Origin of the sequence: Streptomyces sp. NPDC020490, from assembly GCF_044335305.1 — a bacterium.
In the GTDB taxonomy this organism is placed as follows: Bacteria; Actinomycetota; Actinomycetes; order Streptomycetales; family Streptomycetaceae; genus Streptomyces.
Genome location: NZ_JBIRUY010000005.1, coordinates 114661 through 171193, shown reverse-complemented (window position 1 = coordinate 171193; position 56533 = coordinate 114661). Strand labels below are relative to the sequence as shown.

The following is a 56533-nucleotide window of genomic DNA, read 5'->3' as shown; positions in this document are numbered from 1 at the left end:
GACCTGCTCGCCTTCCTGGCCGGCCGCCCCGGCGTCGTCGTCCCCCGCAAGGAACTGCTCGCCGAGGTGTGGCGGCAGTCCTACGGCGACGACCAGACCATCGACGTCCACCTGTCGTGGCTGCGCCGCAAGCTGGGCGAGACCGCCGCGCACCCCCGCTACCTGCACACCCTGCGCGGCGTCGGCGTGAAACTGGAGCCGCCCGCCGACCGGCCCCCGGCGCAGCCGCGATGAGGTGGGCACTGGTCAAGGTCTGCCTCGCGGTCACCGCCATGGTCGTGGTCGCCTTCGCGGTGCCGCTCGGGCTGGTCGTCCGGGAGATGGCCCGCGACCGCGCCTTCTCAGGCGCCGAGCGGGAGGCCGCCGCCCTCGCCCCGGCGCTGTCCATCACCACCGAACGCGGCCAGCTGGAGAAGGTCGTCGCCTCCGCCGGCTCGGACGCCGGAATGGCCGTGCACATACCGCCGGCCGACGGCAGGGCGGCCGTCGACCTCGGCCGGCAGCGCGCCGCCGACGAGGACATCGCGACCGTGCGGAAACTGGGCCGCGCCTCCACCACCGAGGTCCCCGGCGGCTCCACGCTGCTCCAGCCGGTCGCGCTGAGCTCCGGCACGATCGCCGTCGTCGAGGTCTACGTCCCCGAGTCCGAGGTCAGCAACGGCGTCGGCACGGCCTGGGCGGTGCTCGCCGCCGTCGGCGCCGCACTCGTCGTCGGCTCGGTCGCGGTCGCCGACCGGCTGGGCGTCCGCATGGTGCGGCCCGCCCAGCGCCTGGCCGAGGGCGCGCACGACCTGGGGGAGGGCAAGCTGGGCGCCCGCGTGCCGGAGGACGGACCGACCGAACTGCGGCTCGCGGCCGTGGCGTTCAACTCGATGGCCGACCAGGTCGTCCAACTCCTCGCCAACGAACGGGAGCTCGCCGCCGACCTGTCGCACCGGCTGCGCACCCCGCTGACCGTGCTGCGGCTGAACGCGGCCTCGCTCGGCGACGGGCCCGCCGCCGAGCAGACCCGCGCGGCCGTCGCCCAGCTGGAGCGCGAGGTCGACACCATCATCCGCACCGCCCGCGAGGCCAAGCCGCAGACCGCGGCCGCCGGTCCCGGCGCCGGATGCGACGCGGCCGAGGTGGTCCGGGAGCGGATGGCGTTCTGGTCGGCGCTCGCGGAGGACGAGGGCCGCAAGTGGCGGGTGGCCGGCGCCGGCCGGCCGGTGCGCATACCCGTGGCCCGCGCGGACCTCGCGGCCGCCCTGGACGCGCTGCTCGGCAACGTCTTCCGGCACACCCCGCAGGGCACCGCCTTCGCCGTCGACCTGCACAACGGCGAGGACGCGGTGATCGTGCTCGTGTCCGACGCCGGGCCGGGCATCGCCGACCCGGAGGCGGCCATGGCCCGCGGGCGCGGATCCGGCGCCGACGGCTCGACCGGCCTGGGCCTGGACATCGTGCGCCGCCTCGCCGAGTCCACCGGCGGCGACGTGCGGATCGGCTCATCGGTGCTGGGTGGCACCGAGGTGCGCGTCTGGATCCAGCTCGACGCACGGGAGCGCCCGCCCGCCCGCCGGGGCCACCGGGGAACCGTACGCCGCCGCGGGCGTCCCGCCCGCGTCCGCTGAACTCCCGGCCCCCCGGCCCCCGGCAGTGCGACGGCGGCGCCCGGCCCGGTGCCGACGCCGCCGCAGGAAAGTCCGGGGCGCGGCGCCCCCCACAGGCGCCGCGCCCCGCCCCCCGCTCCCGGGGCCCCCGCTCTCAGCGCACCGCGCTCAGGCGGCCTCCACCGGCGGCAGCGCGCCGGTGCGCGCCGCCTTGCCGTACCAGTGGGCGCTCGACTTCGGCGTGCGGGCCAGCGTCGCGTAGTCGACGTACACCGCGCCGAAGCGCTTGCCGTAGCCGTACGCCCACTCGAAGTTGTCCATCAGGGACCACAGGAAGTAGCCGCGTACGTCCGCGCCGTCGGTGATCGCCCGGCGCACCGCCGCCAGATGGCCGTGCAGGTAGGCGATCCGCTCCGGGTCGTGGACGCGGCCGTCCGAGTCGGGCTTGTCGTCGTAGGCCGCGCCGTTCTCCGTGATGTACAGCGGCAGGCCCGGCGCCTCCCGGGTGTAGCGCATGATCAGGTCGTGCAGACCCGTCGGGTCGATGGTCCAGCCCATCTCCGTGCGCTCGCCCGGCGTCTGGTGGAAGGCCACGTCGTCCGCGCCCGGCCAGGGCGAGTGGTCGCTCGCGCCGTGCCCGTCGGCCCGCGGCGCGCGCGCGTCCGCGTCCGTCGCGGACACCAGGGCCGGCGTGTAGTAGTTCAGGCCCAGCGCGTCCAGCGGCTGCTGGATCACGCGCAGGTCGCCGTCCAGGACGTACGACCAGTCGGTGACCGACGCGGTCGCCTCGAACAGGGTCTCGGGGTACGCGCCGTGCAGGATCGGACCGTGGAAGACGCCGTTGGCCAGGTCGTCGATCTTGCGGACCGCCGCCAGGTCGGCCGGGGTCTGCGACAGCGGCCGCACCACCGACGAGTTCAGGCTGATCGCGACCTGGTTGCGGGCCGGCATGACGGACCGCAGGGCGGTGGTGCCCAGCCCGTGCGCCAGGTTCAGGTGGTGCGCGGCCTTCAGCGAGGCCTCCGGCTCCGTACGGCCCGGCGCGTGCACACCCGAGCTGTAGCCCAGGAACGCACTGCACCACGGCTCGTTCAGGGTGATCCACTGCTCCACCCGGTCGCCCAGTGCCTCGCCGACGATCTGGGCGTACTCGGCGAACCGGAACGCGGTGTCCCGCTCCGGCCAGCCGCCCGCGTCCTCCAGCTCCTGCGGCAGGTCCCAGTGGTAGAGGGTGACGGCCGGCTTGATGCCGCGCTCCAGCAGCTCGTCCACCAGCCGCCGGTAGAAGTCCAGCCCCACCTGCACGGCCGGGCCCCGGCCGGTCGGCTGCACCCGCGACCAGGAGATCGAGAAACGGTAGGCGTTCAGGCCGAGGTCGGCCATCATCGCCACGTCCTCGCGGTAACGGTGGTAGTGGTCGACAGCGATGTCACCGTGCTCGCCGCCTGCCGTCTTGCCCGGCGTATGGCTGAAGGTGTCCCAGATCGAGGGCGTACGGCCGTCCTCCCGAGCCGCCCCCTCGATCTGGTACGCGGAGGTCGCGGCGCCCCAGAGGAAGGCGGGAGGAAAGGTCACCGGGGTCGCCGGCGTTGCGGGCTCAGGCATGGAAGCGCTCCCAAAATGGTCGTGGAGACCGAAGGGTCGAAGGAAGAAGAGGAGAGGGGGCCGGGGCGGCGCTGACCCGGCTCCCGAGAACTCGGCGGCGCGTCAGCCCTTGATCGCGCCCTGCATGATGCCGCCCACGATCTGCTTGCCGAACAGCAGGAAGGCGATGAGCAGCGGAAGCGTGCCGAGCAGGGCACCCGCCATGATCACCGCCTGGTCGGGGACGTACCCCGTACCCAGCGAGTTCAGGGCCACCTGCACGGTCGGGTTCTGCTGGTTCAGGGCGATGATCGGCCACAGGAAGTCGTTCCAGGCGAACACGAAGGTCAGCAGGCCCAGCACCGCCATCGCCGGCCGCGCCGCGGGGAAGACCACGTGCCACACGATCCGCAGGCTGCTCGCGCCGTCCACCCGCGCCGCCTCGATCAGCTCGCTCGGCAGCGCCTGGACCAGGTACTGCCGCATGAAGAACGTGCCGAAGGCGGTCACCAGCGTCGGCAGGATGACCGTCTGGAGCTGGTTCGACCAGCCGAGGTCCGACATCCACAGGTACAGCGGTACGACGGCCAGCTGCGGCGGGATCATCATGGTGCCGATCGTCAGCAGCAGCAGCACGCCGGAGAACTTGAACTTCAGCTTGGCGAAGGCGAACCCGGCGAGCGTGGAGAACAGCACGGTGCTGATGGTGATGGTGCCCGCCACCAGGGTGCTGTTGACCATCGCGGTGCCGAGTCCGGCCTCGTCCCACGCGGTCTGCAGGTTCTTGAACAGGTTCCCGCCGAACCACAGCGGCGGCGGCGTCTGCGCCAGCCGCTGGTCGGTGCGCGAGGCCGCGATCGCCGTCCACACCAGCGGGGCCAGCGAGACCAGCGCGAACACCGTCAGCACCACATAGGTGACCGGGCCGGCGTCCAGCTGCTTGCCCGCGCCCATCACCCGGGGCCGCCGGGACTTCCGGCCGCCGTCCTCCACCTTCGACTGAGGCAACGTCAGTTCACTAGCCGTCATGGGTCTTCCTCAGACGTCGGTTGATCAGCAGATTGACCGCGGCGATGATCAACAGGATCAGGAACATCGACCAGGCGATCGCGGACGCCTTGCCGAGGTTGCCGATGATCCAGCCCTGGTCGTACATGTACAGGCCGAGCGTCTGGTACTGGTGCTCGGAGCCGCCCTTGGAACCGCTCACCCCGCCGAACAGCAGCGGCTCACCGAACAGCTGCGTGGCGCCGATCGTGGAGACGACCACCGTGAACAGGATCGTCGGCCGCAGCATCGGGATCGTCACGTGACGGAACTGCTCCCAGCGGCTGGCGCCGTCGATGGCCGCCGACTCGTACAGGTCGGCCGGGATCGCCTGCATGGCCGCCAGGTAGATCAGCGCGTTGTAGCCGGTCCACCGCCAGATCACGATCGAGGACACCGCGAACTGCGAACCCCAGTCCGCCTCACGCCAGTTGACCGGATCGATACCGATGAAGCCCAGCAGCCAGTTCACCAGGCCGCCGTCCCACGAGTACAGCAGCGTGAACACCAGGGTCGCCGCCGCCACCGAGGTGGCGTACGGAGTGAGCATCACGACTCGCCACGCGGTCGAGCCGCGCAGCTTGTAGTTCAGCATGTGCGCCAGCGCGAGCGCCGCGAGCAACTGCGGCACGGTGGAGATCACGCCGATGGTGAGCGTGTTCTTCAGCGCGTTCCAGAAGAAGTCCGAGGACAGCAGGTTCTTGTAGTTGTCCAGACCGGCCCAGGTCTGCGTGTCGAGCGACGACAGCTGCACGTTGTGCAGCGAGTACCAGGCCGTGTACAGCAGCGGGACGAGCGAGAAGGCGCCGAAGATGACGAAGAAGGGGGCGATGAACGCGTACGGCGACGCCTTCATGTCCCAGCGGTACAGCCGGCTGCGCCAGGAGCCGGAGCCCCCGGACGGCGTACCACGACCGTGAGCGCCCCGGGCCGCGCCCGGCGTGATGCCGGGCGCGGCGTCGGCGCTCGTCGCGGGATGCGCGAGAGCCTGCTTGGAGCTGCTCACTGGCCGAGCACGTCCTTGATCTCGTTCTTCGCGGCGTCCCAGCCCTGCGAAGGCGACTTGCCCTTCTGCTCGACCTGGAGGATGCCGACGTCGGTGAGCGCGGTGTTGATCGGCTGGTCCTTGACGCCGAAGTACTGGACCGGGATGGTCTTCGCCGAGTCGGCGAAGATCTGGGTGATCGGCGCGTCGGAGAAGTACGAGGTGGTGTCGGCGGCCGGCTTGAGGCTCGCGTACGCCGACGGGGTCGACGGGAAGCTCGCCTGCTTGGCGAACACCTTCGCCTGCTGCTCGGGCGCGGTCAGCCACTTCGCCAGGGCGATGGCCTCCTTCTGGTGCTTGCCCGCCGTCGGCACGCCGACGAAGGAGCCGCCCCAGTTGGCCGCGGTCGGCGCCGCCGCCACGTCCCAGTTGCCCTTGCCGGAGTCACCCGACTTCTGCTCGATGTAGCCCATCATCCACGCCGGGCAGGCCACCGTCGCGAAGGTGCCGTTGGCGAAGCCCTGGTCCCACGGCTTGTCGAACTGCTTCAGCTTGGCCGACATGTTGCTGGTCGCCACGGTCATCGCGGCGTCCCAGGCCTTCTTCACGCCGTCGGACTTGTCCCAGATGACGTTGCCGTCCTTGTCGTAGTACCGCTCGCTGCCGCCGCCGAGCGCCGCGTTGTACACGGAGGAGGCGGAGTCGACGTACTTCGTGCCGCTCGGCGCCTTCTTCATGTACTGCTTGCCGAGGTCGACGTACTTCGCCCAGTCGCCCTTCCAGGAAGCGGCGAGCTTGGTGCGGTCGGTCTCCAGGCCGGCCTTCTTGAACAGGTCCTTGCGGTAGCAGATCGCCATCGGGCCGATGTCGGTGCCGAGGCCGATCAGCTTGCCGTCCTTGGTCGTGGCCTGGGCGTTCTTCCAGTCCAGCCACTGCGACTTGTCGACCTCCTTGCCGAGGTCCACGAACTTGTCGGCCTGCGTCTGCACGGCCTCGGTGATGTTGCCGACCTCGATCGCCTGGATGTCGTCCGTGCCGGAGCCGGCCTGCAGGCGGGTGAGCACCTTGGGCCAGTACACGTCGGTCCTGGTGGTGACGTTCTCCTTGATGGAGATGTTCGGGTGCAGCTTCATGTACTCGTCGTACAGGCCGGCCTGCTTGTAGCCGAAGACACCGAAGGTGCCTATCGTCAGGGTGGTCTTGCCCTTGGCGTCACCACCACTGTTCGAGCCCGACGAGTCGTCGTCCGAGTCATTGGCGCAGCCGGCCAGCAGGCCTGTGGTCAGCGCGGCGACGGCCGCGAAGGCCACCAGCCGGGTACTCGTACGCATGTGCGTCCTCCTGTTGCCTGACGTGCCGACCCCCCGGCCAACTGCACTGTTGGGCCCGTTTTTCTTGCTGCGGCTCGGGCGGGGAACGTGCGGGACATGTATGTGTCAGGTACCGTGGGAGCGCTCCCACAGGTGATGTGTTGAAGGTTCGTCGGTTCGGGCGGGGGTGTCAAGGGAGCGGGCACGGCTATATCGCTTCGAGATGTTTCTTTCGCTGAATCCATGCCGTCGGTGCTCTGGACAGCGGTGCCGTCGACGTGGACGGCGGGGAGACGCGAACTCTTGCTCACTCGTCCGAGGGAGGTTGATCTGTTCGTATGCGACGTGCTGATCACGCGGATAGCCTCCATGGAGTGAAGCTGGTTGTGCAGGTCAAACTGATGCCCACACCCGCTCAGGCCACTGCCCTCGACGCGACCCTGCGCGCTTGCAACGAGGCCGCTTCCTGGGTTGCCGAGGTGGCGTTCGCGGCCAGGGATTTCAGGATCTTCGCCCTGCGCAAGCGCTGCTACGCCGAGGTCAGGCATCGTTGGCGGCTGGGGGCCCAGGCCGCTCAGCACGTCGTCAAGAAGACGGCCGACGCCTACACAGTGATGCGTGCGACTGTGAACGCACCCGCTTCCGTGAAGCGCTCCCGAAAGCATAGGGACGTGTCCCGGCCCGTGGCGTTCCGCCCGCAGTCGGCGCAGCCGTACGACGACCGCATGCTGTCCTGGCAGACGGCGAGCCGCACGGTGGCCCTGTGGACGGTCGAAGGACGGCTCAAGCAGGTCGCCTTCACGGGCAGTCCCCGTCAGCTCGACATGCTCGCTCGGTACCGCAGAGGCGAGTCGGACCTCGTGAAGCGGGACGGTGCCTTTTTCCTGCACGCAGTCTGCGAGGTACCGGAAGCCGCGCTGAACACCGGGCCGGTGGACTTCCTCGGCGTGGACCTGGGGATCGTGGACATCGCCACCACCAGCGACGGCGAGATCATGTCAGGCCGGCAGCTCAACCGCTGCCGGGTGCGGGATCGTGCGTTGCGGAGCAAGCTGCACGGTAAGAAGACCAAGTCCGCGAAGCGTCGTGCGCGGCGCCGGTGCCGCAAGGAAGCGCGGCGGACGCGGGACATCAATCACAAGATCGCGAAGAGGATCGTGGCCGAGGCTGAACGCACCGGGCGCGGTGTCGGTCTGGAGGACCTGACCGGCATCCGTGGACGGGTACGGCTTGGCAAGCCCCAACGGGCCACGCTCCACACCTGGGCTTTCGCCCAGCTCAGAAGGTTCATCGCGTACAAGGCCCGTCTGGCCGGTGTGCCGGTGGTGTACGTCGATCCGGCGTACACCTCGCGCACCTGTGCCGAGTGCGGGCACCTGGACAAGGCGAATCGGGTCTCCCAGGCCTGGTTCGCGTGCCGGGCCTGCGGATTCGTTGATCGCGCGGACCGGAATGCCTCCCGCAACATCCGTGCCAGGGCATGGATGTCGTGGCGACGCGGGGCCCGGTCAGCGGCCCCTGCCGTCCCGGAACCGGGAACGGCTGGACGCGTGCGACGCATCACCGCCAGTGGTGCCCGCGACGCAAGCCCCGGTCGCGCAGGCGACGGGCGGCTGACTTGTCGGCCTGTCGACCGGTACCCGGTGGGGCTGCGTGGCAGCCCCGGTGACGGTCGTTCCGACGGACATGACTGTTAGATTCCAAGGCCAGCGTGATGATGACGGCGGGAAGGCGGCGAAGCCCATGGCAAGCCACGGAGTGCGGGGGCGCAGCGGCGGGCGGCCCACCCTCGAGGAGGTCGCCGCCCGCGCCGGTGTGGGCCGGGGTACGGTCTCCCGGGTGATCAACGGCTCGCCGCGGGTGAGCGAGGCGACGCGTGCCGCCGTCGAGGCGGCGGTCGCGGAGCTGGGCTACGTGCCGAACACGGCGGCCCGTGCGCTCGCCGCCAACCGGACCGACGCGATCGCCCTGGTCGTGCCCGAGCCGGAGACACGTTTCTTCGCCGAGCCGTACTTCTCCGACATGCTCAAGGGCGTCGGCGCCGCGTTGTCGGACACGGAGATGCAGCTTCTGCTGATATTCGCCGGCAGCGACCGCGAGCGCCGCCGCCTGGCGGAGTACCTGGCCGCGCACCGGGTGGACGGTGTCCTGCTGGTGTCGGTGCACGCGGACGACCCGTTGCCCGACATGCTGGCGCAGCTGGAGATCCCGGCGGTGATCAGCGGTCCCCGGTCGGCCGCGGAGACGCTGACGTCGGTGGACTCGGACAACTACGGCGGCGGGCGCTCGGCCGTGGAGCACCTGCTGTCCCGCGGCCACCGCAAGATCGCCCACATCACCGGCCGCCTCGACGTCTACGGTGCCCAGCGCCGTGTCGACGGCTACCGTGACGCCCTGCGCGACGCGGGGCAGGAGGTCGACGAGCGGCTGATCGAGCCGGGCGACTTCACGGAGGAGGGCGGCCGCCGGGCGATGACGAAGCTGCTGGCCCGTTCTCCGGACCTGGACGCCGTCTTCGCGGGCTCGGACGTCATGGCGGCCGGCGCCCGTCAGGTGCTGCGCGAGGAGGGCCGCCGCATCCCCGACGACGTGGCCCTGGTGGGTTACGACGACTCGGCGATAGCCCGCCACATGGACCCGCCGCTGACCAGTGTCCGCCAGCCCATCGCGGAGATGGGCCGCCGCATGATCGACCTCCTGATGTCGGAGATCGCCGACCGCCGCCCGGCCGTGTCGCGCGGCCTGGAGCGCCGCCAGATGGTCCTGGCGACGGAGCTGGTGCCGCGAGCGTCCTCCTGAACCGGCCCGGCCGCTGAGGATCGCGCGGGCGCGGGCGCGGGCGCGGGCGCGGTGGCGATGACGGTCGCGGGCGCGGTGGCGGTGGGGATGGCGGTGTCAGGCGCGCAGGTCGAGGCGCCAGCGGGTCTCGCCGTCCTGCTCCTCGTCCGTCGGCGCCAGTCCGGCGGCCGTGGCGACGGCGGCGGAGGCCGCGTGGGCGGGGTGGATGTGGGCGATCACCGTGCGCGTGGAGCGCCGGCCCAGCCAGCCGACGAGGGCGCGGGCCGCCTCGCGGGCGTGGCCGCGGCCCTGCCAGGGGGTGCCGACGACCCAGGCGATCTCCGCGACCGGTCCGGTGACCGTGGCCTGGACGGTTCCCACGAGGCGGGCGTCGGCGCGGCTGTGCAGCACCCAGTTGCACCAGGAGACGGCCGGGTCGGGGGATCCGGCGACGAGACGTTCGTAGCGGGTCCGCAGGGCGTCGGGGGAGGCGGGGGAGCCGCCGGTGAAGGCGTGCAGGGCGGGGTCCGACAGCACGGCGGCCATCTCGTCGGCGTGGTCGACGCGCAGCGGGAGGAGGTCGAGGCGGGGGGTGCTGATGACATCGGCGCGCACGAGGGCCTCCGGGAAACGAGTCAGCCGGTGACCCCGCTTTCGCGAGGTCACCGGCTGGTGACTCAGGGTGAGTGACGGGACTCGAACCCGCGACATCCTGGACCACAACCAGGTGCTCTACCAGCTGAGCTACACCCACCATGACCGGAGGTTCAGATCTGTGGTTTCCCTGACCGGCCGAGAAAAAGTGTACAGGGTCCGAAGGGGTGCTCGCGCCCGGCTTTCGCGGCGCCCCTCCGGGCGGCCCCGGAAGGCCTACCGCCCAGGCAGGACGTGCTTCGCGGCGATCGCCTTGGCGGTGTCCGAGTCGGGGCCGGGCTGCGGCACGAAGATCGCCTCCCGGTAGTAGCGCAGCTCGGCGATCGACTCGCGGATGTCGGCGAGGGCGCGGTGGTTGCCGTTCTTCTCGGGGCTGTTGAAGTACGCCCGCGGGTACCAGCGCCGGGCCAGCTCCTTTATGGAGGAGACGTCGACGATGCGGTAGTGGAGGTAGTCCTCCAGCGTGGGCATGTCCCGCAGCAGGAAGCCGCGGTCGGTGCCGACGGAGTTCCCGCACAGCGGGGCCTTGCCGGGCTCCTTGACGTGTTCGCGGACGTACGTCAGGACCTGCTCCTCGGCGTCGGCCAGCGTCGTGCCGCCGGCGAGCTCGTTCAGCAGCCCGGACGCGGTGTGCATCTGACGCACCACCTCCGGCATCGTCTCCAGTGCCGAGTCCGGCGGGCGGATGACGATGTCCACGCCCTCGCCGAGCACGTTCAGCTCGGAGTCGGTGACGAGGGCGGCAACCTCGATGAGCGCGTCGTCGGACAGCGAGAGGCCGGTCATCTCGCAGTCGATCCACACCATGCGATCGTTCATGCGACCACCCTAAAGCTGACGTCCGGCTTTGGGACGCCCGGTGCCGGTGCCGACGCCGGGGCAGAGCCTGGGCGGACGCCGGACCGCGGGACGGGAACCGGCTGTGGACGCCGGACGGGTGGAGCGGGTCCGTCCGTCCGGCGTCGCCGGATCAGGTGCCGCTGCGCTGTCCCGGCACGGCCGCCCGGGCGGCCAGGTAGGCGTCGCGGCCGTTGTCGGACGCGGACGCCGCCGCGTACGCCGAGGCCGGTGACGGCGCCGAGCTCATCGCACTCGCCGCGGTGCGGCGGGTCTGCGGCGGCACCGGCCCCTCCGGGTGCAGCGCCGGCGCCGGTCCGGGGGCGCCGACGGGTGCCGCCGGGCCCTCCGGCTCGACCGGCCGCTCGCTCTGCGGCCGCCGGGCCCGGTACGCCGCCCGGTACGCGGCCGGGGACGAGCCCAGCTGTCGGCGGAAGTGGCCGCGCAGGGCCACCGGGGAGCGGAAGCCGCAGCGTCCGGCCACCTCGTCCACCGAGTAGTCCGACGTCTCCAGCAGGCGCTGCGCCTGCAGCACGCGCTGGGTGATCAGCCACTGCAGGGGAGCGCTCCCGGTGAGCGAGCGGAAGCGGCGGTCGAAGGTGCGCCGGCTCATGTAGGCGCGCGCCGCGAGGGTCTCCACGTCGAACTGCTCGTGGAGGTGCTCCAGCGCCCAGGCGACGACCTCGGCGAGCGGGTCGGCGCCGATCTCCTCGGGTAAAGAACGGTCCAGGTAGCGCTCCTGGCCTCCTGTCCGGCGCGGCGGGACGACCAGTCGGCGGGCGAGCGCGCCGGCCGCCTCGTTGCCGTGGTCGGTCCGCACGATGTGCAGGCACAGGTCGATTCCGGCCGCGGTGCCGGCCGAGGTGAGCACGTCCCCGTCGTCGACGAAGAGTTCTCTCGGATCGACGTGGACCGACGGGTAGCGCTTGGCCAGCGTCGGTGCGTACATCCAGTGTGTGGTCGCCGGGCGGCCGTCCAGCAGGCCGGCCGCGGCGAGGACGAAGGCGCCGGTGCACAGCCCGACGATGCGGGCGCCCTCCTCGTGGGCCCGGCGCAGTGCGTCGAGCGCCTCCTCCGGCGGCGGCGAGGTGATCGAGCGCCAGGCCGGCACGACGACCGTGCCCGCGCGTGAGATCGCCTCCAGCCCGTGTGGCGCGGTCAGTTCCAGGCCCCCTGTGGTCCGCAGCGGGCCTTCCTCACCGGCCGCCACCAACAGGCGGTAGCGCGGTACGCCGGCGTCCTGGCGGTCGATTCCGAACACCGACAGCGGAATGGAACTCTCGAAGATGGGGCCGCCGCTGAACAGCAGCACCGCGACGATCTCCTTGCGGCGTCGCCCGGAAAGCTTCCGGGCCGCGGCTTCCGGCGCGGCAGTGGAGTCGTGGCTCATCCTGCTAAGCCCCCCTCGGTGGTCGCGGCTCCTCGGTTGTGTCGCTCCTGCACGTTTCCCCTCGGTCCTGCACGAGTCCCCCGCCGTAAGACGTCAAGATCGAATCTACTGTGTCCCGTGGTGCCGGGGTGACCGACTTCGGCAACCGGCACATTGTCGACATGGCAACTTGGCGTGAAGCATTCGATCACGAAGCGTTGCACTCGTGGGCCGTGCAGGGAAGTGCGCCTCGTGGCGGTGGCCAATCCGCATAGGGTGCGTGGGGCCCTCGACCCCCTGTCCGTGCAGGTGGAACGGGGGTTGGGGGGTGGTCGGGCCAAAGGATGCGCGGTGTCCAGAAGTTGGCTGAAAAGATGCGCTTGCGTGCGCGGAAACCGGTCAGCCGACCGGTGTATTTCCCCCGCTGTGACGTCCGCCTCGGTGCGGGCCCGGTCCGGCCCCGTGACGGCGGTCGCGGTGCGGGGCCCGCGCACCGGCCGGCGGCCGGGCCGCGCCGCGCTCCGAACGGCGCAGCAGCAGGCGGCAGACGGCCGTGACGGCGGCGAGCCCGCCGGCCGTGCCCGCGGCGCCGGCGAGGGAGGTGCCGCACCACAGCAGGACCACCGGGACCAGGAAGCAGCTGAAGGCCGCCCAGCGGACGAGGCCGGTCGCGGAGTCCGGGGGCGGGGCGCTCCGGCGGGGGCGGTCGGGAGTGCGGTGCGGTGCGGCCATGCGTGTGCTCCCTGGGACGGCGGTCACCGGGTTCAACGCCTGTTCGACCGGGCGGTCACTGTACGCCTCGGCCGGGCGGGCGGCGCGGACACCTGAACCCCGGGCGAACCGCCTGTACATCGCAGCAACCATTGCGTGACGGGCGCACCCTCGTGCATGCTCCCTGGAACCCCTGCCGGGTCGTGGGCGGGGTCTGGGCTAAGGAGGCGTGCCGCCGTACCCTTGGGGGTATGGGGTTGGGAAGATGATTCCCGGACACAGCTCCGCCGCACACTGTCGTCCCACCCGATCAAGGATCACAACGCCGAGACAGCCATGGCCGGTCACGAATTCTTCGAACCCGCGGACCGCAAGCGGCCGGTCGCCGACCCCACGGCGGCCGATCCCCTGGCGGCGGAAGAGCCACGCCATTCCTGCGATCCCGCCTTCAAGCACGGCGTCGTCGTGGGATTCGACGGCTCGACCTCCAGTGAGCGCGCCCTCGCTTACGCCGTCGGCATGGCCCACCGCTCCGGCTCGGGCCTGATCATCGTCCACGTCGCCAACCGGCTGCCCACCACGGTGTGGGCGGGCTGCGAGCCGCCGGTCTTCGTCGACGTGCCCGACCACCGCACCGAGGTGCTCGGGCTGGAGCTGGCCTGTGCCGACCATCTCGCCGAGGTGCCCTGGATCCTGGTCGAGCGCGGCGGCGACATCTGCCACGAGCTCGAGGAGGTCGGGCGGGAGTACGAGGCGGACGCGATCGTCGTCGGCTCCACGCACGGCATCGTGGGCCGTATCTTCGGCTCCGTCGCGGGGCGGCTGGCCAAGCGGGCGCGACGGCCCGTGGTGGTCATCCCGTAGCTCCCGTAGTCCCGTTGCTCCCGTTGCTCCCGCAGCTCCCGCAGCTCCCGCAGCTCCCGTAGCTCCCGTAGTCCCGCAGTTCCCGTGGTCCTTGTTGCTCCCGCGGACCTCGGGGGCCGCCGTGTCACGCACCGTCAACTCCCCTGCGGGCGGCTCGAATCTACTGGCGCGTAGGGGTGTCCGCGTTTTTGCACAGGGCATATATCGCTCACGTACCCGTGTTCGACGGGCTGCCTGCCGGGGGTGTGACGGCCGCCGGCCGGGGCAGCCGAGGGCCGAGGGCCGCGGGGCGTGGGCGGCCCCGGCCGCTGAGAGGAGCGACCCCCTGTGCTGGTGGCACACAGGGGGTCGTTCGGTCCGGTCCGCGCGCGGCCGGCGACTGGGACGGACCTACTCCACCGTCACGGACTTGGCGAGGTTGCGCGGCTTGTCGATGTCCCGGCCCAGGGACAAGGCCGTGTGGTAGGCGAGGAGTTGGAGGGGGATGCCCATCAGGATCGGGTCCAGCTCGTCCTCGTTCTTCGGGACCACGATCGTCTGGTCGGCCTTCTCCTGGTGCTGGTGGGCCACCGCCAGGATGCGGCCGCTGCGGGCCTTGATCTCCTCCATGGCCGCGCGGTTCTTCTCCAGCAGGTCGTCGTCGGGGACGATGGCGACCGTCGGCAGGGCCGGCTCGATGAGGGCCAGCGGGCCGTGCTTGAGCTCGGAGGCCGGGTACGCCTCGGCGTGGATGTAGGAGACCTCCTTCAGCTTCAGCGAGGCCTCGCGGGCCACCGGGTAGCCCCGGACGCGGCCGATGAAGAGCATCGAGCGGGCGTCGGCGAACTGCTCGGCCAGCTTCTTGATCTCCTCCTCCTGCTCCATGATCTCGGAGATCTGCGCGGGCAGCCGGCGCAGCCCCTCGATGATCCGCTTGCCGTCGCGGACGGAGAGGTCGCGGGTGCGGCCCAGGTGCAGCGCGAGCAGCGCGAAGGCGACCGTGGTGTTGGTGAAGCACTTGGTGGACACCACGCACACCTCGGGCCCGGCGTGCACGTAGATGCCGCCGTCGGCCTCGCGGGCGATCGCGGAGCCGACCACGTTGACCACGCCCAGCACCCGCGCGCCCTTGCGCTTGAGCTCCTGCACGGCGGCGAGGACGTCGTAGGTCTCGCCGGACTGGGAGACGGCGATGTACAGGGTGTCGGGGTCCACCACGGCGTTGCGGTAGCGGAACTCGGAGGCCGGCTCGGCGTCCGCGGGGATACGGGCCAGCTCCTCGATCATCTGGGCGCCGATCATGCCCGCGTGGTAGGAGGTGCCGCAGCCGAGGATCTTCACGCGGCGGATCTGGCGCGCCTCGCGGGCGTCCAGGTTCAGGCCGCCGAGGTGCACGGTGGAGAAGCGGTCGTCGATCCGGCCGCGCAGCACGCGGTCCACGGCCTCGGCCTGCTCATGGATCTCCTTGTGCATGTAGGTGTCGTGGCCGCCCATGTCGTACGACGCCGCCTCCCACTCCACGGTGGTCGGCTCGGCCGTGGTGCGGGTGCCCTCGGTGGTGTAGGTGCGGAAGTCGTCGGCCTTGAGGGTGGCCATCTCGCCGTCGTCCAGCGTGACTATCTGCCGGGTGTGGGCGACCAGGGCGGCGATGTCGGAGGCGACGAACATCTCCTTCTCGCCGATGCCGAGGACGACCGGGGAGCCGTTGCGGGCCACCACGATGCGGTCGGGGAAGTCGGCGTGCATCACGGCGATGCCGTACGTGCCCTCGATGACCCGCAGGGTCTCGCGGACCTTCTCCTCCAGCTTCTCGGCCTGGGAGCGGGCGATGAGGTGGACGAGGACCTCGGTGTCGGTCTCGGAGAGGAACTCCACGCCGTCCGCCTCCAGCTTGCGGCGCAGGTCGGAGGCGTTGTCGATGATGCCGTTGTGGACGACGGCGACCTTGCCCTCGGCGTCCAGGTGCGGGTGGGCGTTGACGTCGGAGGGGGCGCCGTGGGTGGCCCAGCGGGTGTGGGCGATGCCGGTGGTGCCCTTGAAGCGCGCCGGGACCTTGGCCTCCAGGTCGCGGACCCGGCCCTTGGCCTTGACCATCTTCAGTCCGGCCGTCTTCGGGGACGTGACGACGATGCCCGCCGAGTCGTAGCCGCGGTACTCCAGCCGCTGCAGGCCCTCGAGCAGCAGCGGGGCGACGTCACGCTTCCCGATGTATCCGACAATTCCGCACATGAAAGATGTGTCCCTCAGCCGTAGACGATGCGGCGCAGCTGCCGGAGCGTGAGCTCCGGAGGTGCCACCGCCCGGTATTTCAGGTCCGCCTCGATCCGTTCGAAGATCGTCGAGTTCACCAGGCCCTGGGCCTGCAGCTCGCGGTGGCGGCGACGGACGTACTGCTCGGTCGTCTCGTCGAAGTAGGCGAGCACGTCCTGGATCACCCGCAGTGCCTCGCCCCGGCTCAGGGGCGTGGTCCGCGTCAGGTGATCTACGAGTTCGTCGTGCACCGGTAGATCATGGGGCACCGGAGGCGGTTTCGCAAGAATCCTGCCCGATTTCGGGCAAGGGGTTGGTGGAACCCCTGTGCGGGGCGCACGGCGGCGGGCGGTTCTCACATGCGCTTGAGGACCGCCTGCTTGGCCAGGGCGAACTCCTCGTCCGTGAGGACCCCCGCGCGGTGCAGGTCGCCCAGCTCGCGCAGCCGCCGCAGCAGCGCGTCGTGGTCGTCCTCGCGGGCCGGCCCGGGCGGCTCGGGGAGCTGCGGGCGCGGCGTCGGCGGTTCCGGCTCCGGCGCGGCAGCCTTCGACGGGTGCGGCAGCCGGGCCTGCACGGCCGCCGCGACCAGCGCCATCAGCGGGTCCTTCTTGAAACCCCACAGCTCGACGGCGTTGGGGTCGTACTTGGGCGGCGCCTCGGTCGCCGCGTCCTTCACGGTGAAGCGCAGGTGCCCGTTCTCCAGGCCGACGGCCGGCTGCCACTCCACGGCGGCGATGTCGGTCACGTCCAGGGTGCGGGCGCCGGCGGCGGCCTTGGCGTCCTCCGTCTTCCAGTTCCACTCCAGGCGGACGCGCTCGCCGTCGAAGCTCGCGGTGCCGTCCCCGGCGGAGACCGACAGCGGGACCGACGGTCCGGACAGCAGGAACTCGGTGACCGGGCCGGCCGGAACCTGGTCCAGCAGCAGGGCGTTGCGGACCTCGTCCGTGAAGTACTCGGCGACGCCGTGACGGTCGGGCTCGACGATCAGCTGGTAGGGGTCGTGGGGTTCGGTCAGCCGGCCGCCGGTCGCGTGCAGCAGCGGGTCGGCGCCGTCCCGCAGGCGCAGCCGCAGCCGGCCCGCACGCTTGCCCTGCTCGAACGAGATCCCGGCCAACGCGCCCAGCGGTACGACGAGTTCACCGAGTGCCTGGCGCAGCAGGCTGACGCTCTTGTCGCGTCCGGGAGTCAGCCGGAGGGCGTCGCCGTCGAACGCCCAGGTGCCGTCCTTCTGCAGGATTTCCGCCATGGGGGGATTGTCGCACCGGTTCCCCGGGCGGGGGCCCGTGCCGATCCGGGCGGCGGGCGCGACCGGCGCGGCGGGCGCGCCGGTGCTGCGAGCGCGGCGGGCACCCCGCGGACCGGGACCGTGCCGCGGGGTGCCGCTCGTGCCGGGTCAGAACCGCGCCAGAGGGTTCCTCAGGGTGCCGACGAGCTGGAGCGCGCCGGACGGGTCGGCCAGGTCCACCATCTGCCGGTTGTCGCGCAGTTGGAGCCGGTTGAGGCAGGACAGGGCGAACTCCGGCGCGAACAGGTCGTACCGGGCGAACCGGTCGGCGAGCCCGGGCGCCGACTCCTGGTACTCGCGGGTGACGTCGGCGACCGTCCGCCAGAAGCCGTCCTCCTCCAGGATCCCCTCGGTGGCGAGGTTCGCGGCGAGGAAGCGGAAGAAGCAGTCGAAGACGTCCGTGAAGACCGACAGCAGCCTTTGTTCCTCCGGGACTTCCACGCGGATGCGCCGCACCTCGGGCGGCAGGTCCGCGTCCGGGTCCAGGACGGCGATCTCCTCGGCGATGTCCTTGTAGACCGCCCGCCGCACCACGCCGTCCCTCAGCACCAGGATCACGTTCTCGCCGTGCGGCATGTAGACCAGGCCGTAGGCGTAGAAGCTGTGCAGCAGCGGGACGTAGTAGGCCCGCAGGTAGTGCCGCAGCCATTCGGCCGGGGCGAGGCCCGACCGCTCGATCAGCGCGCCCGCGACGGACGCGCCCTCGTGGTCGACGTGCAGCAGGCAGGCCATGGTGGCCAGGGACTCGCCGTCCGCCAGCGAGGGGACCGGGCTCTCCCGCCACAGCGCCGCCAGCATCTTGCGGTACGGCGAGTGGCGGTCGGTCGCCTTCTCGTACTCCAGGTGCCGGTAGCCGACCGCGGCCCGCTCACGGATGATCGTCAGGCCGGTCGCCCGCAGCACCGGGTCCGCCTCGACGAGCCGGGCCAGCCAGTCGTTGATCGCCGGGGTGGCCTCCATGTAGGCGGCCGAGAGGCCCCGCATGAAGCCCATGTTGAGCACGGACAGGGCCGTCTTGACGTAGTGCTTTTCCGGGTGGGAGACGTTGAAGAAGGTCCGCACCGACTGCTGGGCCAGGTACTCGTCGTCGCCCTCGCCCAGGCACACCAGGTGCCCGCGGGCGACCTCGGCGGCGAAGGTGACGGCGAGCTTGTTCCACCACTGCCAGGGGTGCACGGGGATCAGCAGGTAGTCGGCCGGGTCCAGGCCCCGGCCGGTGAGCGTGCGGTGGAAGCGCTCGACGGTCGCGGCGCCCAGCTCCCGCCGGACGAACGTCTCGTACTCGATCCCGGCGCCGGCCGTGAACGCCGCCCGCGAGCGGTGCGCGGCCAGCCACACCAGGCGGACCGGGCTCGCGGTCTCCGGGGCGTACGACAGGTAGTCGTGGACGCCGAAGCCGAGCCGCCCGTTGTTGGCGACGAAGCAGGGGTGGCCCTCGGTCATGCCGGTCTCGACGTCCTGGAAGCCGGCGCGGGCCAGCTCGGCGGCGGTGACCGGCGGCTTGGTCAGCTTGTAGCAGATGCCCGAGACGGTGGAGGAGATCTCCTCCAGATAGACGGGCAGGATGTCGTCGCCCAGGCCCAGCGTCCGCCGCAGTTCGATGAAGAACTCCAGCGCGTTCAGCGGGAGTTCGGCACCGTCGCGGTGCCGGGTGATCGAGTCCGCGTCCACCTGCCAGTGGTCCAGGGCGCGGCGGGTGGCGGTGAACCGGTAGCGGGTCAGCCCGTCGTCGCCGCGGACGACGTACCCGTCGCCGTCCGGCTCGGGGTTGATCAGCCGCTCGTGCGCGAACTCGGCGAGCGCCTTGCGCACGAGGAGGCGGCCCGCCCGCTCCCAGCGCTCGGGGGAGAGGTGGGCCACGGCGTCGGCGAGGCTCACGCGACCGCCCCCGTCGCTGCCCGGAACCGCTCCCGGGTGCAGACGCTCAGCAGCGCCCGCTTCTCCGGCTTCTCGATCTCGCGCACGGGTTCAAAGCCGACGGCCTCGTTCAGGGCGTGGACGGCCTTGTTGCGCACGTCCGGCTCGACCACGACGCGGGCGGCCGCCGAATCCGCGAAGAGGTGCGCCAGCACGGCGGTGATGACGGCGCGGGTGAAGCCGTGCTCGGGCGTGTCGGTGGCCGGCACCAGGAAGTGCATGCCGACGTCACCCGGCTCGGGCTCGTACAGGCCGGTCAGTTCGCGGTGCGCGGGGTCGTACTTCTCCATCAGGAAGGCGGGTTCGCCGTCGCGCAGGCCGAGCAGGGCGTGGTGGTGCTCGTCGGCGGCGATCTCCAGGTAGGCGCGCTCGACGTCCTCCTGCCGGGCGTCCGCCATCATCCAGAAGGCCGCCTTGGGATGCGTCACCCAGCGGTGCAGCAGCTCGCCGTCCGCCAGGGGGTCGACGGGCCGGAAGGTGAAGGCCGTGTACGGAGTCGTGCGCTGGGTCGTCTGCCGGGTCGTCTGCCGGTTCATACGCCGAACTCCTGGAACGCGATGGTCTTCTCGACCGGGTAGTACTCGCCGCCGAGCAGCTCGCGGATGATGCAGCTGTTGCGGTACGGGCCCATGCCGAGGTCGGGTGAGGTGACGCTGTGCGTGTGCACGCCGGCGTTCTGCAGGAACACGCCCCGGCCGGTGACGTCGACGGCGTAGTTGCGGCCCACGTCGAAGCGGCCGTGGCCGTCGAAGCGGAGGCGGTCGCGGACCGGGTCGAGGAAGGCCGGGGGTTCGTAGTGGTAGCCGGTGGCCAGCACCAGGCCCTCGGTGCGGATCTCGAAGTCCTTGCCCTGCTCGTCGTGGTGGAAGCCGAGCGTGTAGCCGCCGTTCTCGTGACGGGCGTGCACCAGCGAGGAGTTGGTGAGCAGACGGGTGGGGACCGGGCGGCCGCCGCGCTCGGCGTTCTTCTGGTAGAGCAGGTCGAAGACCGCGTCGATCAGGTCCGAGTTGATGCCCTTGAACAGGCCCTTCTGCTGCTTCTCCAGCCGGTAGCGGGTCTCCTCGGGCAGCGCGCGGAAGTAGTCGACGTAGTCCGGGGAGGTCATCTCCAGGGTCAGTTTGGTGTATTCCAGCGGGAAGAAGCGCGGGGAGCGGGTGACCCAGTTGAGCTGGTAGCCGTGGACGTCGATCTCGCCGAGCAGCTCGTGGTAGATCTCCGCGGCGCTCTGGCCGCTGCCCACGATCGTGATCGACTTCTTCGCCCGCAGCTCCTCCCGGCGCCGCGTGTAGTCGGCGGTGTGCAGGAGGTCGCCGCCGAGCCCCCGGCACGGCTCGGGCAGGAACGGGGTGGTGCCGGTGCCGAGCACCAGGTGCCGGGCGCGGTAGGTGTCGCCCGCCGCGGTCCGCACCGCGTACAGCTCGTCCTCGTACGTCACCCGGGTGACGGTCGCGCCGAAGCGGACGCTGCTCAGCCTGCCCGCGGCCCAGCGGCAGTAGTCGTCGTACTCGACGCGCAGCGGGTAGAAGTTCTCCCGGATGTAGAAGGGATACAGCCGGCCCTTCTCCTTCAGGTAGTTGAGGAAGGAGTACGGCGAGGTCGGGTCGGCCAGGGTGACCAGGTCCGACATGAACGGCGTCTGCAGGTGGGCGCCGTCGAGGAACATGCCCGAGTGCCACTCGAAGTCCGGCTTGGACTCCAGGAAGACGCAGTCGAGTTCGGCGATCGGCTCGGTCAGGCAGGCCAGCCCGAGGTTGAACGGGCCGAGCCCGATGCCCACCAGGTCGTAGGCGCGGCTGGGTTCAGGATGCGCGGTCAAGGGACTCTCCCAGGTACTGCTCGGCGTGGCCGGCGATGAGGTCGAGGACGGCGGCGATGTCGGACGGCCGCGTCTCGGGGTTGAGCAGGGTGAACTTCAGGTAGTGGCGGCCGTCCACCTTGGTGCCCGCGACCACCGCGTCACCGGAGGCGAACAGGGCTTTGCGCGCGTGCAGGTTGGCGCGGTCGATCTCCGCGGGGTCGGTGACGGCGGCCGGGACGCAGCGGAAGACGAGGGTGGACAGGGCCGGCTCGACGACCACGTCGAAGCGGGGGTCGGCCGCCAGGAGCTCCCAGCCCTGCCGTGCCAGGTCGCACACCTCGTCGAACAGCTGCCCGATGCCGTCGGCGCCCATCGTGCGCAGCGTCATCCACAGTTTCAGCGCGTCGAAGCGGCGGGTGGTCTGCAGGGACTTGTCGACCTGGTTGGGGATGCGCTCGCGCGCCATGCGGCGCGGGTTGAGGTAGTCGGCGTGGTAGGTCGCGTGCCGCAGCGTGGCGCCGTCGCGCACCAGCACCGCGGACGAACTCACCGGCTGGAAGAAGGACTTGTGGTAGTCGACGGTGACCGAGTCGGCGCGCTCGACGCCGTCGAGGCGGTCCCGGTGCTTGAGCGAGACCAGGAGTCCGCAGCCGTAGGCGGCGTCGACGTGCATCCACGCCCCGTACCGGGCGCACAGCTCGGCGATCTCCGGCAGCGGGTCGATGGAGCCGAAGTCGGTGGTTCCGGCGGTGGCGACGACGGCCATCGGCACCAGGCCGTCCTGCCGGCAGCGCTCCAGCTCACGGGCGAGGGCGACGGTCCGCATGCGCTTGTCGCGGTCGACGGGGACGCAGACCACGGCGTCCTGGCCGAGGCCGAGCAGTTTCGCGGACTTCTGCACGCTGAAGTGACTGGCCTCGGACGCGAAGACGCGCAGGTCGGCGAGCGACGCGCGCTTGGCCTCCTCTCTGGCCAGCAGCAGTGCCTGGAGGTTGGACTGGGTGCCGCCGGAGGTGAACACGCCGTCGGCGGCGGGGCCGAAGCCGATGCGTCCGGCGGTCCAGTCGATGAGCCGTTGCTCGATGAGGGTGCCGCCGGCCGACTGGTCCCAGGTGTCGAGGGAGGAGTTGACGGCGGACAGCACCGCCTCGCCGAGCACCGCCGGGATGACGACCGGGCAGTTGAGGTGGGCGAGGTAGCGGGGGTGGTGGAAGTAGACCGCGTCCCGGAGGTAGACCTCCTCGAGCTCGTCGAGCACGGCCGCGGTGTCGTGCAGCGGCCGGTCGAGATCGATCCGCTCGATGCGGGGCGCCAGGGCGTCGACCGTGATTCCGGTGAACGGACGCTCGGTGGCGGCCAGTTGCGCGGCCACCCGCTCGACGCCTTCGGTCACGGAGCGGCGGTAGTGCTCCGCGGTCGTGTCATTGAGCAGGTGCGAGCGCATGGTGGGGGTCCTCCGGTGGGGACGGTCCGCGGCGGGGCGGACGCGGGGCGGATCCGCGAGATCAATTTAGGTTAGCCTAACCTAAGTTCGAAAGGTGAGAACCTGCCCCGTCCGTGACCGTCGTCACGCCCCTGGAGCGCCGCCGCGGCCGCCGCACGCACCGCGGCCCGCCCCGGTTCGGTGCGGGGCGGGCCGCGGTGGGGGCGTGCCGGGTGGGCGGCGGGTCAGGAGACCTTCTTCGCCTTCTCCAACGCCTCCGCGAGGCCGGTGAGCAACGGCGTGCACTTGTCGTACGACAGGATCGGCTCGGGCGAGCGGGGGATGACCTGGCCGGCCTTGACGGCGGGCAGCTTCTTCCAGGTGGCCTCGGTGATGTCGGCCGGCTGGAGGGCCGAGGTGCGGTCGTCCATCATGATGATGTCGGCCGCGTACTTGTCGACGTTCTCCCAGCTCAGGCTCTCGTACCAGCCGCCGCCCTGGGCCTTGGCCTTCTCCGGCGGCTCGACGAGGTTCACGCCGAGCGTCTTGAAGTACTCCAGGTCGATGGAGAGGTTGCTGCCGGAGACGTAGAACAGCTCCTGGCTCGCGGAGCCCGCCATCACCTTGATGTCGGGCTTGGCCTTGGCGGCCGCGCGCAGCCGGGCGGCGGCCGCCTCGAACTTCTTCTTGGCCTCGGTGACCGCGGCGGTCTTCATGTCGGCGCCGAGCGACTCGGCGAGCGCCCACATGCGCTGCAGCGGCTCGGTGAGCGGGCGGTCGTAGACGGAGAGGCCGACGCTGGGGGCCAGCTTGGCGATCTTGTCCTGTGACTCCTCGGGGACGTACCACAGGGTGCCCGCGTCGTCGAACATGGTGGAGACGAGTACGTCGGGCGCGAGGGCCGCGTACTTCTCGACGTTGAACTGGCCCCAGGTGTTGCCGAGGACCGTGACCTTGCTGATGTCCATGTCGCCGGCCTGGACGTCGGGCTTGCCGTCCGAGGTCCTGGTCGGGCCGAAGACGCCCTTCACGGAGATGCCGTAGTCGTACAGCGCGGCGGCGACGCCGGTGAACGCGACGATGCTCCGGGGGGCTTCGCCGAGCTTCACGGTCCTGCCGCGGTCGTCCTCGAAGGACCAGGGGCCGGACGCGGCGGCGGTCGTCCCGCTGCCCGAGCCCCCGCTCTTCGCGTCGTCGCCGCCGCAGGCCGCGAGCGCGGCCCCGAGGCCGAGGGCGCCGCCCGCGGCGAGGATGCCGCGGCGGGTGAGGTGGGAGGCTCTGGCGTTGGGCATGGCATGACTGCTTTCGAACAGGGCGAGACGCCCGCCGGACGAGTTCGAAGGTAGGTTAGCCTAACCTCACTACTTGTCCAGCGGGTGTCCCGCCCCGCTCGCGGTCACCGCCCCGCCGGCGGGCCGGTCAGCTCACCAGCCCCAACTCCCGTGCGATCAGCATCCGCTGGACCTCGCTGGTGCCCTCGCCGATCTCCAGGATCTTGGAGTCGCGCCACATCCGGGCCACCGGGTACTCGTTCATGAAGCCGTAGCCGCCGTGGATCTGGGTGGCGTCACGGGCGTTGTCCACCGCGATCGTCGACGAGTACAGCTTCGCCAGGGCCGCCTCCTTCTTGAACGGCTCGCCGGACACCAGCCGGGCCGCCGCGTCGCGCCAGGCCAGCCGGGCCGTGTGGGCCCGCATCTCCATGTCCGCGATCTTGAACTGGACGGCCTGGTTGGCGCCGATCGGGCGGCCGAAGGCGTGACGTTCCTTCGCGTACTTCACCGACTCGTCGACACAGCCCTGGGCGAGCCCGGTGGCCAGGGCGGCGATGGCGACGCGCCCCTCGTCCAGGATGCGCAGGAACTGCGCGTAGCCCCGGCCCTCCTCGCCCAGCAGGTTGGCCGCCGGGACGCGGACGTCCGTGAACGACAGCTCGCGGGTGTCGGACGCGTTCCAGCCGACCTTCGAGTACGCCGGCGCGACCGTGAAGCCGGGCGTGCCGGACGGGACGATGATCGCCGAGATGCGCGGCCTGCCGTCCGGCTTGCGGCCGGTGACCGCGGTGACCGTGACCAGGCCGGTGATGTCCGTGCCCGAGTTGGTGATGAAGCACTTGGTGCCGTTGATCACCCACTCGTCGGTGTCCGGGTCCAGCCGGGCGGTCGTGCGCGTCGCGCCGGCGTCCGAGCCGCCGTCCGGCTCGGTGAGCCCGAACGCGCCGAGGATCTCCCCGGAGCACAGCCGGGGCAGCCACTGCCGCTTCTGCTCCTCGGTGCCGAACAGGTGGACCGGCATCGCGCCCAGGGAGACGCCCGCCTCCAGGGTGATCGCCACCGAGGAGTCGACGCGGGCCAGCTCCTCCAGCGCCACGCCGAGCGCCAGGTAGTCGCCGCCCATGCCGCCGTACTCCTCCGGGAACGGCAGCCCGAACAGGCCCATGCGGCCCATCTCGCGGACGATCTCGTACGGGAACTCGTGGTGCTCGTAGAACTCGCCGATCTTCGGCGCCACCACGTCGTGCGCGAACTGCTCGACCGTGCGCCGCAGTTCTTCGAGTTCGGGGGAGAGACGGTAGTCCATGGCGGATCACTGGTCCTTGTGGGAGAGGGCACGGACGGTGCGGGACGGGCTGGGTCGGCCCAACTGCTCGGCCATCCACACGCTGGTGGCGACGAGGCGGCCGAGGTCGACTCCGGTGTCGATGCCGAGGCCGCGCAGCATCCACACGAGGTCCTCGGTGGCGAGGTTGCCGGTGGCGGACTTGGCGTAGGGGCAGCCGCCCAGACCGCCGGCGGAGGCGTCGACCGTGGTGACGCCGTGCTGGAGGGCGGCCAGGGTGTTGGCGAGGGCCTGGCCGTAGGTGTCGTGGAAGTGCACGCCGAGCACGGGCACCGCAACGCCCGCCTCGCCCAGCGCGGTCAGCAGCGCGCGCACATGGCCCGGCGTCGCCACGCCGATGGTGTCGCCGAGACTCAGCTCGTCGCAACCCATGTCGAGCAGCGCCCGGCACACGCCCACGACCTGCCGCACCGCGACGGCGCCTTCCCACGGGTCGCCGAAGCACATCGACAGATAGCCGCGCACGTGCACGCCCTCGGCCTTGGCCCGGGCCACCACCGGCTCGAACATGGCCAGCGCCTCGGCCACCGTGCGGTTGAGGTTGGCCTTGGCGAAGGACTCGGTGGCGCTCGCGAAGACGGCGACGCGCCGGGCGCCGAGAGCCAGCGCGCGGTCCAGCCCGCGTTCGTTCGGCACCAGCACCGGCAGGTCGGCCGGTACGCCGGCGACCAGCGGGAACAGCGCCTCCGCGTCGGCGAGCTGGGGCACCCACTTCGGGTGCACGAAGCTCGTCGCCTCGATCGTGGTCAGACCCGCGCCGGCCAGCCGCCGCACGAACTCCGCCTTGACCTCGGTCGGTACGGTCGCCCGCTCGTTCTGCAGACCGTCCCGCGCGCCGACCTCGTGGATCCGCACCCGCGCGGGCAGGCCCTCGGCCGGTACGACCATGGGGAGACCTTCCGGGAGCCCTTCCACCGTCATGACGCCACCTCCTCGTGGGGCGTGATCACCGCGAGCACCTGGTCCATGGCGACCGTGGTGCCCGGGGAGACGTCCAGTTCGGCGACCGTGCCGGCGTGCGGGGCGGAGATGACGTGCTCCATCTTCATCGCCTCGACGACCAGCAGGCTCTGACCGGCGCTCACCTCGTCGCCGACGGCGACCTTCACGACGGTGACCGTGCCGGGCATGGGCGCGGTCAGCGAGTCGGCGCCCGCGTGCGCCGCGCGGGTGAGCGACGCGGCGACCGGGTCGTGGTCGCGCACCTGCCAGGCGTCGCCGTCGCGGCCCAGCCAGGTGCCGTCCGGCAGGGCGGCGAAGGTGTGGACCAGGCCGTCGAGCCGGAAGCTGAAGACGCCCTCGGCCCCGGGCCGCGGGAGCACGCCCCCGGAGCCGCGCACGGGCCGGTCCGCGCCGGGCAGCAGGACCTCGGTCCCCCCGTCCGGCGTGCGGCGCACCCGCACGCTGACCGGGTCGTGGCCCGGCACCCGCAGGTGGTGCGCCGTCCAGGCCCGCTCCCCGCCCAGGCGCCAGCCGTCCGCGGCCGCGAACGGGTCGGCCCAGCCGGTGCTTTCACCGCCACCGGGGGCGAGCGCCGCCTGGCGCAGCAGCGCCGCCGCCGCGTAGACCTCCGCCGGGACCTCGTCCGTGACCAGCCCGGCCGCCTCCCGCTCCACCAGCCCGGTGTCCAGCTCGCCCGCGACCACCGCCGGGTGGGCCAGCAGCCGGCGCAGGAACCCGGCGTTGGTCTGCACGCCCAGCACGACCGTCCCCGCCAGGGCCGCCCGCAGCTTCCTGAGCGCGCTCGCCCGGTCGGGGCCGTAGGCGATGACCTTGGACAGCATCGGGTCGTACAGGCTGCCGACCTCGGTGCCCTCGCTGAGCCCGGAGTCGGTGCGCACGCCGTCGCCCTGCGGTTCGCGCAGGGCGAGCACGGTGCCGCCGGACGGCAGGAACCCGCGCGCCGGGTCCTCCGCGCACACGCGGGCCTCGACCGCGTGCCCGGTCAGCGTGAGGTCGCCCTGCTCGAACGGCAGCGGCTCCCCGGCGGCGACCCGCAGCTGCCACTCCACCAGGTCGAGCCCGGTGATCAGCTCGGTGACCGGGTGCTCCACCTGAAGACGGGTGTTCATCTCCATGAACCAGTACGACGACGGGTCGTCGCCCGGGACGATGAACTCCACCGTGCCCGCGCCCCGGTAGCCGCAGGAGCGGGCGGCCTGCGCCGCCGCCTCGCCCATGGCCGCGCGGGTCTTCTCGTCCAGCAGGACCGACGGCGCCTCCTCGATGATCTTCTGGTGGCGGCGCTGCAGGGAGCACTCGCGCTCGCCCAGATGGACCACGTTGCCGTGGCCGTCGGCCAGGACCTGGATCTCGATGTGCCGGGGGCGGTCGATCCACCGCTCGACCAGCAGGGTGTCGTCGCCGAAGGAGGCGCGGGCCTCGCGGCGGGCCGCGGCGATCTCGTCGGCGAGATCGGCGGCGTCCCGCACCCGCCGCATGCCCTTGCCGCCGCCGCCCGCCGACGGCTTCAGCAGCACCGGCATGCCGATCTCCCGTGCCGCGTCGGCCAGTTCGGCGTCGGTGAGGCCGCTGCCGCTGGAGCCGGGCACGACCGGGACACCGGCCGCCTTCACCGTCTCCTTGGCGCGGATCTTGTCGCCCATGAGGGCGATCGCGTCCGCGGGCGGCCCGACGAAGACCAGCCCGGCGTCGGCGCAGGCGCGCGCGAAGGCCGCGTTCTCCGCGAGGAAGCCGTAGCCGGGATGGACGGCCTGGGCGCCGGTACGGGCCGCCGCGTCGAGCAGCCGCTCCACCGACAGATAGCTCTCCGCCGCCGGCGCCGGACCGATCCGTACCGCCGTGTCGGCCTCCCGGACGTGCCGGGCGTCGGCGTCCGCGTCGGAGAAGACGGCCACCGAGCGCACGCCCAGCGACCGCAGCGTGCGGATGACACGCACGGCGATCTCGCCCCGGTTGGCCACGAGCACTGTGTCGAACATGGTCGGGTAACCCCCCTCTACATCCGGAAGACGCCGAACTGGGGCTCACCCAGGGGCGCGTTGGCACAGGCGGTCAGGGCCAGGCCCAGCACCTGACGGGTCTCCAGCGGGTCGATGACCCCGTCGTCCCAGAGCCGGGCGGTGGCGTAGTAGGCGTTGCCCTGGCGCTCGTACTGGGCGCGGACGGGGGCCTTGAAGGCCTCCTCGTCCTCCACGGACCACTCCTCCCCGCGGGACTGGAGCTGGTCCCGCTTGACGGTGGCGAGGACCGAGGCGGCCTGCTCGCCGCCCATCACCGAGATCTTGGCGCCCGGCCACATCCACAGGAAGCGGGGCGAGTACGCCCGCCCGCACATCGAGTAGTTGCCCGCGCCGTACGACCCGCCGACCACCACGGTCAGCTTCGGCACGCGCGTGCAGGCGACCGCCGTGACCATCTTGGCGCCGTGCTTGGCGATGCCGCCGGCCTCGTAGTCCCGGCCGACCATGAAGCCGGAGATGTTCTGCAGGAACACCAGCGGGATGCCGCGCTGGTCGCACAGCTCGATGAAGTGCGCGCCCTTCTGGGCGGACTCGGAGAACAGGATGCCGTTGTTGGCGACGATGCCGACCGGGTGGCCGTGGATCCGGGCGAAGCCGGTGACCAGGGTCTGCCCGAACTCGGCCTTGAACTCCGCGAACCGCGAGCCGTCGACCACGCGCGCGATGATCTCGCGCACGTCGTAGGGGGTGCGGGGGTCGACCGGGACGGCGCCGTAGAGGCCGTAGGGGTCCACCTTCGGCTCGACGACCGGGGCGGCCTGCCAGGGCAGCGGGCCGCGCGCGGGCAGCGTGGCGACGATGTCCCGCACGATCCGCAGCGCGTGCGCGTCGTCCTCGGCGAGGTGGTCGGTGACGCCCGACACGCGCGCGTGGACGTCGCCGCCGCCGAGCTCCTCGGCGGTCACGACCTCGCCGGTGGCCGCCTTCACCAGCGGCGGCCCGCCCAGGAAGATGGTGCCCTGGTTGCGGACGATGACCGCCTCGTCGCTCATCGCCGGGACGTACGCCCCGCCGGCCGTGCAGGAGCCGAGCACGGCCGCGATCTGCGGAATGCCGGCGCCGGACATCCGGGCCTGGTTGTAGAAGATCCGCCCGAAGTGGTCGCGGTCGGGGAAGACCTCGTCCTGCATCGGCAGGAAGGCGCCCCCGGAGTCCACCAGGTACACGCACGGCAGGCGGTTGTCGAGGGCGACCTCCTGGGCGCGCAGGTGCTTCTTCACCGTCATCGGGTAGTACGTCCCGCCCTTGACGGTGGCGTCGTTGGCGACGACCACGCACTCGCGCCCGGCGACCCGCCCGATCCCGGCGATCACCCCGGCGGCCGGGGCCTGCCCGTCGTACATCCCGTCGGCGGCCAGCGGGGCCAGCTCCAGGAACGGCGAGCCGGGGTCGAGGAGGGTGTCCACGCGGTCCCTGGGCAGCAGCTTCCCGCGTGCGGTGTGCCGCGCCCGCGCCTTCTCGCCGCCGCCGAGCCGGGTCGCCGCCAGCTTCTCGTGCAACTCCTCCACGAGCGCGCGGTGCGCCGCCTCGTTGGCCCGCCAGGCCTCCGACGCGGGGTCTGCCGCGCTCGTCAGCTCCGGTGCCTGATCCATTCCTGCGGTCCCCTCACCCAGTGGTCCGGCTGTTAATGAGCGTTAACCATTTCCTTCAGGTTAACGACCGCTAACCTCCCTGTCTAGAATTGCCTCCATGGCCACCAGAACCGACGCCCCCACCCGCCGTGACCAGATCCTCAAGGAGGCCGCGCGGCTGTTCGCCGAGCGCGGGTTCCACGGCGTCGGGGTCGACGAGATAGGCGCCGCGGTCGGCATCAGCGGGCCCGGTCTCTACCGCCACTTCCCGGGCAAGGACGCGATGCTCGCCGAGCTGCTGGTGGGCATCAGCGGCCAGCTGCTGACCGGCGCGAATCGGCGCCTGAAGGAGGCCGACGGGTCGGCCGGTGCCGAGGCGGTCCTCGACTCGCTGATCGAGGGGCACATCGACTTCGCGCTCGACGACCGCCCGCTCATCACCCTGCACGACCGTGAGCTGGACCGCTTGCGGGACAGCGACCGCAAGCTGGTCCGTCAGCTCCAGCGGCAGTACGTGGAGCTGTGGGTGGAGGTGGTCCGCGAGGTCTACCCGGGCCTGGCCGAGCCGGTGGCCCGCTCGGCGGTGCACTCGGTCTTCGGCCTGCTCAACTCCACCCCGCACCTGGGCCGTCCGGGCTCCCTGCCCGGCCGGGGAGCCACGGCGACCCTGCTGCACCGGATGGCGAGGGGTGCCTTCGCGGCGGCGGCAGCGGACGGCGAGGGCTGACGCGCGCCCCGCCAGGACTGAAGCGCGCCCCGGCCCCGCGCGCCGGTCGTGCGGGTGACCCCCTCGGGCGACGCCGGTCATGCGGGTGACCTCCTCGGGTGCCGGAAGCCGGAAGCCGGAAGCCGGAAGCGGCCGCCGGAGGCCGGCCGCCGGACGTCGGCCGCGCCCTGACATTCGATGCGGTGTCCGCGAAGCGGGCTGTTCGCAGCGTGCGCGGACGGCGGCCGCCGCGCCCGGTGGATGAGCCGTACGGGTGTACGCGCCGCCGAACGGGTGAGAGGGTGACGAGCGTTACGCGGACCCCTCTGGACGCCCTCGCCTACTCGCCGGTACGTTGGCGTGAGCAAGCGCTTAGACATGCTCAGTCATGCCGAGTACGTGGAGGTGGCGGCGTGCGCCGTACGGTGTTCAACGAGGACCACGAGGCGTTCCGGGAGACCCTCCGGGCCTTCATCGAGGCCGAGGTCGTCCCCGTCTACGACGAGTGGTTCGCGGCCGGCCAGGCGCCGCGCGACTTCTACTACAAGCTCGCCGAGCTCGGCGTCTTCGGCATCAACGTGCCCGAGGAGTACGGCGGCGCCGGCATCGACTCGTACAAGTTCGAGGCCGTGATGTACGAGGAGACCGCGCGCGCGGGCGTCCAGTTCGGCGGCTCCGGCGTGCACGTGCTGCTGGGCCTGCCGTACATCAAGATGCTCGCCACCGAGGAGCAGAAGAAGCGCTTCCTGCCGAAGTTCGTCTCCGGCGAGGAGATGTGGGCGCTGGCGATGACCGAGCCGGGCACCGGCTCCGACCTCGCGGGCATGAAGACCACCGCGAAGCTCTCCGAGGACGGCACGCACTACGTCCTCAACGGCGCCAAGACCTTCATCACCGGCGGCGTGCACGCCGACCGCGTGATCGTGTGCGCCCGCACCTCCGCGCCGACCGCCGAGGACCGCCGCCACGGCATCTCGCTGTTCGCCGTGGACACCAAGTCCGAGGGCTACTCCATCGGCCGCAAGCTGGACAAGCTGGGCCTGCGCACCTCCGACACCGCCGAGCTGGCGTTCGTCGACGTGAAGGTGCCGGTCGAGGACCTGCTCGGCGAGGAGAACAAGGGCTTCTCCTACCTCGGCCACAACCTGGCCTCCGAGCGCTGGGGCATCGCCTTCGGCGCCTACGCGCAGGCCAAGGCGGCCGTCCGGTTCGCCAAGCAGTACGTCCAGGAGCGCACCGTCTTCGGCAAGCCGGTCGCCAGCTTCCAGAACACCAAGTTCGAGCTGGCCGCCTGCCAGGCCGAGGTGGACGCCGCCGAGGCCGTCGCCGACCGCGCCCTGGAGGCCCTGGACGCCGGCGAGCTCACCCCCGCCGAGGCCGCGTCCGCGAAGCTGTTCTGCACCGAGGTCGCCCACCGCGTGATCGACCGCTGCCTGCAGCTGCACGGCGGCTACGGCTTCATGAACGAGTACCCGATAGCCCGCCTGTACGCGGACAACCGCGTCAACCGCATCTACGGCGGCACCAGCGAGATCATGAAGACGATCATCGCCAAGGACATGGGCCTGTAAGGTCCGGGCAATCGCTGGCCGGTACAACTAACTCCATGAGTCAGGCACTACAGGATCTCCTCGATCTGCTCGACCTCGAGCAGATCGAGGAGAACATCTTCCGCGGCAGCTCCCGGCCCTCCCTCGTCCCGCGCGTCTTCGGCGGGCAGGTCGCGGCCCAGGCGCTGGTCGCCGCCGGGCGGACGGTCCCCGCGGACCGGCCCGCCCACTCCCTGCACGCGTACTTCCTGCGCCCCGGCGACCCGGGCGCGCCGATCGTCTACAGCGTCGACCGCATCCGGGACGGCCGCTCCTTCACCACCCGCCGGGTGGTCGCCGTCCAGCACGGCAAGCCGATCTTCCACCTGTCGGCGTCCTTCCAGACGCACGAGGAGGGCCTGGACCACCAGACCCCGATGCCGCCCGCGCCGGACCCGGTGACGCTGCCGACCTCCGCCGAGCGGCTGCGCGCCTACGACCACCTCGACACGGCCGTGGTCGAGCGGTTCATCGCGGCCCGGGAGGCCGTCGACCTGCGGTACGTCGACGAGCCGCCGTTCGGCAGGTTCGGCGAGCCGCGGGAGCCGCACTCCCAGGTGTGGTTCCGGGCCAACGGCAAGCTCGCCGGCGCCGTCGACAAGCCCCTGCTGCACGTCGTCCTCGCCACGTACGTCAGCGACATGACCCTGCTCGACTCGATCCTGCTCGCGCACGGGCGCGGCGGCTGGGCGGTCGGCGACGTCGTCGGCGCCTCGCTGGACCACGCCATGTGGTTCCACCGCCCCTTCCGCGCCGACGAATGGCTCCTGTACGACCAGGAGTCGCCGTCGGCGTCCGGCGGGCGCGGCCTCGGGCAGGCCCGCATCTACACCCAGGACGGCCGGCTGGCCATCACGGTCATCCAGGAGGGCGTGGTCCGCGTCCCGCGGTGACCGCGGCCGCCGTGTGACCGCGGCCGCCGTATGACCGGGCTGCCGTGTGACCGGGCCGCCGTGTCAATGGTCGCGCCGGACAACCGGGTTGCCGTGTGACCCGGTTGCCGAGCGGCGGCGCCCGCGCTGGGATGGGCGCCATGACGGAATCGTGGAACTGGCGGGGCGGGCGGATCCGGGAGGCCTACCTCCTGGCGGCGGACACGGTCGCCGGACTGCTCGCCGACCCCGCCGTGGCAGCCGTATGGGACCGGCCGAGCGTGCTGAAGGACTTCGGCGTGCGCGGGCTCGCGGGGCACCTGTTCGGGCAGGACCTCGACCTGCCGGGCCTGCTCGCCGCGCCCGTGCCGTCCGAGCCCGTCGTCTCCCTGCGCACGTACTACCTGGAGCGCGTGATCTGGCTGGACGCCGGGGCCGACGCTCCGGTCAGCGCGCGCATCCGCGCCGGCGGCGAGGCCAGGGCGGCCGACGGGCACGCGGCCCTGAACGCGCGCGTGCGCGAGGCGCTGGACGCGCTGCGCACGGAGGTGCCCCGGGCGCCCGCCGCGCGGCCCGTGCACGTGGCCACCTGGGGCGGGTGGTCCCTCGAACTCGACGACTTCCTGCTCACCCGCCTGACGGAACACGTCGTCCACGCCGACGACCTGGCGTGCAGCGCGGGTCTGCCGACGCCGGAGTTCCCCGAGAGCGTCACCGCGCCGGTCGTCGAACTGCTCGCCCGGCTCGCGGTCCGGCGGCACGGCACGGTGGACGTGATCCGGGGGCTCGCCCGCGCCGAGCGCGCCCCCGCCTCCATCGCCGGCCTCTGACCGGTCACCGGAAGGGCATCGGCGTCAGGAGAGCCCCGCCTCCGCCAGCAGGTACGCCGTCAGCGGGTCGTAGTAGCGCGGGCTGAGCACGTGGTCGTCGAGCGGGACCGTCACCTGTACGGTGCCCTCGGCCTCGGCGAGGAACAGCGCCGGGTCGTTGCAGTCGGCGTAGCCGACGGAGTCCACGCCGTGCTGGCCCGCGTACCCGGCCCAGCCGTGGTCGGCGACGACCAGGTCGGGCAGCGGGCGGCCCTCACGCTCCAGCGCCGTCAGGATGGCCTTCATCGGCTCGCCCGAGTGCGTGTGCCACAGCGTGGCGCCGTGCTCCAGCACCGCCACGTCCGCGAACTGCATCACGTACCCCTCGTCCGTCTGCAGCCCGTCCGGGATGACGACGATCTCGCACCCGGCGGCGCGCAGCGCGGCGGCCGTGGCGCGGTGCACGTCGAGCAGGCCGCCGGGGTGGCCGGTCGCGAACAGCACCCGCTGCCGTCCGTCGGCCGCCTTGCGCAGCCGGGCCGCCATCCGGTCGAGGGCGTCGACGGTCAGCTCGGGGTCGATGGTGTCCTGGCCGTACCGGTGCTCCGGGTCGTCGTTCACGCCCACCCGCTCCGCCATCACGGCGAGCACATCCTGCTCGTCCCGCCAGCGGTCGCCGAGTTCCAGGCCGAGCCAGAAGTTGCGGACGCCGTTGGCGAGCTGGCGGTAGTGGGAGAGGTTGTTCTCGCGCGGGGTGGCCACGTCGCCCGCGATACGGGTCTTGACGAGGTGGTCGACGAGCTCGGCGCGGCTGGGTGTCCCGGGTATCGGCATGGCTCCCATTGTGAGGCAGGCGCCTGTGCCCGTCCCCGGCGTTTCCGCACGCTGGGACGCGGGTCACGTGCGCGCCGGGGTACGGACCGGGACCGCGCCGGCGGGCGGGCGCGGCGCGCGCCGTCGGCGTGCCGCACGCCCTTGCGCCGGGCCGGGCCCGCGCACCGGGCGCAGGCCGACCTGCGGACGGTGCGGTGACCCGGCGGGGGCCGGGGACCGGCGGTACGGGACCATCCGGCCCGCGTGGCCGTGCGGGCGGGCCGGGCGCGGACGCCTGTGCCCGGCCCCGGCGCTTCCGTCCGCCGGGACGCCGTTCACGTGCGTGCGGTGGGCGCACTGTCCGCTCCGTGCCGGGCGTGGGCCGGCTTCCGGCGGTGCGACGACCGGGGAGCCGGGAGCGGGACCGGGGGCCCGGGGTCCTCCCGCCGACAGGGCACCTGCGGGCGTGCCGCGCGCGGCACGGCGGACGCACGCCGCTCGCGGGCCGCTCCCTCCCCCGCGCCTACCGCGCTACCGCATCTGCCGCAGGGCGAACCACAGTTCCATGCGGACGTCGGGGTCGTCCAGGTCGGCGTCGAGCAGGGTCGCGCAGCGGGCGATGCGCTGGCGGACGGTGTTGCGGTGCACCGACAGGGCCACCGCCGTGCGGTCCCAACTCCCGTGCAGGGAAAGCCAGGCGCGCAGCGTCTCGGTGAGGGCCGGGGTGGCGGCGATCGGGTCGAGCAGCGCACGCGCGTGTGCCTGCGCCTCGGCCGGGCCGACCAGTTCGGCGAGGGCGGGGCGGGCGCCGTGCCGGACGAGCGGGACGCGGGTGGCGCGGGCGCGGGCCAGGGCGCGGGCCGCCTGCGCGTCGGCGGCCGGCCACTCGCCGGGACCGGCGGCCGCGCTCACGCCGAGCGTCCAGCCGGGACACGGCGTCGGCTCCCGGTCGGCGGGCACCAGCACCCGTACGACTCCGTCCCCGAGGTCGACCAGCGGCGAGCCGAGCGCGGCGCCCAGCGCGGAGGCGGCCACGGTGCCGGGCGGCCGTTCGTCGGGCCGGCCGTGCACGACGATCCACCGCTCGGCGCCCAGCAGCGCGGCGGCCTCGTCGGGCGGGGCGCCCAGCAGCAGCCGTACCAGCGCCGCGGAGCGGGCCGCCTCGGTGCCGCCGCGGTGGGCGCCGGTGAGCAGCGACAGCAGCACGGCGGCGACGGAGGCGACGGTGTGGTCGCCGGGGTCCCGCCGGGCGGCGGCCACCCCGAGGACGAAGCCCTGGCCGACGCCGAGGCCGTAGGCGGCGAGGTGGGCGCCGGCGACGGTGTCGGTGGCGGAGGCGGGAGCGGGTCCGGCGAGGCGAGCGGGGCCGTCCGCCCACCGGTTCGCGCCCGGCCGTACGACGTCCGCGAGCCGGGCCAGCGCCTGTCGCGCTTCCGCCGGCGCCGGCCGCCCCGCCGACGCGATCTCCGCACCGTCCGGCCCGTACAGCACCGCCCACCCGTTCACCTGCCGGGCCAGCCTCCGCAGCACCGACGGCACCGGGTCCGGGCGGGCGGCCGCGGCGGCCAGGCCCTGCTGCGCCTCCGCGACCCGGCGCAGCTCCGCCAGGCGGACCTCGGCCATCAGTTGCCACACCGCGCGGGCCACGCCCGAGAACGTCGTCCGCGGCGGGACCTCGACGAGCGGGAGCCCGTGCGTGTCGCAGGCGGCGACCAGGGCGGGCGGCACCGTGTCGTGCACCGGCGCCAGCCCGAAGCCGAGGGCCGCGCCGCCCGCCGCGACGATCCGCGCCACGTAGTCGTCGAAACCGGCGCCGGAACCCGCCGCCGCCTCCGGGATGTGCACGCCCGCCGTCAGCAGCAGCTCGCCGCCCAGCAGGTACGGGGAGGGGTCGGCCAGTTCCGAGGCGTGCGCCGCGTGGACGACGACGCCGGGGCCGGACGGCCCGGCGATCTGCCGCAGGGCGAGGTCCTCGCGGGCCAGCAGGGACGCCAGCGGCACCGGGGGAGTGAGGGGAGACACGGGGTCCGGCGCGGAGGACGAAGGCATGTGGACGTTTCCTCCGTCATCAGCGGTCTGAATGGAGGAAACGTACACTTCGCAGCCGTGCTCCGGCCACCTAGTGTCGGTGGCAGGCAGCGCGCAGAAGGAAGGCATGACCCATGAGCAGCAACGAGACGCCCCGCGGCCCCGTCGACTCCTCCCGCGTCCCCCGGTACGCCGGACCCGCGACCTTCGCCCGGCTGCCCCGCCTCGACGAGGTCGGCCGCGCCGACGTCGCCGTGGTGGGCGTGCCGTTCGACTCGGGCGTCTCCTACCGGCCGGGCGCCCGCTTCGGCGGCAACGCGATCCGCGAGGCGTCCCGGCTGCTGCGCCCCTACAACCCGGCGCAGGACGCGTCCCCCTTCGCGCTGGCGCAGGTCGCCGACGGCGGCGACATCGCGGTGAACCCCTTCGACATCCACGAGGCGGTGGAGACGGTCGAGGCGGCGGCCGACGACCTGCTCTCCACCGGCGCCCGCCTGATGACGCTGGGCGGCGACCACACCATCGCCCTGCCGCTGCTGCGCGCGGTGGCCAGGAAGCACGGCCCGGTCGCCCTGCTCCACTTCGACGCCCACCTCGACACCTGGGACACCTACTTCGGCGCCGAGTACACGCACGGCACCCCGTTCCGCCGCGCGGTGGAGGAGGGCATCCTCGACACCTCCGCGCTGTCCCACGTCGGCACCCGCGGCCCGCTGTACGGCAAGCAGGACCTCACCGACGACGAGAAGATGGGCTTCGGCATCGTCACCTCCGCCGACGTCTACCGGCGTGGCGCCGACGAGGTCGCCGACCAGCTGCGGCAGCGCATCGGCGACCGGCCCCTCTACATCTCCATCGACATCGACTGCCTCGACCCGGCGCACGCGCCCGGCACCGGCACGCCCGAGGCCGGTGGCATGACCTCCCGCGAGCTGCTGGAGATCCTGCGCGGCCTGGCCTCCTGCAACCTGGTCTCGGCGGACGTCGTCGAGGTGGCCCCGGCCTACGACCACGCCGAGATCACCTCGGTGGCCGCCTCCCACACTGCCTACGAACTGACGACGATCATGAGCCGCCGGATCGCGGCGGAGCGCACCGAGCACGCGGCTGGGTGACCCCGCCCCGGTCGTCTTGTCCGGGTGCCGGGGACGCGCACGACCCCGGCACCCCGGGCGGCCGGCCGTCTACCAGATCGCGTCGACCCACTCCGGGTGGTCGATGAACGGGTTGCGGTTGTGCTGGTAGGTGTCGTAGATGACCTGGTTGCGGCGCTCCTCGAAGGCGTCCGGCGGGTCCTCGTCGTTCCAGGTCTTCAGCACCGAGAGCTTGCCGATGTACGGGGTGGAGCCGTTGCCGACCTTGTCGTCGGGCTCCAGGTCGGCGAAGCCGTCGTCGCCCTCGTAGCGGACCGCCATGTAGAGGATCATGCGGGCCACGTCGCCCTTGACCGCGTCACGCGGCTCGAAGGAGTCCGAGTCGACCTTGCTGCCGCCGGAGTTGGTGAAGGTGCTGCCGCCCTCGTCGAAGTCCAGGTTGCCGCGCTTGGAGTTGACGGCCACGTCCTCGGGGCGGATGTGGTGCAGGTCGGTGCCCGGGCCGGTGGAGGTGGTCAGGTTGCCGTGCGAGATCGCCCACACGTGCTCGCGGTTCCAGTCGCCGGTGTTCCCGCCGTTGAGGGACTTGCTGCGGGAGATCCCCGAGTACAGCAGGATCACGTTGCTGCTGTTGTTCGGGTCCTGGTCGGTGTTCTTCAGGGCCTCCCAGAGCGCCGAGTACGACAGCTTGGTCTGGCTGCTGATGATGGTGTGCAGCGCGGACTTCAGGCTCGTGCCCGACTTGCCGACCGCGTTCTTGTAGTACGTCGAGTCGTACGCGGTGGTCGTGGCGGCGGCCGGGGTGGCCGTCAGGGCCGGGGCGCTGAGGCCCACCAGGACGGTGGCGGTGGCCAGCGCCACCGACTTCCAGCGGCGTATGCGTGTCGCCGGCATGTGTGGGGTCCCATCTACGCGGGTTGAATGAAGGCGGCAGAGGGAGCGTGACATGGACACGCGGTCGTGTAAATGAATCGAACATGTCAATCACATGACCGGAACCGGCAATCCGGACCGGCCGAGGGCAAACCTGGCCGAGGGAAAACCTGGTCGGGGGAAAACCTGGCCGGGGGAAAACCTGTTGGCGGACCACGGCGACCGTTGCTAGCTTTCCGGAGGCCGTGCGAGAGAACGAGGAGGTGGTACCCGTGAGCGCTGTATCGACATGGGTGCTCCCCTCCGGGGTCACGGTCGGGCGGTAGGCCGTCCGGGAGCGCCGTTCCAGAGCACTCCCGAAAGGCACGACCATGCGATTCACTTCCGAACGGCGCCTCGACGACGGCGTCCTCGAACGCGAATTCACCCTCGGCGAGATCCCCGGCGTCCTGTGGACGCCCGCATCCGCACCGGCGCCGCTGATCCTGCTCGGCCACCCTCCCCTGGGGCTGCGTAAGACGTACCCCCGACTGGTGGCCCGGGCCCGGCACGCTGCGGCGGAGGGCTTCGCCACGGCCACCATCGAGCTCCCCGGAAGCGGCGACCGGCCCCGTTGGCCCGCCGCCGAGCAGGCCCGCGCCGATCTGCGCCGGGCGATGGAGGCCGGCGAGCGGGTCAGCGACGACATCATCGACGCACTCATCCTCCCGCTGGTCGAAAAGGCGGTCCCGGAATGGCAGGCCGCCCTGGACGCCCTCCTTTCGCTGCCCGAGATCGGCGGCCCGGTCGGGTACTCGGGAGGCGTGATCTCCATCGGGATCCGGCTGGCGGTGGTCGAGCCGCGCATTTCGGCCGCCGGTCTGTTCGCCGGGAGTTTCGTGCCTCGCGCCATGTTCGAGGAGGCCCGGCAGGTCACCATTCCGCTGCACGTCCTGCTGCAGTGGGACGACGAAGGGAACGACCGGCAGGCCGCCCTGGACCTGTTCGACGCTTTCGGATCCAAGGAGAAGACCCTGCACGCCAACATGGGCGGGCACACCGGCGTCCCACAGTTCGCGGGGGACGACGCGGCCCGGTTCTTCGCCCGGCACCTGAAGTGAGGCCGGCCCGTCGGGCCGTCAACGCACGGTAGGCGGCGCCGGCCAGGACGCCGCTCGTCGAGGACGGGTCCCGGCCCTCCTCGATGGCGGTGGCCGGCAGACGCACGACTGCCCCGATCGCGATCGGGGCGGTCGGGGACGGGGTCGCGGACGCGGACGGGGACGGGGACTGCCATGGCCTCGGCCCGACTCCGTCACCCACCGGCGGAGTTGCGCGCCGCGCGGACCGGCGTGCCGCGGATCGCCGAGAGCCGGGGCGCTCATCTCCCGATCCGCGCACAACCATTGGCTCCGTCTCGTGAGTCAACTGGGCATGACTCACCTCAACTCAAGACGAGCCGGGGCGCTCACCGCCGCCCTCGGCGCCGCGGTGCTCATACCGGCGACCGTCGCGGCGACCCCCGCCGCCGCTGCCATCACACCCACCGTCAGCTGCACGTCCGCCAAGGCCGGACTCGCCACGAAGCTCCAGAAGGACATCACCGCCGCCCTCGCCAACCGCAAGGGCACCATCGCCGTCGGCCTCTACGACCGCTCCACCAAGACGACCTGCACCCTGCGCTCCACCTACGCCTACGACTCCGCCAGCGTCGTCAAGGTGACCATCCTCGCCACGCTGCTGTGGGACGCGAAGAAGCACAACCGCTACCTGACCGACCGCGAGGCGTCCCTCGCCAAGGCCATGATCACCAAGTCGGACAACACCGCGGCCACCACGCTGTGGAAGCAGCTCGGCCTGACGAAGATCAAGGGCTTCCTCACCGCGGCCGGCATGACCCAGACCAAGCCGGACCCGAACGGCCACTGGGGCCTGACCCAGATCACCGTGACCGACGAGCAGAAGCTGCTCAAGCTCATCACCGCGAAGAACACGGTCCTCAGCGACAACTCCCGCGCCTACATCCTGAAGCTGATGGGCCAGGTCATCTCCTCCCAGCGCTGGGGCACCCCGTACGGCGCCCCGTCCACCGTGTCCGTGCACGTCAAGAACGGCTGGCTGCAGCGCTCCACGCACGGCTGGCGGGTGCACAGCGTCGGCACCTTCAACGGCGGCGGCCACGACTACATGATCACGGTGCTCACGCACGGCAACAGCACCATGAGCTACGGCGTCACCACCATCCAGGGCGTCGCCAAGGTCATCCACAAGGATCTCGCCGCGAGTTGACGCTTCTCCGCCCTCCGCCCGTCACCGACCCGTCCTACGGTGACGTCCATGCGCCTGAAAACCGTACTCGCCACCCTCACCGCGGCCCTGGCGGCGGCCGGCTGCGTGACCGCCGCAGGACCGGCCGCCGCCGGATCCGCCGCCGGACCCGGCGTGCAGAACAACGCCTGCTCCCCCTCCGTCTCCCTCGACCGCTTCTCCGACGCCCTCGACAAGACGACCTACCAGGGCGCCTTCGTCGGCAACTTCTCCGCGCTCGCCGTCGACAAGGACGGCTCCCTCGCCGCGCTCGAGGACCGCTCCTCCCTCTTCGACCTCGACGCGAAGACCCTCCAGCCGAAGGCCGTCGTCCCGCTCGCCGACGAGAGCGGCGCCGCGCTCGACAGCGAGGGCCTCGTCGTCGACCGCGACGGAACCCGGCTCATCACCTCGGAGACCGAGCCGTCCGTCCGCCGCTACTCCCGCGACGGCGAGATCCTCGACCGCCTCCCCGTGCCGGACGCCCTCCGCGTCGCCCCGGCCGGCCGTGCCGTCCGCAACGGCACCTTCGAGGGGCTGACCCTGCTGCCCGGCGGCCGCACGCTGCTGGCGTCCATGGAGTACGCGCTGAGCGGCGACAGCTCCGCCATCGTCCGCTTCCAGACCTGGCGGCGGACCGGGGACGGGCGCTTCGCGCTCGGCGCCCAGTACGCCTACCCCGTCGACGCCGGGCTCGGCGTGCCCGAGGTGCAGGCCGCCCCCGACGGCCGCCTGCTGGTCCTGGAGCGCGGCTTCACCTCCGGCGTCGGCAACACCGTCCGCCTCTACCTGGCCGACCCGCGCCGCGCCACGGACACCAGCGGCGTCGAGAACCTGACCGGGCAGCCCGGCGTCCGGCTGATCAAGAAGACGCTGCTGGCCGACCTCGCGGACTGCCCCTCCCTGGGCGCCACCGCCAAGCAGCCCCAGCCGAACCCGCTGCTGGACAACATCGAGGGCATGACGGTCACCGGTCGCGCGAAGGGACGCCTCAAGGTGCTCCTGGTCAGCGACGACAACCAGAACGCCACGCAGACGACCCGGTTCTACTTCCTGCGCGTCCGTCTCTGACCCCGGGCCCGCGAGCCCGATCGTTGCGGAGGGATGAAATCCGCTTCGCTCGGCGTTGGTGCCTTCCGGCAGACCAGGACGAACGGGAGGCACCCGCGTGAGTGAGCAACGGGGATGGGCACGGCGACTGGCCGGATACGCGTGGCGGTATCCGAAGGACGTCGTCCTGGCCCTCGGCTCCTCGCTCGCCGGCATGGCGGTCATGGCGACGGTCCCGCTGATCACCAAGGTGATCATCGACGACGTGATCGGCGGTCACACCCGGCGCATGGCCCCGTGGGCGGGCGCCCTGATCGGCGCCGCCCTGCTCGTGTACGCCGCGACCTACGTCCGCCGCTACTACGGCGGCCGGCTCGCCCTCGACGTCCAGCACGACCTGCGCACGGCGATGTTCGACACGATCACCCGGCTCGACGGCCGCCGCCAGGACGAGCTGTCGACCGGGCAGGTCGTCGGCCGCGCCACCAGCGACCTCCAGCTGATCCAGGGCCTGCTGTTCATGCTGCCGATGACCATCGGCAACGTCCTGCTGTTCCTGATCTCCCTGGTGATCATGGCGTGGCTGTCGCCGCCGCTGACGCTGGTCGCGCTCGCCGTGGCGCCCGCGCTGTGGTGGATCGCCCGGCGCAGCCGCTCCCGGCTGCACCCGGCCACCTGGTACGCGCAGGCCCAGGCCGCCGCCGTGGCGGGCGTGGTGGACGGCGCCGTCAGCGGCGTACGCGTGGTGAAGGGGTTCGGGCAGGAGGAGCAGGAGACCGGCAAGCTGCGGGAGGTCGGGCGGCGGCTGTTCGCCGGGCGGCTGCGCACCATCCGGCTGAACGCCACCTACACCCCCGCCCTGCAGGCGGTGCCCGCCCTCGGCCAGGTCGCCATGCTGGCGCTCGGCGGCTGGCTGGCCGTGCGCGGGCACATCACGCTCGGCACGTTCGTCGCCTTCTCCACCTACCTCGCCCAGCTCGTCGGCCCGGTCCGCATGCTGGCCATGGTCCTCACCGTCGGGCAGCAGGCGCGGGCGGGCACCGAACGCGTCCTGGAGCTGATCGACACCGAGCCGTCGCTCACCGACGGCACCAGGGAGCTGCCCGCCGACGCGCCGGCGACCGTCGAGTTCGACGACGTGTCCTTCGGCTACGACCGGCAGCGGCCCGTCCTCGAAGGGCTCAGCTTCGAGATCCGCGCCGGGGAGACCCTCGCCGTCGTCGGCTCCTCCGGCTCCGGCAAGTCCACCGTCTCCCTGCTGCTGCCGCGCTTCTACGACGTCACCCACGGCGCGGTCCTGGTCGGCGGCCACGACGTCCGCGAGCTCACCCTCGACTCGCTGCGGGCCGCGATCGGCCTGGTGCCCGAGGACTCCTTCCTCTTCTCCGAGACGGTGCGCGACAACATCGCCTACGGCCGTCCCGACGCCACCGACGAGCAGATCGAGGCCGCCGCCCGCGCCGCCCAGGCCGACCGCTTCATCCGCGAGCTGCCCGACGGCTACGCCACCAAGGTCGGCGAGCACGGCCTGACCCTCTCCGGCGGCCAGCGTCAGCGTGTCGCCCTGGCCCGCGCGATCCTCACCGACCCGCGCCTGCTCGTCCTGGACGACGCCACCTCCGCCGTGGACGCCCGCGTCGAGCACGAGATCCACGAGGCGCTCCGGCACGTCATGGAGGGCCGTACGACCCTGCTGATCGCCCACCGCCGCTCCACCCTGAACCTCGCCGACCGCATCGCCGTCCTCGACGGCGGCCGGCTCGCCGACATCGGCACCCACGAGGAACTCCAGGAGCGCTCGGCGCTCTACCGCCGCCTGCTCACCGACCCCGACGAGCTGGGCGGCGTCTCGCCCGGCCACGCCCAGGCCGCCGCGCCGCCGGAGGACACCTCCGTGCGCGACGAGCTGGACGCCGAGTTCGACGCCGAGCGCGGGGTGACGCCGCGGCTGTGGACCGGCGACCGCGAGCCCAAGGACGCGGCGCTGGCCGGGATGCCGGCCACACCCGAACTGCTGGCGCAGGTCGAGGCGCTGCCCCCGGCGAACGACACCCCCGACGTCGACGAGGCGCGGGCGGTGACGCCGGAGGAGTCGTACGGGCTGCGCAGGCTGCTGCGGGGCTTCGGGCTGCCGCTGCTGGTCAGCCTGGGCCTGGTGGCCGTCGACGCCGGGGCGGGGCTGCTGCTGCCGGTGCTGATCCGGCACGGCATCGACCAGGGCGTCACGGCGATGGCCATCGGCGCGGTGTGGACGGCGTCCCTGCTGGGTCTGCTGACGGTCGCCGTGCAGTGGGCGGCGCAGGTCGGCGAGACCCGGATGACCGGACGCACCGGCGAGCGGGTCCTGTACGCGCTGCGGCTGAAGATCTTCGCGCAGCTCCAGCGGCTCGGCCTCGACTACTACGAGCGGGAGCTGACCGGCCGCATCATGACCCGGATGACGACCGACGTCGACGCGTTGTCGACGTTCCTGCAGACGGGCCTGGTCACCGCGTTCGTGTCGGTGGTCACCTTCTTCGGCATCATGGCCGCCCTGCTGGTGATCGACGTGCAGCTCGCGCTGGTCGTGTTCGCGACGCTGCCGCCGCTGTTCGTCGCCACGTTCTTCTTCCGCCGGGCGAGCGTGAAGGCGTACGAACTCGCCCGCGAGCGGGTGTCCGCGGTCAACGCCGACCTCCAGGAGTCGGTGTCCGGGCTGAGGATCGTGCAGGCCTTCCGGCGCGAGCAGGACGGCGGGCGGCGGTTCGCCGAGCGCAGCGACAGCTACCGCAGGGCCCGTATCCGCGGCCAGTGGCTGATCTCGGTCTACTTCCCGTTCGTCCAGTTCCTGTCCTCCGTCGCCGCGGCCGCCGTGCTGATCGCGGGCGCGGGCCGGGTCGACGACGCCACGCTCACCACCGGCGCGCTGGTCGCCTACCTGCTCTACATCGACCTGTTCTTCGCGCCCGTCCAGCAGCTCTCCCAGGTCTTCGACGGCTACCAGCAGGCCACCGTCTCGCTGGGCCGCATCCAGGAACTGCTCCAGGAACCGACCTCCACGAAGACCGCCGACGCCCCCCGCGAGGTGCGTTCCCTGCGCGGCGAGATCGCCTTCGAGGACGTCCACTTCGCCTACGGTGCCGACGAGGAGGCCCTCAGCGGCGTCGACCTGCGCATCCCCGCCGGGCAGACCGTCGCGTTCGTCGGCGAGACCGGCGCCGGCAAGTCCACCCTGGTGAAGCTGGTCGCCCGCTTCTACGACCCGACGGGCGGCCGGGTCACCGTCGACGGCGCCGACCTGCGGTCCCTGGACCTGACGTCGTACCGGCACCGGCTGGGCGTCGTCCCGCAGGAGGCGTACCTCTTCCCGGGCACCGTCCGCGACGCCATCGCCTACGGCCGTCCCGGCGCCACCGACGCCGAGGTCGAGGCGGCGGCCCGCGCGGTCGGCGCGCACGAGATGATCGCCACGCTGGACGGCGGCTACCTGCACGAGGTCGCCGAGCGCGGCCGCAACCTGTCCGCCGGCCAGCGCCAGCTGATCGCGCTCGCCCGCGCCGAACTCGTCGACCCCGACATCCTGCTCCTCGACGAGGCGACGGCCGCCCTCGACCTGGCCACCGAGGCACAGGTCAACCAGGCCACCGACCGTCTCGCCGGCCGCCGCACCACCCTCGTGGTCGCCCACCGGCTGACCACGGCGGCCCGTGCGGACCGGGTCGTGGTCATGGACCGCGGCCGGGTCGCCGAGGACGGCACCCACGACGAACTGCTCGCCCGGGGCGGGCGGTACGCCGCGCTGTGGCGGACGTTCATCGGGGAGCCGGACACGGAGGAGACCGTCGGCGCGACCCGCTGACGGCCGGGCTCCGGGGCACTGAGCGGCTGTCCGGCCGCGCAACCATCCGCCGTCCGCCGTGCGTCCGTACACCCGTACGCTCATGGACGGCGGCACGGCGGCACGGCTGCACGGCTGCACGGTGGCATGGCTGCATGGCGGCATGTCTGGACGGCTCATTGACGGCTGCACGGGGAGGGCGACGGTGGACAGTGGTGCGACACGCAGGCGGTTCGCGCTGGGCGCGGTCCTGCTGACCGCGTCCGGGCTGCTCGCGCTCGCCGCGCCCGGCGAAGCGCAGGCCGCCGACTACTGCGCGGGCCGCAAGGTGAGGGAACTGCCGTTCTCCACCGGCGTCGTGCGCGTCTACAAGCGGGACGGCTACGTCTGCGCCGTCACCTTCCCCGAGCATCCCGGCGGTCCGAGGCGGTCCATGTCGGTCAGCGTGCAGGCGCGCGGCAACCGTCCCGTCGTCGACAAGGGCCAGTACTCCCACCACGCCGGCCCGGTGACGGTGCACGCCGGGCACCGGTGCGTGCGGATCAAGGGCTCGGTGGGCGGCGGTTCGGTCAGCTCCGGCTGGATTCTTTGCTGAACCATAGGTTTATTACAACTACTTCCTGAACTCCCCTGGTGCGTGCGCCGGTTGCGTTGCTAGCTTCCGGCGCACATCTGTCATCACAGGGAGGGTGCATGCGCAAGGCGCTCAGATGGCTGCTGGCGTTCACCGTGTTCATCGGGACGCTCAGCACGGCCACGGCGGCCACCGCCGCCGAGCCGGAGGCCACCGGCACCACGGACATCAAGGAACAGCTGCTCTCCATACCGGGGATGAGCCTGATCCAGGAGAAGCCCTACACCGGCTACCGCTTCTTCGTCCTGAACTACACCCAGCCGGTGGACCACCGGGACCCGTCCAAGGGCACGTTCCAGCAGCGGATCACCGTGCTGCACAAGGACGTCAGCCGGCCGACGGTCTTCTACACCGGCGGCTACAACGTCTCCACCAACCCCGGTCGCCGCGAACCCACCCAGATCGTGGACGGCAACCAGGTCTCCATGGAGTACCGCTTCTTCACCCCGTCCCGGCCCGCCCCGGCGGACTGGAGCGACCTGGACATCTGGCAGGCCGCCAGCGACCAGCACCGCATCTTCAAGGCGCTGAAGAAGATCTACACCCACAACTGGATCTCCACCGGCGGCTCCAAGGGCGGCATGACCGCCACCTACTACGAGCGCTTCTACCCCAGGGACATGGACGGCGTCGTCGCGTACGTCGCCCCCAACGACGTCGTCAACGACGAGGACTCCGCCTACGACCGCTTCTTCGCGACCGTCGGCACCAAGGAGTGCCGGGACCGGCTGAACGCCGTGCAGCGCGAGGCGCTGGTGCGCCGGGAGCCGCTGGAGAAGAAGTACGCGGCCTACGCGGCCGACAACGGCTACACCTTCGACGTCATCGGCAGCCTGGACCGGGCCTACGAGGCGGTCGTCCTGGACTACGTGTGGGGCTTCTGGCAGTACAGCCTGCTGTCGGACTGCGACACGATCCCGGCGGACGCCAAGTCGGCGACCGACGACGAGATCTGGGACTCCGTCGACACGATCTCCGGATTCTCCTTCTACACCGACCAGGGCCTGACGCCGTACACGCCGTACTACTACCAGGCCGGCACCCAGCTGGGCGCGCCGACGATCCACTTCCCGCACATCGAGAAGCAGTACATCCGCTACGGCTACCAGCCGCCGCGGAACTTCGTGCCGCGGGACATCCCGATGAAGTTCCAGCCGTGGGCGATGCGGGACGTCGACACCTGGGTGCGCCACCACGCCGACCACATGCTCTTCGTCTACGGGCAGAACGACCCGTGGGGCGCCGAGCGGTTCCGCCTGGGCAAGGGCGCGCACGACTCCTACGTCTTCACCGCGCCCGGCCTGAACCACGGCGCGAACGTCGCGGGCCTGGTCCCCGACCAGAAGGCGCTCGCCACGGCCCGGATCCTGGACTGGGCCGGCCTGTCCGACGCCGCGGTGGCCCGCGCGAAGCCGCTGGCGGCGTACGACCGGAAGCTGGACGTCCGGGACGTGGAGCGGGAGCCCGCACTGCGCCCGTGACGCGTAAACCGTGTCCGTGACGCGCCCGCGTCCGCGACCGTCCCCAGTGCCCGGCCGGCGTTCACACCGGCCGGGCACCCGGGACAAGCAGGCCGGGCGAAGTCCGCCGCGGTCAGGCAGCGCCCCGAAGGCGCGCGGGGAACTGCGCGACCGGCCACGATGGCCCCGCAGCCGGCCGACGGCACACCGCGGCACATGCGGCGGAGCGCTCAGTACGACAGGCCGTAACCGATCGGGTACAGCACCCGCGTCGGGTCGTCCGCCCACTGCACCGGGACCGGGAGGCGCCCGCGTGGGTCGGTCTTCCCGGCGATCACCCTTGCCGCCGAACGCAGTTCGACGTCGGTCCAGGAGTACGCCGCCAGGAAGCCCGGCACGGACGGCAGTTGGGCGACGTCGTACGGATTGCGGATGGCGACCGCGACCACCGGCCGACCGGTCGCCGTCAGTTGTTCGACCAGCGTCTTCTGCGAGCTCGCCGCCGTGACGTTGTACGTGCCGACGACCACCGCGTCCGCGTCCTGGGCGGCGGCGACCGCCTTGGCGATGGTCGCGGCGGACGGCGCGGTGCCGGTGGACAAGGCGGTGGCGGTGAAGCCCAGTTCGGTGAGCGCGGCGGCGAGCACACCGGTCGGCGGTCCCGTCGTGCCGGACGGGGAGGCCGGGTCGGCGCCCACGACGAGGAGCTTCTGGTGCGTGGTGCGGGACAGCGGCAGCAGGCCGCCCTCGTTGACCAGGAGGGTGGTGGTCCGCCCGGCGATGCGGTCGGCCGCCGCCAGGTGGGCCGGGGTACCGACGGTCCGGTCGACGCCGGCCTGGCCGGCGTACGGCTCGTCGAACAGCCGCAGCTTCGCCTTCAGCCGCAGGATCCGCAGGACCGACTCCTCCAGCCGCGCCTCGGTGAGCTCGCCGGCGCGGACGGCGTTCAGCACGGCGTGCCAGGCGACGTCCAGGGAGGGCGGGTTGAGGAGCTGGTCGACGCCCGCCTTCAGGGCGAGGACGGGGACGCGGTCGTCGCCGTACTTGGTGCGCACGCCCTCCATGCCGAGGGAGTCGGTGACCACCACGCCGTCGTAGCCCAGTTCCCCGCGCAGGATGCCGGTGACGATCGGGTGGGAGAGGGTGGCCGGGTCGCCGGAGTCGTCGAGGGCGGGGAACTGGATGTGCGCGGTCATGATCGAGTCGATGCCCGCGCGGATCGCGGCCCGGAACGGCACCGCGTCCAGCTTCTCCCACACCTCGCGGCTGTGCGTGATCACGGGGAAGCCGTAGTGGCTGTCGACGGCCGTGTCGCCGTGCCCCGGGAAGTGCTTGGCGGTCGCCGCGACCGACGAGGCCTGGTAGCCGTCGACCTCCGCGGCGACCAGGCCGGCCACCGCGTCCGGGTCGGCGCCGAAGGAGCGGACGCCGATGACCGGGTTGGCCGGGTTGACGTTCACGTCGGCGACGGGGGAGTAGTCCTGCCGGATGCCCATGGCGCGCAGCTCCGCGCCGGAGATCCGGCCGAGCGTGCGGGCGTCGCCGCGCGAGCCGCCCGCCCCGATGGCCATCGCGCCCGGGAAGAGGGTGGCGGGCTTGCCGACGCGGCAGACGATGCCGTGTTCCTGGTCGGTGCTGATCAGCACGGGCAGTCCGCGCGGCAGGCCGAGGGACGCCTGCTGGATGCCGTCGGAGAGGCCGGCGATCTGGTGCGGGTCGCGGGTGTTGTGCGCCCAGGCGAAGTAGATGATGCCGCCGACCCGGTACTTCTCGATCAGCTCGGCGGCGGTGCGGACGCCGATCTCCTTGAGGTTGGCGTCGATGTCGGCCTGGTCGGGCGCGGTGGCGGAGTGGCCGTAGACCCGCATCACGAAGAGCTGGCCGACCTTCTCCTCGAGGGTCATGCGGGAGATGAGGGAACGGAGCTCGCTGTCGTCGGGCTTGCTGTCGTCGGCGTGCGCGGCGGAGCCGAGGGCGAGGGTGGCGGCGACGCCTGCCGTGGCGGCCAGGACGGTACGTCTGGAGGGCACGTGCGCTCCTTCCGGAGGTGATCCGCTGAAGGAAACTTCCGAAGAGCCAGCAATATCCGGGAAGTTTCTGCCAGTCAAGGGAATGCGCGCACGGCGGTACGGAGCGGCTCCTGCTCACCACCCGATTCGCGGAAGCCGGTGGCGCTGGGACCGACCGGACATCCGGGGTCGTCCGTCCGGGTCGCCGTTGCCGTCCATCCCGTGGACGTCCCGGCGTCGGAGGCGGTGGACGGCCGATCATGAGGCATGCCCGCAGTCGCCATCCCCGGTTCCAAGTCCATCACCGCCCGCGCCCTGTTCCTGGCCGCCGCGGCCGACGGCGTCACCACCCTCGTACGGCCCCTGCGCTCGGACGACACCGAGGGCTTCGCCGAGGGCCTGGTACGGCTCGGCTACCGCGTCGGCCGCACCCCCGACGCCTGGCAGGTGGACGGCCGCCCGCAGGGCCCGGCGGTCACCGAGGTGGACGTCTACTGCCGGGACGGCGCGACGACGGCCCGTTTCCTGCCCGCGCTGGCCGCCGCCGGCCACGGCACGTACCGCTTCGACGCCTCGCCCCAGATGCGCCGCCGCCCCCTGGGCCCGCTCACCCGCGCCCTGCGCGACCTCGGCGTGGACCTGCGGCACGAGGAGGCCGAGGGCCACCACCCGCTGACGGTGCGGGCGGCCGGCGTCGAGGGCGGCGAGGTGACGCTGGACGCCGGGCAGTCCTCGCAGTACCTCACCGCCCTGCTGCTGCTCGGCCCGCTGACCCGCACCGGCCTGCGCATCACGGTCACGGACCTGGTCTCGGCGCCGTACGTGGAGATCACGCTGGCGATGATGCGGGCGTTCGGCGTGGAGGTGGCGCGGGAAGGGGACGTGTTCGTGGTCCCGCCGGGCGGCTACCGGGCCACGACGTACCCGATCGAGCCGGACGCGTCCACCGCCGGCTACTTCTTCGCGGCGGCCGCGCTGACGCCGGGCGCCGAGGTGACGGTCCCCGGCCTCGGCACGGGCGCGCTCCAGGGCGACCTGGGCTTCGTGGACGTGCTGCGCCGCATGGGCGCGGACGTGACCGTCGCGGCCGAGGGCACGACGGTCAGGGGAACCGGCACCCTGCGCGGCCTGACGGTCGCCATGCGGGACATCTCCGACACCATGCCGACGCTCGCGGCGATCGCCCCCTTCGCCTCCGGCCCGGTGCGCATCGAGGACGTGGCGAACACGCGGGTGAAGGAGTGCGACCGGCTGGACGCCTGCGCGGAGAACCTGCGGCGGCTGGGCATCGGGGTGTCGACCGGCCCGGACTGGATCGAGATCCACCCCGGCACCCCCGCCGCCGCGCAGATCAAGACCTACGGCGACCACCGCGTCGTCATGTCCTTCGCGGTCACCGGCCTGCGGACGCCCGGTATTTCGTTCGACGACCCCGGATGCGTGCGCAAGACTTTCCCGGGCTTCCACGAGGCGTTCGCGGAACTGCGAAGGGACATCGGCTGTTGAGCTACGGGCTGCAGGGACCGCTGCTGGAGGGCGCGTTGGTGCGTCTGGAGCCGCTGGAGCACCGGCACGCCGCCGATCTGGCGGTGGCGGCGGAGGAGGAACGGGGGACGTACTCCTTCACGTGGGTGCCGCGGGCCGAGGAGGTGGGCGCGTACGTCGACGCGCAGTTGGAGCGCGCGTCGACGGGGCGGCCGGCGCCGTACGCGCAGGTGTCGGTCGCGACGGGACGGGCGGTCGGCGCCACGTCGTACTGGGACCCGCGCTGCTGGCGGTCCGACGACCGGCTGGACGCCGTGGAGATCGGCTTCACCTGGCTCGCCCGCTCCGCCCAGGGCACCGGCATCAACGCCGAGGCCAAACTCCTGCTCTTCCGCCACGCCTTCGAGGAGTGGGGAGTGTCGCGGGTCGACCTGAAGACCGACGCCCGCAACAGCCGCTCCCGGGCGGCCGTCGAGAGCGTCGGCGCCCGCTTCGAGGGCATCCTGCGCAACTGGTCCCGCTCCTGGACCCCGGGCGAGGAGGACCGGCTGCGCGACACCGCGATCTTCTCGATCACGGCGGAGGAGTGGCCGGCCTGCCGGGAACGGCTGGAGCAGCGGGTGACGGGGTTCGCGACGCGGGCGCGCCGGCCCTGACCGACCGGGCGCGGGGGCCGGGTTCTGGGGTCAGGTGGGGCCGGGTTCCGGGGTCAGCCGGCCCGGGACAGGGTCAGGGCTGCCAGGGCCTCGGGGGCGCCCGACTGGCCGCGGATGCCGGGGAAGGCGTTGATGTCCACGATCAGCGGGGCGCCGTCGCCGCGGTCGACGATGTCCACGCCGTAGACGTCGAGGGAGAACACCTCTCCGACGCGGTGCACCAGGGCCGGCCATCCGGGCGGCAGGTCGTCGAGGCGGAGCGCTCGTGTGGGGCCGCGTCCCTGGGGGGAGAGTTCGGAGCGGCGCAGGCCGGCGAAGAGCTGGTCGCCGATCGCCCAGAGCTTGTAGTCCCAGCCGTCGTTGGCGGCGAAGTCCTGCACCACGACCGGCTCGTCCGGGTGGGCTGCCGCCAAGTCCCGTAGCTGCGCGGGGGTGTCGACGAGGGCCACCACGTCGTGCCGCCGGCTGTGGCGGCTCTTGACCACCGCGGGTCCGGACAGCGCCGGCCCGGACGCCAGCCGGGCGAGGGTGGTGAAGGTGCGCGTGCCGGCGAAGGGGAGCCCGGCACTCAGGGCCAGCGCGGCCATGGACGTGCGGTCCTGGCACAGCGCGGTCGCGGCGGCCGGGTTGATCACGCGGGAGCCACGCTGCTCCAGCAGCCGGGCGAGTGCGAGGGCGGACGGCGTACGTGCCTTCAGCAGGTAGACGTCGGCGAGAGGTCCGGGGGCGGGCAGCGGTGCGCGTGGATCCAGCACCTCCACCTGGTGGTCGGGCGCGAGCAGGGCCGTGGTTTGGTCCAGCAGCGGGTGGCCGGGATCAGACGTGATCAGGCCGACTCTCACGCCGTCTCGCCCGCCGTCATGGGGACCGGAACGACGCCGAGCGGTGGCCGCGCGGCCGCGGTCACCCCGCCCGCGCCGGTCGCCAGGGCGAGCACGGCTCTCGCCAGGCGGGCCGGCGCGTCGGGGACCTGGCGGAAGCTGGGAAAGTCGTTCACGTCGACGACCACGGGGCCGTCCGGTCCCAGGACCACGTCCACACCGTACAGATCGAGGCCGTAGACCACGCCGACCTGAGCGGCGATCGCGGCGATCTCGGCCGACAGCGGCACCCGGCGCTCCCGTACGGCATGGTCGGGGTGGAGCGGGGAACAGCGCTCGGTGGCGTACAACTCGTCGCCCACGCTGTACACCTTGATGTCGACGCCGGAGTTGGGTACGTACGGCTGGGCGACGAGCATGCCCTCTCCCGCCAGCTCGGGGAGCATCTCGGCGAGCCTGTGCGGGGAGGACACCAGGTGCACGGCCCGGCCCGCGCTGCCGTCGGCGGGCTTGACCACGATCGGATACTCCGAGTCCGGTATCTCCAGCAGCAGTTCGGGGCGCGCGGCCGCGTAGGTCGCGGGCAGGGGCAGCCCGCAGTTGAGGCCGATGGCGGCGGCCAGCGCCTTGTCCCGCACGCCGCGTATCGCCCGGGCGTTGTTGATCGTCGTCAGACCGGCCGAGGCCGCCGCCTCGAGAAGGGTGAGGCCCGGACCGCCGGAGACCGTCTTGAGCACCCATGCGTCATGCGTGCTCGTCTGCACGGCCTCCGTCAGGCGCAACAGGGAGCCGCCGGGGCGCAACACGTCCACTTGGTGTCCCCAGGAGGTGAGTTGGTGGATCACCTCGTTGGGCATACCGTCCCGGCGATATTGCTCCTCCACCAGAAAGCAGAACTTCATCGTTCGTCCCCGTTACCGCCGGTACGCCCGTCTTGTCGCCTGTCGTCCGGCATTCCGTAATGTCCTGTGGCGGTACAGGATGTCATGGCCGTGCGGCGGGAACAGGGGGCGGTGGGCGTCCCAACGCCCGCGAACGCCACCGAGGAAGGCGGACCAGGTGGCGGGGAGACGGTGGGGTTGGGGTGCCACCGGCACGCCCTGCTCGTGGAGGCCCTCGCGGACGCCTGGGGGTGCGGGACCGCGCGGGCGGCGAGTCCGTGTGGGCGCGCGTCATCGGGTGACGGGCGGCGCGGAAGATCGACTGGACCGGCATCCGGTGATCGGAAACGATCGTGGTCATGACCGCGTACCTGATCCTGCACGGCTGGCAGAACCACCGCCCCGAGGGGCACTGGCAGCACTGGCTCGCCGACCGGCTCACCGGACTCGGCCACCACGTCACCTATCCGCAGCTGCCCGACCCCGATGACCCCGACCTGGAGGTCTGGCTCGCCGAGCTGGCCCGGCACCTGGACGGTCTGGAAGGGCCCGAGCGCGTGGTGCTCGCCCACAGCGCCTCCGCCGTGCTGTGGCTGCACGCGGCCTCCCGCGGGATCGTGCGGCCCGGCGCGGCGGACCGGGTGCTGCTGGTGGCCCCGCCGTCCGCCTCCGTGCTGGCGCGGCACCCGGAGATCGCCGCGTTCGCCCCGCCGCCGCCGGGCTTCGGCCTGCCCACGCCCACCCGCCTGGTCGCCGGCGACGACGACCCGTACTGCCCGGAGGGCGCGCGCGAGGTCTTCGGCGAGCCGTACGGCATCCCCACCGAGATCCTGCCGGGCGCCGGCCATCTCGACATGGACGCCGGTTACGGCTCCTGGCCGTCCGTGCTGGGCTGGTGCCTGGACCCCACGGTGCCGCTCCTGGCCCGCCCGGCGGCGACGTCGTAACCGCACGGTCCGGCCGGCGGCCTCACGCCGATTCGTTCAGCAGGCGGGCCAGGTGCTCCCGCCCCGCGTCCAGCAGTTCGGGCAGCGGCGCCGCCTGCTCGTACCACCGCTTCTCGTACTCCCAGCACAGCCAGCCGTCCCAGTTGTGCCGGGAGAGGACCTCCACGCACTCGGCGAGCGGGAGGATCCCGGCGCCCAGCGGCAGCGGGGTGGTGTCGTCGGCCGAGGCGATGTCCTTGACCTGAACGTATCCGAGGTACGGGGCGAGGGCGGGGTAGGTCTCCGTCGGCTGCTCGCCGCCCAGCCAGGTGTGCATGACGTCCCACAGCGCGCCCGCGTTGCGGTGGCCGACCAGGCCGAGGACGCGGATGACGTCGGCGGCCGTGCGGTGGGAGTCGTGGGTCTCCAGCAGGATGCGCACGCCGACGTCGGCGGCGTGCTCCGCGGCCAGGCCGAGGCGCCGGGCGGCCACGTGGTCGGCGCGCTCGGGGGTCTGCTCGGGGTCCGCGCCGGGGAAGACCCGGACGTACGGGGCGCCGAGGTCGCGGGCGAGGTCGCACAGGGCGCGGATCTCGTCGATCACGGGCCCGTCGTCGCCGGGCGCGGCGACCCGCGCGTACCCCGCCAGGCCCAGGATCTCGACGCCTCCCGCCTTGAACGCGGAGGCCACCGCCGTCCGTTCGGCGGAGCCGAGGCCGGGGTGCACCGGTTCCTCCGGATGGGCGCGCAGCTCGACGCCGTGGAAGCCGTGGGCGGCCGCGAGCCGGACCACGTCCGGGATCGGCAGGCCGGGGACACCGAGGGTGGAGAACGCCAGTCGCATGGTCACCACTCTCACCCGGGGACGGTGTGCAGGTCCAGCCGCCAGTCCTGGCCGACCAGGTCTTTCCCGAAGGAGCGGTGCGGTCGCTCGGCCACGAGGACGAAGCCGTGGCGCCGGTAGAGGCGGCGGGCGGCGGTGAGGACGTCGTTGGTCCACAGGACGAGTTCGCGGTAGCCGGCGCCGCGGGCGAAGTCGACGACGGCCCGCACCAGCCGGTCACCGACGCCCAGCCCGCGCGCCTCCGGCTCGACGAGCAGCAGCCGCAGCCGCGCGGTGGCGGGCGCCTCGTCCCGTACGCACATCACGCAGCCGACCGGCCTGCCGTCGAGCTCGGCGATCCACACCCGCTCCAGGTGCGGGTCGTGGTCCTCGGCGAAGTCGGCGACGATACGGGCCACGAGCCCCTCGTAGTCGGCGTTCCAGCCGTACTCGGCGGCGTACAGGGCGGCGTTGCGCTGCACGATCCAGCCCAGGTCGCCCGGGGCCGGCTCGCGCAGGACGGCGTCCTCGCGGCGCGGGGGGCGGCCCTCGGAGAGGATCTCGCGGACGGTCAGCATCGCCTCCGCCAGGCGCGGCCGGTCGGCGGCGGGCACGGTGGCCAGCAGCGCGCCGACGGACTCGTTCGCCCGCTCCGCGAGCAGGGCGGCGGTCTCCCGGCCGCGCGGGGTGAGGGTGACGTGCCGCCGCCTGGGGTCCTGCCGTGCGGGGGCGCGCTCGACCAGCCCGTCCTGCTCGAACTTGTTCAGGATGCGGCTCAGGTACCCGGCGTCCAGCGACAGTTCGGCCCGCAGGTCGGCCGCGTCGGTGCGCGGGGAGTGGGCGAGCTCGTACAGGACGCGGGACTCGGTGAGGGTGTACGGCGCGTACAGCCGGCGGCTGTAGTCGAGGGCGCCGATGACGTTCGTGTAGAAGCGGTTGAAGGCGCGGATGTCCTGGACGGTCATGATCGTCGGCCCCCGGATCTGATCGTTGACATCGTTGACTCAGTCAGAGATGCCGTCGATTCGAGCGTAGGACACCCGCACCTGGGCGGGCTACCGTTCCTAGTCAGTGAGCAGGAGTGAGTCTTGGACCCAAACTTGGTCACTGCGGACATCCCGAACGGTTTTGGGTGTCCTGGTCGCCCGCGTTCGCTCCGCGTCCGGTGGCACGCATCGGGTGCGTGGTCCGGGGACGCGGGGGCGGGGTTCCTCACGCCCTCGGTCACCGTGTCCGGCCTGGACGGTCCGATGCCCGCGACGATCGCTCCGGTCGTCGTGGGGCGGTGCCGTCCGTCGCCGGATACGGTGCCCGAGGGCGCGCCTGCCGATCGCGACGCTCGCC

47 protein-coding genes, 1 tRNA gene and 1 pseudogene (2 of these 49 running past the window's edge) are annotated in these 56533 nt (G+C 72.3%); 19 read left to right on the top strand and 30 right to left on the bottom strand.

The genetic code is table 11. The features are described 5' to 3' along the window. Together ACH4ZX_RS08505 and ACH4ZX_RS08500 are read left to right on the top strand one after the other, a co-directional pair. On the top strand, positions 1–234 hold the final stretch of the coding sequence (locus ACH4ZX_RS08505) for a response regulator transcription factor (protein WP_398269508.1). The gene continues 480 nt to the left of window position 1, outside the view; 234 of the gene's 714 nt are visible here — the last part of the coding sequence; its start codon lies beyond the left edge, outside the window; it ends in the stop codon at positions 232–234. Beyond that, entirely contained in the window at positions 231–1613 is a 1383-nt protein-coding gene (locus ACH4ZX_RS08500; protein WP_398269505.1) for a sensor histidine kinase, read from the top strand. The genes ACH4ZX_RS08505 and ACH4ZX_RS08500 overlap by 4 nt, the downstream gene beginning before the upstream one ends. 147 nt (positions 1614–1760) lie before the next feature. Here the strand turns inward: ACH4ZX_RS08500 and ACH4ZX_RS08495 are convergent, their stop codons facing one another. The 4 genes from ACH4ZX_RS08495 to ACH4ZX_RS08480 all read right to left on the bottom strand — a co-directional run bounded on the left by ACH4ZX_RS08495 (position 1761) and on the right by ACH4ZX_RS08480 (position 6539). Further along, entirely contained in the window at positions 1761–3197 is a 1437-nt protein-coding gene (locus ACH4ZX_RS08495) for a GH1 family beta-glucosidase (RefSeq protein WP_398269502.1), read from the bottom strand. A 102-nt stretch (positions 3198–3299) separates the two neighbouring features. Further along, positions 3300–4205, bottom strand: a complete 906-nt coding sequence (locus ACH4ZX_RS08490) for a carbohydrate ABC transporter permease (protein WP_398269499.1) — start codon at positions 4203–4205, stop codon at positions 3300–3302. Beyond that, entirely contained in the window at positions 4195–5229 is a 1035-nt protein-coding gene (locus ACH4ZX_RS08485; RefSeq protein ID WP_398269496.1) for a carbohydrate ABC transporter permease, read from the bottom strand. Before ACH4ZX_RS08485 ends, ACH4ZX_RS08490 begins: the two co-directional genes overlap by 11 nt. Next, positions 5226–6539 (bottom strand): ABC transporter substrate-binding protein, encoded by a 1314-nt coding sequence (locus ACH4ZX_RS08480; RefSeq protein WP_398269493.1) that lies wholly within the window; start codon positions 6537–6539, stop codon positions 5226–5228. Before ACH4ZX_RS08480 ends, ACH4ZX_RS08485 begins: the two co-directional genes overlap by 4 nt. Before the next feature lie 353 nt (positions 6540–6892). Here ACH4ZX_RS08480 and ACH4ZX_RS08475 point away from each other — a divergent pair, with 353 nt between their 5' ends. Next, the gene (locus ACH4ZX_RS08475; protein ID WP_398269490.1) at positions 6893–8215 is read left to right on the top strand and encodes an RNA-guided endonuclease InsQ/TnpB family protein; all 1323 of its coding nucleotides are present in this window, start codon (positions 6893–6895) and stop codon (positions 8213–8215) included. A gap of 46 nt (positions 8216–8261) precedes the next feature. Then, positions 8262–9317, top strand: a complete 1056-nt coding sequence (locus ACH4ZX_RS08470) for a LacI family DNA-binding transcriptional regulator (protein ID WP_398269487.1) — start codon at positions 8262–8264, stop codon at positions 9315–9317. 96 nt (positions 9318–9413) lie between these two features. On the opposite strand, the gene ACH4ZX_RS08465 is transcribed toward ACH4ZX_RS08470, so the two are convergent. From ACH4ZX_RS08465 to ACH4ZX_RS08445, 5 genes are all read right to left on the bottom strand, one after another. After that, positions 9414–9911 (bottom strand): GNAT family N-acetyltransferase, encoded by a 498-nt coding sequence (locus ACH4ZX_RS08465; RefSeq protein WP_398269484.1) that lies wholly within the window; start codon positions 9909–9911, stop codon positions 9414–9416. Positions 9912–9977: 66 nt separating this feature from the next. Continuing rightward, positions 9978–10050, bottom strand: a tRNA-His gene (locus ACH4ZX_RS08460). Positions 10051–10166: 116 nt separating this feature from the next. Continuing rightward, positions 10167–10769 (bottom strand): oligoribonuclease, encoded by a 603-nt coding sequence (gene orn, locus ACH4ZX_RS08455; protein WP_360759873.1) that lies wholly within the window; start codon positions 10767–10769, stop codon positions 10167–10169. Positions 10770–10920: 151 nt separating this feature from the next. Beyond that, positions 10921–12177, bottom strand: a complete 1257-nt coding sequence (locus ACH4ZX_RS08450; RefSeq protein ID WP_398269480.1) for a helix-turn-helix domain-containing protein — start codon at positions 12175–12177, stop codon at positions 10921–10923. A 378-nt stretch (positions 12178–12555) separates the two neighbouring features. Continuing rightward, on the bottom strand, positions 12556–12888 hold the full coding sequence (locus ACH4ZX_RS08445; RefSeq protein WP_398269477.1) for a hypothetical protein: 333 nt from the start codon (positions 12886–12888) through the stop codon (positions 12556–12558). A gap of 315 nt (positions 12889–13203) precedes the next feature. Here ACH4ZX_RS08445 and ACH4ZX_RS08440 point away from each other — a divergent pair, with 315 nt between their 5' ends. Continuing rightward, positions 13204–13731 carry a universal stress protein gene (locus ACH4ZX_RS08440; protein ID WP_398269474.1) on the top strand — a complete coding sequence of 176 codons (528 nt, stop codon included), beginning with the start codon at positions 13204–13206 and terminating at the stop codon, positions 13729–13731. Between the two features lie 390 nt (positions 13732–14121). On the opposite strand, the gene glmS is transcribed toward ACH4ZX_RS08440, so the two are convergent. From glmS to ACH4ZX_RS08380, 12 genes are all read right to left on the bottom strand, one after another. Further along, positions 14122–15939, bottom strand: coding sequence for a glutamine--fructose-6-phosphate transaminase (isomerizing) (gene glmS, locus ACH4ZX_RS08435; protein ID WP_360759863.1), 1818 nt, complete (start codon positions 15937–15939; stop codon positions 14122–14124). 14 nt (positions 15940–15953) lie between these two features. Next, a complete protein-coding gene (locus tag ACH4ZX_RS08430; protein WP_324784019.1) occupies positions 15954–16211 on the bottom strand; it encodes a hypothetical protein in 258 nt (85 codons plus the stop codon). A gap of 104 nt (positions 16212–16315) precedes the next feature. After that, a complete protein-coding gene (locus ACH4ZX_RS08425) occupies positions 16316–17206 on the bottom strand; it encodes a DUF4429 domain-containing protein (RefSeq protein ID WP_398269469.1) in 891 nt (296 codons plus the stop codon). A 147-nt stretch (positions 17207–17353) separates the two neighbouring features. Continuing rightward, entirely contained in the window at positions 17354–19123 is a 1770-nt protein-coding gene (locus ACH4ZX_RS08420) for an IucA/IucC family protein (RefSeq protein WP_398269466.1), read from the bottom strand. Further along, positions 19120–19698 carry a GNAT family N-acetyltransferase gene (locus tag ACH4ZX_RS08415; RefSeq protein WP_398269463.1) on the bottom strand — a complete coding sequence of 193 codons (579 nt, stop codon included), beginning with the start codon at positions 19696–19698 and terminating at the stop codon, positions 19120–19122. The genes ACH4ZX_RS08420 and ACH4ZX_RS08415 overlap by 4 nt, the downstream gene beginning before the upstream one ends. Beyond that, positions 19695–20978, bottom strand: a complete 1284-nt coding sequence (locus ACH4ZX_RS08410; RefSeq protein WP_398269461.1) for a lysine N(6)-hydroxylase/L-ornithine N(5)-oxygenase family protein — start codon at positions 20976–20978, stop codon at positions 19695–19697. Before ACH4ZX_RS08410 ends, ACH4ZX_RS08415 begins: the two co-directional genes overlap by 4 nt. Further along, positions 20962–22404: a lysine decarboxylase DesA gene (desA, locus tag ACH4ZX_RS08405; RefSeq protein ID WP_398269459.1), complete on the bottom strand. Its 1443-nt coding sequence runs from the start codon at positions 22402–22404 to the stop codon at positions 20962–20964. The genes ACH4ZX_RS08410 and desA overlap by 17 nt, the downstream gene beginning before the upstream one ends. 224 nt (positions 22405–22628) lie before the next feature. Next, positions 22629–23675: an ABC transporter substrate-binding protein gene (locus ACH4ZX_RS08400; protein WP_398269456.1), complete on the bottom strand. Its 1047-nt coding sequence runs from the start codon at positions 23673–23675 to the stop codon at positions 22629–22631. A gap of 127 nt (positions 23676–23802) precedes the next feature. Continuing rightward, the gene (locus tag ACH4ZX_RS08395) at positions 23803–24963 is read right to left on the bottom strand and encodes an acyl-CoA dehydrogenase family protein (protein ID WP_360756764.1); all 1161 of its coding nucleotides are present in this window, start codon (positions 24961–24963) and stop codon (positions 23803–23805) included. 6 nt (positions 24964–24969) lie between these two features. Beyond that, a complete protein-coding gene (locus tag ACH4ZX_RS08390) occupies positions 24970–25923 on the bottom strand; it encodes a hydroxymethylglutaryl-CoA lyase (protein WP_398269453.1) in 954 nt (317 codons plus the stop codon). Then, on the bottom strand, positions 25920–27944 hold the full coding sequence (locus ACH4ZX_RS08385; RefSeq protein ID WP_398269450.1) for an acetyl-CoA carboxylase biotin carboxylase subunit: 2025 nt from the start codon (positions 27942–27944) through the stop codon (positions 25920–25922). The genes ACH4ZX_RS08390 and ACH4ZX_RS08385 overlap by 4 nt, the downstream gene beginning before the upstream one ends. A 17-nt stretch (positions 27945–27961) precedes the next feature. Continuing rightward, positions 27962–29578, bottom strand: a complete 1617-nt coding sequence (locus ACH4ZX_RS08380; protein WP_398269447.1) for a carboxyl transferase domain-containing protein — start codon at positions 29576–29578, stop codon at positions 27962–27964. Between the two features lie 97 nt (positions 29579–29675). Between ACH4ZX_RS08380 and ACH4ZX_RS08375 the strand changes: the two genes are divergently transcribed. The 4 genes from ACH4ZX_RS08375 (at position 29676) to ACH4ZX_RS08360 (ending at position 33554) form a co-directional block, all read left to right on the top strand. After that, entirely contained in the window at positions 29676–30284 is a 609-nt protein-coding gene (locus ACH4ZX_RS08375; protein WP_398269444.1) for a TetR/AcrR family transcriptional regulator, read from the top strand. Positions 30285–30676: 392 nt separating this feature from the next. Then, complete coding sequence (locus ACH4ZX_RS08370; protein WP_398269441.1) at positions 30677–31834, top strand: acyl-CoA dehydrogenase family protein; 1158 nt, start codon at positions 30677–30679, stop codon at positions 31832–31834. A 35-nt stretch (positions 31835–31869) separates the two neighbouring features. Beyond that, positions 31870–32745 (top strand): acyl-CoA thioesterase, encoded by an 876-nt coding sequence (locus ACH4ZX_RS08365; RefSeq protein WP_398269438.1) that lies wholly within the window; start codon positions 31870–31872, stop codon positions 32743–32745. A 140-nt stretch (positions 32746–32885) separates the two neighbouring features. Next, a complete protein-coding gene (locus tag ACH4ZX_RS08360) occupies positions 32886–33554 on the top strand; it encodes a maleylpyruvate isomerase N-terminal domain-containing protein (RefSeq protein WP_398269436.1) in 669 nt (222 codons plus the stop codon). A 24-nt stretch (positions 33555–33578) separates the two neighbouring features. Here the strand turns inward: ACH4ZX_RS08360 and ACH4ZX_RS08355 are convergent, their stop codons facing one another. Together ACH4ZX_RS08355 and ACH4ZX_RS08350 are read right to left on the bottom strand one after the other, a co-directional pair. Then, a complete protein-coding gene (locus ACH4ZX_RS08355; protein ID WP_360756782.1) occupies positions 33579–34367 on the bottom strand; it encodes a phosphatase in 789 nt (262 codons plus the stop codon). A 510-nt stretch (positions 34368–34877) separates the two neighbouring features. Then, positions 34878–36395 (bottom strand): helix-turn-helix domain-containing protein, encoded by a 1518-nt coding sequence (locus ACH4ZX_RS08350; protein ID WP_398269433.1) that lies wholly within the window; start codon positions 36393–36395, stop codon positions 34878–34880. A 113-nt stretch (positions 36396–36508) separates the two neighbouring features. Between ACH4ZX_RS08350 and speB the strand changes: the two genes are divergently transcribed. Further along, positions 36509–37489 carry an agmatinase gene (gene speB / locus ACH4ZX_RS08345; RefSeq protein ID WP_398269430.1) on the top strand — a complete coding sequence of 327 codons (981 nt, stop codon included), beginning with the start codon at positions 36509–36511 and terminating at the stop codon, positions 37487–37489. Between the two features lie 69 nt (positions 37490–37558). Here the strand turns inward: speB and ACH4ZX_RS08340 are convergent, their stop codons facing one another. Continuing rightward, positions 37559–38362 carry an endonuclease I family protein gene (locus ACH4ZX_RS08340; RefSeq protein WP_398269427.1) on the bottom strand — a complete coding sequence of 268 codons (804 nt, stop codon included), beginning with the start codon at positions 38360–38362 and terminating at the stop codon, positions 37559–37561. 350 nt (positions 38363–38712) lie between these two features. Between ACH4ZX_RS08340 and ACH4ZX_RS08335 the strand changes: the two genes are divergently transcribed. The 6 genes from ACH4ZX_RS08335 to ACH4ZX_RS08310 all read left to right on the top strand — a co-directional run bounded on the left by ACH4ZX_RS08335 (position 38713) and on the right by ACH4ZX_RS08310 (position 47609). Next, the gene (locus tag ACH4ZX_RS08335; RefSeq protein WP_398269424.1) at positions 38713–39441 is read left to right on the top strand and encodes an alpha/beta hydrolase; all 729 of its coding nucleotides are present in this window, start codon (positions 38713–38715) and stop codon (positions 39439–39441) included. A 313-nt stretch (positions 39442–39754) separates the two neighbouring features. Next, positions 39755–40609: a serine hydrolase gene (locus tag ACH4ZX_RS08330; RefSeq protein WP_398269421.1), complete on the top strand. Its 855-nt coding sequence runs from the start codon at positions 39755–39757 to the stop codon at positions 40607–40609. Between the two features lie 48 nt (positions 40610–40657). Next, positions 40658–41698 carry an esterase-like activity of phytase family protein gene (locus ACH4ZX_RS08325; RefSeq protein ID WP_398269418.1) on the top strand — a complete coding sequence of 347 codons (1041 nt, stop codon included), beginning with the start codon at positions 40658–40660 and terminating at the stop codon, positions 41696–41698. A 97-nt stretch (positions 41699–41795) separates the two neighbouring features. Then, positions 41796–45515, top strand: coding sequence for an ABC transporter ATP-binding protein (locus tag ACH4ZX_RS08320; protein ID WP_398269415.1), 3720 nt, complete (start codon positions 41796–41798; stop codon positions 45513–45515). Positions 45516–45699: 184 nt separating this feature from the next. After that, complete coding sequence (locus ACH4ZX_RS08315; protein ID WP_398269412.1) at positions 45700–46089, top strand: hypothetical protein; 390 nt, start codon at positions 45700–45702, stop codon at positions 46087–46089. Between the two features lie 98 nt (positions 46090–46187). Next, positions 46188–47609 carry a S28 family serine protease gene (locus ACH4ZX_RS08310; protein WP_398269409.1) on the top strand — a complete coding sequence of 474 codons (1422 nt, stop codon included), beginning with the start codon at positions 46188–46190 and terminating at the stop codon, positions 47607–47609. A 209-nt stretch (positions 47610–47818) separates the two neighbouring features. Here ACH4ZX_RS08310 and ACH4ZX_RS08305 read toward each other — a convergent pair whose 3' ends face one another. Further along, entirely contained in the window at positions 47819–49618 is a 1800-nt protein-coding gene (locus ACH4ZX_RS08305; protein ID WP_398269406.1) for a glycoside hydrolase family 3 protein, read from the bottom strand. Between the two features lie 246 nt (positions 49619–49864). Here ACH4ZX_RS08305 and aroA point away from each other — a divergent pair, with 246 nt between their 5' ends. Then, positions 49865–51103 (top strand): 3-phosphoshikimate 1-carboxyvinyltransferase, encoded by a 1239-nt coding sequence (aroA, locus tag ACH4ZX_RS08300; protein WP_398269404.1) that lies wholly within the window; start codon positions 49865–49867, stop codon positions 51101–51103. Continuing rightward, a complete protein-coding gene (locus ACH4ZX_RS08295; protein ID WP_398269401.1) occupies positions 51100–51738 on the top strand; it encodes a GNAT family N-acetyltransferase in 639 nt (212 codons plus the stop codon). Before aroA ends, ACH4ZX_RS08295 begins: the two co-directional genes overlap by 4 nt. Positions 51739–51791: 53 nt before the next feature. Here the strand turns inward: ACH4ZX_RS08295 and ACH4ZX_RS08290 are convergent, their stop codons facing one another. Together ACH4ZX_RS08290 and ACH4ZX_RS08285 are read right to left on the bottom strand one after the other, a co-directional pair. Then, entirely contained in the window at positions 51792–52580 is a 789-nt protein-coding gene (locus tag ACH4ZX_RS08290; protein ID WP_398269398.1) for a RimK family alpha-L-glutamate ligase, read from the bottom strand. Continuing rightward, a complete protein-coding gene (locus ACH4ZX_RS08285; protein WP_398269395.1) occupies positions 52577–53461 on the bottom strand; it encodes a RimK family alpha-L-glutamate ligase in 885 nt (294 codons plus the stop codon). The genes ACH4ZX_RS08290 and ACH4ZX_RS08285 overlap by 4 nt, the downstream gene beginning before the upstream one ends. 338 nt (positions 53462–53799) lie before the next feature. On the opposite strand from ACH4ZX_RS08285, the gene ACH4ZX_RS08280 reads away from it, so the two are divergent. Next, positions 53800–54387, top strand: coding sequence for an RBBP9/YdeN family alpha/beta hydrolase (locus tag ACH4ZX_RS08280; RefSeq protein WP_398269392.1), 588 nt, complete (start codon positions 53800–53802; stop codon positions 54385–54387). A 22-nt stretch (positions 54388–54409) separates the two neighbouring features. On the opposite strand, the gene ACH4ZX_RS08275 is transcribed toward ACH4ZX_RS08280, so the two are convergent. The 3 genes and pseudogenes from ACH4ZX_RS08275 to ACH4ZX_RS08265 form a co-directional block, all read right to left on the bottom strand. Further along, the gene (locus tag ACH4ZX_RS08275; protein ID WP_398269670.1) at positions 54410–55210 is read right to left on the bottom strand and encodes a sugar phosphate isomerase/epimerase family protein; all 801 of its coding nucleotides are present in this window, start codon (positions 55208–55210) and stop codon (positions 54410–54412) included. An 11-nt stretch (positions 55211–55221) separates the two neighbouring features. Beyond that, positions 55222–56154: a GNAT family N-acetyltransferase gene (locus tag ACH4ZX_RS08270; protein WP_398269389.1), complete on the bottom strand. Its 933-nt coding sequence runs from the start codon at positions 56152–56154 to the stop codon at positions 55222–55224. A gap of 99 nt (positions 56155–56253) precedes the next feature. Beyond that, positions 56254–56533: pseudogene (locus ACH4ZX_RS08265) on the bottom strand (IS200/IS605 family accessory protein TnpB-related protein); it runs 1344 nt beyond the window's last position.

Excerpts from the sequence above, each read along its gene's own strand:
- ACH4ZX_RS08500 (WP_398269505.1), top strand. The coding sequence starts at position 231 with ATGAGGTGGGCACTGGTCAAGGTCTGCCTCGCGGTCACCGCCATGGTC.
- ACH4ZX_RS08495 (WP_398269502.1), bottom strand. The coding sequence starts at position 3,197 with ATGCCTGAGCCCGCAACGCCGGCGACCCCGGTGACCTTTCCTCCCGCC.
- ACH4ZX_RS08490 (WP_398269499.1), bottom strand. The coding sequence starts at position 4,205 with ATGACGGCTAGTGAACTGACGTTGCCTCAGTCGAAGGTGGAGGACGGC.
- ACH4ZX_RS08480 (WP_398269493.1), bottom strand. The coding sequence starts at position 6,539 with ATGCGTACGAGTACCCGGCTGGTGGCCTTCGCGGCCGTCGCCGCGCTG.
- ACH4ZX_RS08470 (WP_398269487.1), top strand. The coding sequence starts at position 8,262 with ATGGCAAGCCACGGAGTGCGGGGGCGCAGCGGCGGGCGGCCCACCCTC.
- orn (WP_360759873.1), bottom strand. The coding sequence starts at position 10,769 with ATGAACGATCGCATGGTGTGGATCGACTGCGAGATGACCGGCCTCTCG.
- ACH4ZX_RS08450 (WP_398269480.1), bottom strand. The coding sequence starts at position 12,177 with ATGAGCCACGACTCCACTGCCGCGCCGGAAGCCGCGGCCCGGAAGCTT.
- ACH4ZX_RS08445 (WP_398269477.1), bottom strand. The coding sequence starts at position 12,888 with ATGGCCGCACCGCACCGCACTCCCGACCGCCCCCGCCGGAGCGCCCCG.
- ACH4ZX_RS08440 (WP_398269474.1), top strand. The coding sequence starts at position 13,204 with ATGGCCGGTCACGAATTCTTCGAACCCGCGGACCGCAAGCGGCCGGTC.
- glmS (WP_360759863.1), bottom strand. The coding sequence starts at position 15,939 with ATGTGCGGAATTGTCGGATACATCGGGAAGCGTGACGTCGCCCCGCTG.
- ACH4ZX_RS08425 (WP_398269469.1), bottom strand. The coding sequence starts at position 17,206 with ATGGCGGAAATCCTGCAGAAGGACGGCACCTGGGCGTTCGACGGCGAC.
- ACH4ZX_RS08415 (WP_398269463.1), bottom strand. The coding sequence starts at position 19,698 with ATGAACCGGCAGACGACCCGGCAGACGACCCAGCGCACGACTCCGTAC.
- desA (WP_398269459.1), bottom strand. The coding sequence starts at position 22,404 with ATGCGCTCGCACCTGCTCAATGACACGACCGCGGAGCACTACCGCCGC.
- ACH4ZX_RS08400 (WP_398269456.1), bottom strand. The coding sequence starts at position 23,675 with ATGCCCAACGCCAGAGCCTCCCACCTCACCCGCCGCGGCATCCTCGCC.
- ACH4ZX_RS08395 (WP_360756764.1), bottom strand. The coding sequence starts at position 24,963 with ATGGACTACCGTCTCTCCCCCGAACTCGAAGAACTGCGGCGCACGGTC.
- ACH4ZX_RS08390 (WP_398269453.1), bottom strand. The coding sequence starts at position 25,923 with ATGACGGTGGAAGGGCTCCCGGAAGGTCTCCCCATGGTCGTACCGGCC.
- ACH4ZX_RS08385 (WP_398269450.1), bottom strand. The coding sequence starts at position 27,944 with ATGTTCGACACAGTGCTCGTGGCCAACCGGGGCGAGATCGCCGTGCGT.
- ACH4ZX_RS08380 (WP_398269447.1), bottom strand. The coding sequence starts at position 29,578 with ATGGATCAGGCACCGGAGCTGACGAGCGCGGCAGACCCCGCGTCGGAG.
- ACH4ZX_RS08375 (WP_398269444.1), top strand. The coding sequence starts at position 29,676 with ATGGCCACCAGAACCGACGCCCCCACCCGCCGTGACCAGATCCTCAAG.
- ACH4ZX_RS08365 (WP_398269438.1), top strand. The coding sequence starts at position 31,870 with ATGAGTCAGGCACTACAGGATCTCCTCGATCTGCTCGACCTCGAGCAG.
- ACH4ZX_RS08360 (WP_398269436.1), top strand. The coding sequence starts at position 32,886 with ATGACGGAATCGTGGAACTGGCGGGGCGGGCGGATCCGGGAGGCCTAC.
- ACH4ZX_RS08355 (WP_360756782.1), bottom strand. The coding sequence starts at position 34,367 with ATGCCGATACCCGGGACACCCAGCCGCGCCGAGCTCGTCGACCACCTC.
- ACH4ZX_RS08350 (WP_398269433.1), bottom strand. The coding sequence starts at position 36,395 with ATGCCTTCGTCCTCCGCGCCGGACCCCGTGTCTCCCCTCACTCCCCCG.
- speB (WP_398269430.1), top strand. The coding sequence starts at position 36,509 with ATGAGCAGCAACGAGACGCCCCGCGGCCCCGTCGACTCCTCCCGCGTC.
- ACH4ZX_RS08340 (WP_398269427.1), bottom strand. The coding sequence starts at position 38,362 with ATGCCGGCGACACGCATACGCCGCTGGAAGTCGGTGGCGCTGGCCACC.
- ACH4ZX_RS08335 (WP_398269424.1), top strand. The coding sequence starts at position 38,713 with ATGCGATTCACTTCCGAACGGCGCCTCGACGACGGCGTCCTCGAACGC.
- ACH4ZX_RS08330 (WP_398269421.1), top strand. The coding sequence starts at position 39,755 with ATGACTCACCTCAACTCAAGACGAGCCGGGGCGCTCACCGCCGCCCTC.
- ACH4ZX_RS08325 (WP_398269418.1), top strand. The coding sequence starts at position 40,658 with ATGCGCCTGAAAACCGTACTCGCCACCCTCACCGCGGCCCTGGCGGCG.
- ACH4ZX_RS08310 (WP_398269409.1), top strand. The coding sequence starts at position 46,188 with ATGCGCAAGGCGCTCAGATGGCTGCTGGCGTTCACCGTGTTCATCGGG.
- aroA (WP_398269404.1), top strand. The coding sequence starts at position 49,865 with ATGCCCGCAGTCGCCATCCCCGGTTCCAAGTCCATCACCGCCCGCGCC.
- ACH4ZX_RS08285 (WP_398269395.1), bottom strand. The coding sequence starts at position 53,461 with ATGAAGTTCTGCTTTCTGGTGGAGGAGCAATATCGCCGGGACGGTATG.
- ACH4ZX_RS08280 (WP_398269392.1), top strand. The coding sequence starts at position 53,800 with ATGACCGCGTACCTGATCCTGCACGGCTGGCAGAACCACCGCCCCGAG.
- ACH4ZX_RS08275 (WP_398269670.1), bottom strand. The coding sequence starts at position 55,210 with ATGCGACTGGCGTTCTCCACCCTCGGTGTCCCCGGCCTGCCGATCCCG.
- ACH4ZX_RS08270 (WP_398269389.1), bottom strand. The coding sequence starts at position 56,154 with ATGACCGTCCAGGACATCCGCGCCTTCAACCGCTTCTACACGAACGTC.